This window comes from Flexivirga endophytica, from assembly GCF_014640635.1.
GTDB lineage: Bacteria > Actinomycetota > Actinomycetes > Actinomycetales > Dermatophilaceae > Flexivirga > Flexivirga endophytica.
This window is the reverse complement of the sequence record NZ_BMHI01000005.1, coordinates 286,711-343,066: the sequence shown is the minus strand read 5'-3', so window position 1 is coordinate 343,066 and position 56,356 is coordinate 286,711. Positions and strand designations below refer to the sequence as shown.

The 56,356-nt window shown below is 67.4% G+C and carries 57 protein-coding genes (2 of these 57 running past the window's edge); 15 read left to right on the top strand and 42 right to left on the bottom strand.

All coding sequences use genetic code 11. The features are described from left to right. The 8 genes in view from IEX71_RS16905 to IEX71_RS16870 are tightly spaced (at most 28 nt apart) and all read right to left on the bottom strand, a layout consistent with a single transcriptional unit that may run on beyond the window. On the bottom strand, positions 1 to 242 hold the start of the coding sequence (locus IEX71_RS16905; protein ID WP_188838204.1) for an ABC transporter permease. It extends 637 nt beyond the left edge of the window; 242 of the gene's 879 nt are visible here — the first part of the coding sequence; its start codon is at positions 240 to 242; its stop codon lies off the left edge, out of view. Next, positions 229 to 1,020 (bottom strand): ABC transporter ATP-binding protein, encoded by a 792-nt coding sequence (locus tag IEX71_RS16900; RefSeq protein ID WP_188838203.1) that lies wholly within the window; start codon positions 1,018 to 1,020, stop codon positions 229 to 231. The genes IEX71_RS16905 and IEX71_RS16900 overlap by 14 nt, the downstream gene beginning before the upstream one ends. Continuing rightward, complete coding sequence (locus IEX71_RS16895; RefSeq protein WP_188838202.1) at positions 1,017 to 2,117, bottom strand: ABC transporter substrate-binding protein; 1,101 nt, start codon at positions 2,115 to 2,117, stop codon at positions 1,017 to 1,019. Before IEX71_RS16895 ends, IEX71_RS16900 begins: the two co-directional genes overlap by 4 nt. 28 nt (positions 2,118 to 2,145) lie before the next feature. After that, positions 2,146 to 3,429: a sulfate adenylyltransferase subunit 1 gene (locus IEX71_RS16890; RefSeq protein ID WP_188838201.1), complete on the bottom strand. Its 1,284-nt coding sequence runs from the start codon at positions 3,427 to 3,429 to the stop codon at positions 2,146 to 2,148. A gap of 2 nt (positions 3,430 to 3,431) precedes the next feature. Continuing rightward, entirely contained in the window at positions 3,432 to 4,346 is a 915-nt protein-coding gene (cysD, locus tag IEX71_RS16885; protein ID WP_188838200.1) for a sulfate adenylyltransferase subunit CysD, read from the bottom strand. After that, entirely contained in the window at positions 4,343 to 4,879 is a 537-nt protein-coding gene (cysC, locus tag IEX71_RS16880; protein ID WP_188838199.1) for an adenylyl-sulfate kinase, read from the bottom strand. Before cysC ends, cysD begins: the two co-directional genes overlap by 4 nt. Before the next feature lie 17 nt (positions 4,880 to 4,896). Beyond that, positions 4,897 to 5,589 carry a phosphoadenylyl-sulfate reductase gene (locus IEX71_RS16875; RefSeq protein WP_188838198.1) on the bottom strand — a complete coding sequence of 231 codons (693 nt, stop codon included), beginning with the start codon at positions 5,587 to 5,589 and terminating at the stop codon, positions 4,897 to 4,899. Further along, positions 5,586 to 7,226 (bottom strand): nitrite/sulfite reductase, encoded by a 1,641-nt coding sequence (locus tag IEX71_RS16870; RefSeq protein ID WP_229749822.1) that lies wholly within the window; start codon positions 7,224 to 7,226, stop codon positions 5,586 to 5,588. The genes IEX71_RS16875 and IEX71_RS16870 overlap by 4 nt, the downstream gene beginning before the upstream one ends. A gap of 118 nt (positions 7,227 to 7,344) precedes the next feature. Here IEX71_RS16870 and IEX71_RS16865 point away from each other — a divergent pair, with 118 nt between their 5' ends. Next, a complete protein-coding gene (locus IEX71_RS16865) occupies positions 7,345 to 8,262 on the top strand; it encodes a DUF4439 domain-containing protein (protein WP_188838196.1) in 918 nt (305 codons plus the stop codon). Then, a complete protein-coding gene (locus IEX71_RS16860) occupies positions 8,259 to 9,179 on the top strand; it encodes an aminoglycoside phosphotransferase family protein (RefSeq protein ID WP_188838195.1) in 921 nt (306 codons plus the stop codon). The genes IEX71_RS16865 and IEX71_RS16860 overlap by 4 nt, the downstream gene beginning before the upstream one ends. 66 nt (positions 9,180 to 9,245) lie before the next feature. Here the strand turns inward: IEX71_RS16860 and IEX71_RS16855 are convergent, their stop codons facing one another. From IEX71_RS16855 to IEX71_RS16835, 5 genes are all read right to left on the bottom strand, one after another. Continuing rightward, complete coding sequence (locus IEX71_RS16855) at positions 9,246 to 10,025, bottom strand: DsbA family protein (protein ID WP_188838194.1); 780 nt, start codon at positions 10,023 to 10,025, stop codon at positions 9,246 to 9,248. Between the two features lie 60 nt (positions 10,026 to 10,085). Then, positions 10,086 to 10,853, bottom strand: coding sequence for a DsbA family protein (locus IEX71_RS16850; protein WP_188838193.1), 768 nt, complete (start codon positions 10,851 to 10,853; stop codon positions 10,086 to 10,088). 12 nt (positions 10,854 to 10,865) lie between these two features. Then, positions 10,866 to 11,378: a MauE/DoxX family redox-associated membrane protein gene (locus IEX71_RS16845; RefSeq protein WP_229749821.1), complete on the bottom strand. Its 513-nt coding sequence runs from the start codon at positions 11,376 to 11,378 to the stop codon at positions 10,866 to 10,868. Between the two features lie 62 nt (positions 11,379 to 11,440). Next, a complete protein-coding gene (locus IEX71_RS16840; RefSeq protein WP_188838192.1) occupies positions 11,441 to 12,145 on the bottom strand; it encodes an HAD family hydrolase in 705 nt (234 codons plus the stop codon). Next, complete coding sequence (locus IEX71_RS16835; RefSeq protein WP_229749820.1) at positions 12,142 to 13,920, bottom strand: proline--tRNA ligase; 1,779 nt, start codon at positions 13,918 to 13,920, stop codon at positions 12,142 to 12,144. The genes IEX71_RS16840 and IEX71_RS16835 overlap by 4 nt, the downstream gene beginning before the upstream one ends. A 245-nt stretch (positions 13,921 to 14,165) precedes the next feature. Here IEX71_RS16835 and IEX71_RS16830 point away from each other — a divergent pair, with 245 nt between their 5' ends. From IEX71_RS16830 to IEX71_RS16820, 3 genes are read left to right on the top strand one after another with little or no spacing between them, the layout of a single operon-like run. After that, positions 14,166 to 15,329, top strand: a complete 1,164-nt coding sequence (locus IEX71_RS16830; RefSeq protein WP_188838191.1) for an EfeM/EfeO family lipoprotein — start codon at positions 14,166 to 14,168, stop codon at positions 15,327 to 15,329. Continuing rightward, positions 15,326 to 16,549, top strand: coding sequence for a Dyp-type peroxidase (locus IEX71_RS16825; protein ID WP_188838190.1), 1,224 nt, complete (start codon positions 15,326 to 15,328; stop codon positions 16,547 to 16,549). Before IEX71_RS16830 ends, IEX71_RS16825 begins: the two co-directional genes overlap by 4 nt. Before the next feature lie 38 nt (positions 16,550 to 16,587). Continuing rightward, entirely contained in the window at positions 16,588 to 18,249 is a 1,662-nt protein-coding gene (locus IEX71_RS16820) for a phospholipase C (RefSeq protein WP_229749819.1), read from the top strand. Between the two features lie 77 nt (positions 18,250 to 18,326). On the opposite strand, the gene IEX71_RS16815 is transcribed toward IEX71_RS16820, so the two are convergent. Beyond that, entirely contained in the window at positions 18,327 to 19,985 is a 1,659-nt protein-coding gene (locus IEX71_RS16815; protein ID WP_229749818.1) for an acyl-CoA dehydrogenase family protein, read from the bottom strand. 48 nt (positions 19,986 to 20,033) lie between these two features. Between IEX71_RS16815 and IEX71_RS16810 the strand changes: the two genes are divergently transcribed. Genes IEX71_RS16810 through IEX71_RS16800 form a run of 3 tightly spaced genes read left to right on the top strand, consistent with a single transcriptional unit; the run spans position 20,034 to position 22,818 of the window. Beyond that, positions 20,034 to 20,813, top strand: a complete 780-nt coding sequence (locus IEX71_RS16810; RefSeq protein WP_188838189.1) for a maleylpyruvate isomerase N-terminal domain-containing protein — start codon at positions 20,034 to 20,036, stop codon at positions 20,811 to 20,813. After that, positions 20,804 to 21,469: an MSMEG_1061 family FMN-dependent PPOX-type flavoprotein gene (locus IEX71_RS16805; protein WP_229749817.1), complete on the top strand. Its 666-nt coding sequence runs from the start codon at positions 20,804 to 20,806 to the stop codon at positions 21,467 to 21,469. Before IEX71_RS16810 ends, IEX71_RS16805 begins: the two co-directional genes overlap by 10 nt. Before the next feature lie 5 nt (positions 21,470 to 21,474). Beyond that, positions 21,475 to 22,818: a CoA transferase gene (locus IEX71_RS16800; RefSeq protein WP_188838188.1), complete on the top strand. Its 1,344-nt coding sequence runs from the start codon at positions 21,475 to 21,477 to the stop codon at positions 22,816 to 22,818. Positions 22,819 to 22,841: 23 nt separating this feature from the next. On the opposite strand, the gene IEX71_RS16795 is transcribed toward IEX71_RS16800, so the two are convergent. Together IEX71_RS16795 and IEX71_RS16790 are read right to left on the bottom strand one after the other, a co-directional pair. Beyond that, complete coding sequence (locus IEX71_RS16795) at positions 22,842 to 23,231, bottom strand: DoxX family protein (protein ID WP_188838187.1); 390 nt, start codon at positions 23,229 to 23,231, stop codon at positions 22,842 to 22,844. Positions 23,232 to 23,243: 12 nt separating this feature from the next. Continuing rightward, entirely contained in the window at positions 23,244 to 24,086 is an 843-nt protein-coding gene (locus tag IEX71_RS16790; RefSeq protein ID WP_229749816.1) for a GNAT family N-acetyltransferase, read from the bottom strand. 83 nt (positions 24,087 to 24,169) lie between these two features. Between IEX71_RS16790 and IEX71_RS16785 the strand changes: the two genes are divergently transcribed. Then, entirely contained in the window at positions 24,170 to 24,802 is a 633-nt protein-coding gene (locus tag IEX71_RS16785; protein ID WP_229749815.1) for a DUF402 domain-containing protein, read from the top strand. Here the strand turns inward: IEX71_RS16785 and IEX71_RS16780 are convergent. The 4 genes from IEX71_RS16780 to IEX71_RS16765 all read right to left on the bottom strand — a co-directional run bounded on the left by IEX71_RS16780 (position 24,771) and on the right by IEX71_RS16765 (position 29,141). Continuing rightward, entirely contained in the window at positions 24,771 to 25,367 is a 597-nt protein-coding gene (locus tag IEX71_RS16780; RefSeq protein WP_188838184.1) for a GNAT family N-acetyltransferase, read from the bottom strand. The genes IEX71_RS16785 and IEX71_RS16780 overlap by 32 nt on opposite strands. Before the next feature lie 76 nt (positions 25,368 to 25,443). After that, a complete protein-coding gene (locus IEX71_RS16775) occupies positions 25,444 to 27,273 on the bottom strand; it encodes an alpha/beta-hydrolase family protein (RefSeq protein ID WP_188838183.1) in 1,830 nt (609 codons plus the stop codon). A 42-nt stretch (positions 27,274 to 27,315) separates the two neighbouring features. Next, positions 27,316 to 27,933 carry a response regulator transcription factor gene (locus IEX71_RS16770; protein ID WP_229749814.1) on the bottom strand — a complete coding sequence of 206 codons (618 nt, stop codon included), beginning with the start codon at positions 27,931 to 27,933 and terminating at the stop codon, positions 27,316 to 27,318. A 74-nt stretch (positions 27,934 to 28,007) separates the two neighbouring features. Continuing rightward, entirely contained in the window at positions 28,008 to 29,141 is a 1,134-nt protein-coding gene (locus tag IEX71_RS16765; protein WP_188838182.1) for a sensor histidine kinase, read from the bottom strand. A gap of 109 nt (positions 29,142 to 29,250) precedes the next feature. Between IEX71_RS16765 and IEX71_RS16760 the strand changes: the two genes are divergently transcribed. Further along, positions 29,251 to 29,919: a DUF2867 domain-containing protein gene (locus IEX71_RS16760; RefSeq protein WP_188838181.1), complete on the top strand. Its 669-nt coding sequence runs from the start codon at positions 29,251 to 29,253 to the stop codon at positions 29,917 to 29,919. Here IEX71_RS16760 and IEX71_RS16755 read toward each other — a convergent pair. Together IEX71_RS16755 and ispG are read right to left on the bottom strand one after the other, a co-directional pair. Further along, a complete protein-coding gene (locus IEX71_RS16755) occupies positions 29,906 to 30,640 on the bottom strand; it encodes a hypothetical protein (RefSeq protein ID WP_188838180.1) in 735 nt (244 codons plus the stop codon). The two genes, IEX71_RS16760 and IEX71_RS16755, sit on opposite strands and share 14 nt — an antisense overlap. A gap of 309 nt (positions 30,641 to 30,949) precedes the next feature. Further along, a complete protein-coding gene (gene ispG / locus IEX71_RS16750) occupies positions 30,950 to 32,092 on the bottom strand; it encodes a flavodoxin-dependent (E)-4-hydroxy-3-methylbut-2-enyl-diphosphate synthase (RefSeq protein WP_188838502.1) in 1,143 nt (380 codons plus the stop codon). 269 nt (positions 32,093 to 32,361) lie between these two features. Here ispG and IEX71_RS16745 point away from each other — a divergent pair, with 269 nt between their 5' ends. Further along, the gene (locus IEX71_RS16745; RefSeq protein ID WP_229749813.1) at positions 32,362 to 33,804 is read left to right on the top strand and encodes a nucleobase:cation symporter-2 family protein; all 1,443 of its coding nucleotides are present in this window, start codon (positions 32,362 to 32,364) and stop codon (positions 33,802 to 33,804) included. A gap of 10 nt (positions 33,805 to 33,814) precedes the next feature. On the opposite strand, the gene IEX71_RS16740 is transcribed toward IEX71_RS16745, so the two are convergent. Further along, positions 33,815 to 34,384, bottom strand: a complete 570-nt coding sequence (locus IEX71_RS16740) for a GNAT family N-acetyltransferase (RefSeq protein ID WP_188838179.1) — start codon at positions 34,382 to 34,384, stop codon at positions 33,815 to 33,817. Positions 34,385 to 34,435: 51 nt separating this feature from the next. Between IEX71_RS16740 and IEX71_RS16735 the strand changes: the two genes are divergently transcribed. Continuing rightward, positions 34,436 to 35,035 carry a TetR/AcrR family transcriptional regulator gene (locus tag IEX71_RS16735; protein ID WP_188838178.1) on the top strand — a complete coding sequence of 200 codons (600 nt, stop codon included), beginning with the start codon at positions 34,436 to 34,438 and terminating at the stop codon, positions 35,033 to 35,035. Between the two features lies 1 nt (position 35,036). Here IEX71_RS16735 and IEX71_RS16730 read toward each other — a convergent pair whose 3' ends face one another. Together IEX71_RS16730 and IEX71_RS16725 are read right to left on the bottom strand one after the other, a co-directional pair. Next, positions 35,037 to 35,930 carry an alpha/beta fold hydrolase gene (locus tag IEX71_RS16730; protein ID WP_188838177.1) on the bottom strand — a complete coding sequence of 298 codons (894 nt, stop codon included), beginning with the start codon at positions 35,928 to 35,930 and terminating at the stop codon, positions 35,037 to 35,039. 28 nt (positions 35,931 to 35,958) lie between these two features. Beyond that, entirely contained in the window at positions 35,959 to 36,603 is a 645-nt protein-coding gene (locus IEX71_RS16725; protein WP_229749812.1) for a TetR/AcrR family transcriptional regulator, read from the bottom strand. 171 nt (positions 36,604 to 36,774) lie between these two features. Here IEX71_RS16725 and IEX71_RS16720 point away from each other — a divergent pair, with 171 nt between their 5' ends. Next, positions 36,775 to 38,055, top strand: coding sequence for an HNH endonuclease signature motif containing protein (locus IEX71_RS16720; protein WP_188838176.1), 1,281 nt, complete (start codon positions 36,775 to 36,777; stop codon positions 38,053 to 38,055). Between the two features lie 35 nt (positions 38,056 to 38,090). Here the strand turns inward: IEX71_RS16720 and IEX71_RS16715 are convergent, their stop codons facing one another. The 8 genes from IEX71_RS16715 to IEX71_RS16680 form a co-directional block, all read right to left on the bottom strand. Further along, complete coding sequence (locus IEX71_RS16715; RefSeq protein WP_188838175.1) at positions 38,091 to 38,822, bottom strand: class I SAM-dependent DNA methyltransferase; 732 nt, start codon at positions 38,820 to 38,822, stop codon at positions 38,091 to 38,093. A gap of 55 nt (positions 38,823 to 38,877) precedes the next feature. After that, complete coding sequence (locus tag IEX71_RS16710) at positions 38,878 to 39,468, bottom strand: DinB family protein (protein ID WP_188838174.1); 591 nt, start codon at positions 39,466 to 39,468, stop codon at positions 38,878 to 38,880. 88 nt (positions 39,469 to 39,556) lie between these two features. Beyond that, on the bottom strand, positions 39,557 to 40,888 hold the full coding sequence (locus IEX71_RS16705; protein ID WP_188838173.1) for a M50 family metallopeptidase: 1,332 nt from the start codon (positions 40,886 to 40,888) through the stop codon (positions 39,557 to 39,559). A gap of 35 nt (positions 40,889 to 40,923) precedes the next feature. Then, the gene (gene dxr, locus IEX71_RS16700) at positions 40,924 to 42,147 is read right to left on the bottom strand and encodes a 1-deoxy-D-xylulose-5-phosphate reductoisomerase (RefSeq protein ID WP_188838172.1); all 1,224 of its coding nucleotides are present in this window, start codon (positions 42,145 to 42,147) and stop codon (positions 40,924 to 40,926) included. Beyond that, the gene (locus tag IEX71_RS16695) at positions 42,126 to 42,905 is read right to left on the bottom strand and encodes a hypothetical protein (protein WP_188838171.1); all 780 of its coding nucleotides are present in this window, start codon (positions 42,903 to 42,905) and stop codon (positions 42,126 to 42,128) included. Before IEX71_RS16695 ends, dxr begins: the two co-directional genes overlap by 22 nt. Beyond that, positions 42,902 to 43,639, bottom strand: coding sequence for a hypothetical protein (locus tag IEX71_RS16690; protein WP_188838170.1), 738 nt, complete (start codon positions 43,637 to 43,639; stop codon positions 42,902 to 42,904). Before IEX71_RS16690 ends, IEX71_RS16695 begins: the two co-directional genes overlap by 4 nt. Next, complete coding sequence (locus tag IEX71_RS16685; RefSeq protein ID WP_188838169.1) at positions 43,636 to 43,920, bottom strand: hypothetical protein; 285 nt, start codon at positions 43,918 to 43,920, stop codon at positions 43,636 to 43,638. Before IEX71_RS16685 ends, IEX71_RS16690 begins: the two co-directional genes overlap by 4 nt. 99 nt (positions 43,921 to 44,019) lie before the next feature. Continuing rightward, complete coding sequence (locus IEX71_RS16680) at positions 44,020 to 45,477, bottom strand: NAD-dependent succinate-semialdehyde dehydrogenase (RefSeq protein ID WP_188838168.1); 1,458 nt, start codon at positions 45,475 to 45,477, stop codon at positions 44,020 to 44,022. 55 nt (positions 45,478 to 45,532) lie between these two features. Between IEX71_RS16680 and IEX71_RS16675 the strand changes: the two genes are divergently transcribed. Then, positions 45,533 to 46,210, top strand: coding sequence for a copper homeostasis protein CutC (locus IEX71_RS16675; protein WP_188838167.1), 678 nt, complete (start codon positions 45,533 to 45,535; stop codon positions 46,208 to 46,210). Between the two features lie 15 nt (positions 46,211 to 46,225). Here IEX71_RS16675 and IEX71_RS16670 read toward each other — a convergent pair whose 3' ends face one another. The 6 genes from IEX71_RS16670 to IEX71_RS16645 are packed head-to-tail and all read right to left on the bottom strand — an operon-like array spanning position 46,226 to position 52,046. Then, complete coding sequence (locus tag IEX71_RS16670; protein WP_188838166.1) at positions 46,226 to 47,695, bottom strand: M81 family metallopeptidase; 1,470 nt, start codon at positions 47,693 to 47,695, stop codon at positions 46,226 to 46,228. Beyond that, a complete protein-coding gene (locus IEX71_RS16665) occupies positions 47,692 to 49,605 on the bottom strand; it encodes a M3 family metallopeptidase (RefSeq protein WP_188838165.1) in 1,914 nt (637 codons plus the stop codon). The genes IEX71_RS16670 and IEX71_RS16665 overlap by 4 nt, the downstream gene beginning before the upstream one ends. Before the next feature lie 25 nt (positions 49,606 to 49,630). Continuing rightward, a complete protein-coding gene (gene mutM, locus IEX71_RS16660) occupies positions 49,631 to 50,524 on the bottom strand; it encodes a bifunctional DNA-formamidopyrimidine glycosylase/DNA-(apurinic or apyrimidinic site) lyase (protein WP_188838164.1) in 894 nt (297 codons plus the stop codon). Continuing rightward, positions 50,517 to 51,320, bottom strand: a complete 804-nt coding sequence (rnc, locus tag IEX71_RS16655; protein WP_229749810.1) for a ribonuclease III — start codon at positions 51,318 to 51,320, stop codon at positions 50,517 to 50,519. Before rnc ends, mutM begins: the two co-directional genes overlap by 8 nt. Before the next feature lie 17 nt (positions 51,321 to 51,337). After that, positions 51,338 to 51,532, bottom strand: coding sequence for a 50S ribosomal protein L32 (gene rpmF, locus IEX71_RS16650; protein ID WP_188838163.1), 195 nt, complete (start codon positions 51,530 to 51,532; stop codon positions 51,338 to 51,340). A gap of 1 nt (position 51,533) precedes the next feature. Further along, entirely contained in the window at positions 51,534 to 52,046 is a 513-nt protein-coding gene (locus tag IEX71_RS16645; RefSeq protein ID WP_188838498.1) for a YceD family protein, read from the bottom strand. A 221-nt stretch (positions 52,047 to 52,267) separates the two neighbouring features. On the opposite strand from IEX71_RS16645, the gene IEX71_RS16640 reads away from it, so the two are divergent. Then, a complete protein-coding gene (locus IEX71_RS16640) occupies positions 52,268 to 53,359 on the top strand; it encodes a DUF3533 domain-containing protein (protein ID WP_188838162.1) in 1,092 nt (363 codons plus the stop codon). Here the strand turns inward: IEX71_RS16640 and coaD are convergent. The 3 genes in view from coaD to IEX71_RS16625 are tightly spaced (at most 31 nt apart) and all read right to left on the bottom strand, a layout consistent with a single transcriptional unit that may run on beyond the window. Further along, positions 53,298 to 53,792: a pantetheine-phosphate adenylyltransferase gene (gene coaD / locus IEX71_RS16635; RefSeq protein ID WP_188838161.1), complete on the bottom strand. Its 495-nt coding sequence runs from the start codon at positions 53,790 to 53,792 to the stop codon at positions 53,298 to 53,300. The genes IEX71_RS16640 and coaD overlap by 62 nt on opposite strands. A gap of 31 nt (positions 53,793 to 53,823) precedes the next feature. Then, complete coding sequence (rsmD, locus tag IEX71_RS16630; RefSeq protein WP_188838160.1) at positions 53,824 to 54,399, bottom strand: 16S rRNA (guanine(966)-N(2))-methyltransferase RsmD; 576 nt, start codon at positions 54,397 to 54,399, stop codon at positions 53,824 to 53,826. After that, a protein-coding gene (locus tag IEX71_RS16625; RefSeq protein ID WP_229749809.1) for an ATP-dependent DNA helicase RecG crosses the window boundary here: on the bottom strand, positions 54,396 to 56,356 show its 3' portion. The gene runs 244 nt beyond the window's last position; 1,961 of the gene's 2,205 nt are visible here — the last part of the coding sequence; the start codon falls outside the window, past its right edge — the gene reads right to left on this strand; it ends in the stop codon at positions 54,396 to 54,398. Before IEX71_RS16625 ends, rsmD begins: the two co-directional genes overlap by 4 nt.

Sequence of the window (56,356 nt, the reverse complement as noted above, 5' to 3'; positions counted from 1 at the left end):
GTCACCATCTGCCACAACTGGTGCCAGACGGTGGACGGCGACGGTATGACGTACTCCGGTTTGATCGCGAGTGCCCACACGGCCTGCCAGATGCCGATGAACGCGGCGACCACCACGAGCGGCGCGACGATCGCGACCGGATCGATGCGGCGACGCGGCGGCCGGTTGTCCTCCAGTGCGTCCAGTCCGTCGCTGATCCGCGCGAAGTCCTCCTTGGCGCGGTCGTCCTCACGCACCGGCATGGCGGCTGATCTCCGTTCGCAGTGAGCTGGTGATGTCCGCGGCGAGCTCCATCACCGAAACGTCCTCCAGCGACCGTGAACTCGGCAGGTCGACGTTCCACGTGCGCAGGACCCGCCCCGGGCGCGAGGAGAGCAGCACGACCCGCTGGCCGAGCCGGACCGCCTCACGCACGTTGTGTGTCACGAAGACGACGCTGAGGTCGGTGTCCTGCCACAGTTGCATCAACTCCTCGTGCAACACGTCGCGGGTGATCGCGTCGAGAGCGGCGAAGGGCTCGTCCATCAACAGCAGCCGCGAACCTTGGGCAAGACTGCGCGCCAACGCGATCCGCTGGCGCTGGCCACCGGACAGCTCGTGCACCCGCCGCTCGCCGGCCGACCCCAGCCGCACCAGGTCGAGCAGTTCCTGACAGCGGTCCGCACGCTCGGCGGCCGGGGTCCTGCCGAGCTTCAGCGCGAGCTCGATGTTGCCTCGCGCTGTCAGCCACGGAAAGAGCGCCGACTCCTGGAACATCAGGGCAGGGCGCTCCACGGCTCGCACCGTTCCCGAGGTGGGTTCGTCCAGACCGGCGATCAGCTGCAGCAGGGTGGATTTCCCGCAGCCGGATGCGCCGACGACGGTGACGAACTCTCCGGGCGCGACGTCCAGGTCGACACCGTCGAGCGCGGTCACCACCTGGTCGCGTTGCCGGAACTCCTTGCGGACGCCGCGGATCTCCACGCGGGCTCGCGAGGACTCCTGCCGCTCGGGACGTTCGAGTGTCAGTATGCTCGTCATTTCGACTCCTGACCTAGTCCTGCGTCCGAAACAGTCTGCAAGTCTTGGCTTTTCAGCACACTGTTGAGGATCGAGAGGTCGTAGATGCCCTTCAGGTCGGTCTTCTTCAGCAGCCCGACCGACTCAGCGTGCTCCGCGGTGCCTTGCAACGACGCGGCATACGGATTCCAGCCGGGGGTGAGGTTCTTCAGCGCCGCTGCCGTCACGCCGGCCGGCAACGCCTTGCCGTTCAGCTTGGTGAGCGCGGCGTCGAGTTGCTTGGCGGATCCGCTGGGGTCCTGCTTGATCCGTTGCACCGTCTTGATCTGACCGGCCACCAGTGCACGGACGGTCTGCGGGTGCTCGGCCAGGAATTTGGTCGAGACGAGCAGGTTCGTGGTGACGAACCGGCCCTTCGGCCACCGGCTCTTCTCGTCGACCAGGACCTTCCCGCCGCCCTGCTTCACCAGCCGGGTGGCCCATGGCTCGGGCAACCAGGCGCCGTCGATCCGGCCCTGCCGGAAGAGTTGGAGACTCTGCGAGTTGTCCTGCGCCACGACACTGACGTTCTTGGCGCCGCTCTTGTTGACCGTGAAGCCTTCCTGCTTCAGGAAGTACTTCAGGGCGACGTCCTGGGTGTTGGCCAATTGCGGTGAGGCGATGGTCTTTCCGGCCAGCTGGCTGACGGAGTGGATCCCCGGCTTGACCACCAGGGCGGCACCACCGGAAGCGCCGCCGGCGACGATCCGCACGTCCTTGCCGCCGGTCTTGGCGAAAGCGTTGATCGCGGGGTTCGGGCCGAGATAGACCGCGTCGACCGATCCACCCAGCAGAGCCTCGGTCGCGGCCGGCCCGGCATTGAAGGTCTGGGTGGTCAGCTTGGTCTTCCCGAGCTCCTTGGCGAATTCGCCGTCGGCGACCCCCAGCACGGGCACCGCATGGGTGACGTTGGGGAAATAGCCGAGGCGCAACTGGGACGCAGCAGTCCCTGCCCCGCTCGTCGCCGGCGCCGACTTGTCTGCGGCGTCCGCTCTCCGTGAGCAGCCGCTGAGCGACGCGATCGCGAGCGCAGCGATGACTGGCACGGTGAGCACGCCCACCTTGCGACTGGATTTCATGTCATGAGTCCTAGTGGTTGAAGGGGATTCAGCGCGCGAGTGCGCCGAGTTCGGAGCCGGTCAATCCAGCTGCGAGGGTGGCGCCGGTGTCCGGATCGATCACGACGAAGGCACCGGTCGCGCGCTGTTGTGCGTAGTCGTCGACTGCAACCGGTTCGGCGAGCTGGATCCGGATCCGGCCGATGTCGTTGAGCTGCAATGGATCTGTGCTGTCCTGCCACTGCAGGTCGTCCACGTGCCAGACGGCGTGCGGCGCTGCGAGCAACGCACGTGTCGTCCGGGTGCCGACCTTCACGAGGACCCGTTGCCGGGGAGTCGGAGGGCGCTCGTCGAGCCAGGTCAGGACGGAGTCGAGCTCGCGCGTCGTGCGGATCGGTTGTGCCGTGGTCAGCACTTCGCCCCGCCCGACGTCGAGCTCGTCGGCCAGTCGGATGGTGACGGACTCGCCGGTAGTAGCAGCTTCCTGCTCGCCCCTCACTCCGTCGATCCCGACGATCGTGGAGTTGCGGCCGCTCGGGAATGCCGTGACGGTCTCACCGACCCGAACGGTGCCGGAGGCGACACGACCGGCCAGGCCCCGGTAGTCCGGGTGCTCGGTGGTCCGGGGGCGGATCACCAGCTGCACCGGCAACCGGAACGGCTCGCTGTCGGCGTTGGCGCGAGCGGGCAGCGTCTCGAGCACTTCCAGCAGCGGCAGTCCGGCATACCAGTCAGGCCCCGGCGACGCGACGTTCTCGCCGGTCAGTGCGCTGATCGGGATGATGTGGGTCGTCTCCAGACCGACGCGTTCCGCGACCGCTCGCACGTCGTCGGCGACCACGGCGAAACGCTCCTCGGACCAGTCCACCGCGTCCATCTTGTTGATCGCGAAGACCACCTGCGGGACCCGCAGCAAGGACAGCACCGCTGCGTGTCGACGTGTCTGCGCGGAGACGCCGTTGCGTACGTCGACCAGCACCACCGCGGCCTCCGCGGTCGATGCCCCGGTCACCGTGTTGCGGGTGTACTGCACATGCCCCGGGGTGTCCGCGAGGACGAAATTCCTTCGTGGCGTTGCGAAGTAGCGATAGGCGACATCGATGGTGATGCCCTGCTCACGTTCGGCTCGCAGGCCGTCGGTCAGCAGCGCGAAGTCGAACTCCGTCGCACCGCGCCCCTGGCTCGCGTGCAATGTCGCCTCGAACTGGTCCGCGAGGATCGACTTGGTGTCGTGCAGCAGGCGGCCGACCAGGGTCGACTTGCCGTCGTCGACGGATCCGGCGATCACCAGGCGTAGCTGGTCCCGCTCGGTGATTGTGGTTTCGGTGGTCATGCTCAGAAGTAGCCTTCCCGCTTACGGTCTTCCATGGCGGCCTCGGACAGTCGGTCGTCGGCCCTGGTGGCGCCGCGCTCGGTGAGGGTGCTGACCGAGATCTCCTCGATCACCTCCGTCACGGTCGTCGCGGTGCTCTGCACCGCGCCGGTACACGAGCCGTCGCCGACTGTGCGGTAGCGAACACTCAGTGTTTCCAAGGTCTCCCCGTCACGCGGTCCGCCCCATGGCCCCGGGGTGAGCCACATGCCGTCGCGCTGGAAGACGTCGCGCTGGTGGGCGTAGTAGATGCTCGGCAGGGCGACGTTCTCGGCCTCGATGTAGCGCCATACGTCCAGCTCGGTCCAGTTGGAAATGGGGAAGACCCGGGTGTGCTCCCCGGGCGCGTGCCGACCGTTGTAGATGCGCCACAGCTCCGGGCGCTGCTTGCGCGGGTCCCAGCCACCGAAGGAGTCGCGCACGGAGAAGATCCGTTCCTTGGCACGTGCACGGTCCTCGTCCCGGCGGGCACCGCCGAGGAGTGCGTCGAACTTCTCGCCGGCGATCGTGTCCAGCAGTGGCACCGTCTGCAGCGGGTTGCGGGTGCCGTCCGGACGCTCGGTGAGCCGGCCGTCGGCCAGCCATTCCTCGACCGCCGCGACGACGAGTCGATGGCCACCATCGGCGATGATTCGGTCACGGAACTCGATCACCTCGGGCAGGTTGTGACCGGTGTCCACGTGCAGCAAGGTGATCGGCAACGGCGCCGGGCTGATCGCCTTGCGGGCGAGGTGCAGCAGCACCGCCGAGTCCTTGCCACCACTGAACAGCAGTGCCGGACGGTCGAATTCGGCGATCACCTCACGGATGATCTCGATGGACTCGGCCTCCAGTTCGCGCAGCGACACGTCCGTCGCGGACAAGGCAGTAGTCGTCATGCTGACTCCTTCAATGGGCTGAGCAGAGTGCCGACGACGGTCACCGCGTCGGCGAGGTCCACGTGCTCGGTGTCGATGGTCAGGTCCGGCTGCGACGGCGGCTCGTAGGGATCGTCGACACCGGTCATGCCGGTCAACTCCCCGGCCGCAGCCTTGGCGTAGAGGCCTTTGACGTCCCGCCGCTGGCACTCGTCCAGCGGGGTGGCGACATAGACCTCGTGGTATGGCGTGCCTTGCTGCTCATGATGTGCGCGCACCGCATCGCGAGCATCTGCGTAGGGCGCGATGACCGGCACCAGTGCCACCACTCCGTGGCGGGCGAGCAGTTCGGCGACGAAGCCGACCCGGGTCACGTGGGTGTTGCGGTCCTCCCGCGAGAAGCCAAGTCCCGCAGACAGGTTCGTGCGCAACTCGTCACCGTCCAGGATCTGCACCCGGTGACCACGGTCGGCGAGTTCGGCTGCGAGTGCCTCGGCGATGGTGCTCTTGCCGGCACCGGACAGGCCGGTCAACCACACGGTGGCACCGCTCATCGTCTCTCCGTTCCCGCTCACAGGTGGATCCCGCACTCGACCTTGTCGGTGCCGGACCAGCGCCCGGACCTGGCGTCGGCCCCGGCTGCCACCCGGCGGGTGCAGGGACCACAGCCGATCGACGGATAGCCCTGTGCCAACAAGGGATTGCTGATCAGATCGTGGTGTGCGATGTATGCCGCGACGTCGTCGTCGCTCCACGCCGCGAGCGGCGCCAGCTTGATCTTGTCCCTGCGCTCGTCATACGAGACGACGGGAGTGTCACGGCGGGACTCGGACTCCACACGACGCAATCCAGTTGCCCATGCGTCATATTCGTCGAGCACTTCGTCCAGGGGCTGCGTCTTGCGCAGCGCGCAGCACAGGTCGGGGTCGCGCTCGTGGAGTGCGACGCCGTAGTCCGCGTCCTGCTCGGGAACGGTCTGCCGCGGCGTGATCGACCGCAGGTGCACCCGGTATGACGCCGCGACGCGGTCACGGGTCTGCAACGTCTCGGCGAAGTGATAACCGGTGTCGAGGAAGAGCACGTCGACCCCGGGCAGGACGACGCTCGCCAGGTGCACGAGCACGGTGTCCTGCATGGACCCGGCGACCGCAAGCCGCAGGCCGGAGTCGACAGCCCACTGCAGCACTTCCTGTGCCGTCGAGTCGGCAAGCGTCGCAACGCCTTCGTCCGCGAGCTCACGCAGCCGCGTTTCACTCAGCGTCATCGAAGGACTTCCTCGTCGGCGCGGATCGCCCAGTCCGAGAAGGTCTCGTGGTCGGTGCGTCCGGCCAGGTAGTTGCGCGCGACCCGCTCGATGTAGTCACCGAGCTCCGCCGACGTGACCTTGTGACCGCGCAGTTTCCGCCCGAAGTCCGCCTGCTGACCGAGCCGGCCGCCGAGGTGCACCTGGAAGCCCTCGACCCGGTTGCCGTCCGCGTCGGTGACGATCTGCCCCTTGAGCCCGATGTCGGCGACCTGGACACGGGCGCAGGAGTTCGCACAACCGTTGAGGTGCACCGAGATCGGATTCTCCGGGTCGATGTCGGCCAACCGCTTCTCGAGATCCGGCAGCAGCGCGTGTGCACGCTCCTTGGTGTCGACGATCGCCAGCTTGCAGTATTCGACACCGGTGCAGGCCATCAGGTTGCGCCGCCAGGGGGTCGGATTCGCGTTGAGCCCAAGGGGTTTCAGGGTCTCGATCAGACCGTCGACGGCCTCGTCCGGCACATCGGCGACGATCAGCTTCTGGTACGGCGTCAGACGCACCCGCTGCGATCCGGCGGCTTCCGCGGCATCGGCCACGGCGGCCAGACTCGTGCCGCTGAGCCGACCCGCGACCGCGGTGAACCCGACGTACTTTCCGCCACCCCGCTGGTCGTGGACGCCGACGTGGTCCATCTTCGTCGTCGGCAGCGTAGCGGCCGGGCCGTCCGGCAGTGGCGCCTTGAGGTATTCGTTCTCGAGCACCTCGCGGTACTTGGCGACGCCCCAGTCCGCAACGAGGAACTTCATCCGTGCCCGATTCCGCGAGCGTCGGTATCCGTAGTCGCGGAACAACCGCACGACGGCGACCCAGACGTCCGGCAGCTGCTCGAGGGTCACGAAGACACCGAGACGCTCGGCGAGGAACGGGTTGGTGGACAGGCCGCCGCCGACCAGCAGGTCGAATCCCGGCCCGAGCTCGGGGTGCTGCACGCCGACGAACGAGACGTCGTTGATCTCGGGTGCCGCATCGGGCAACCAGGCGATCGACGTCTTGAACTTGCGCGGCAGGTTGGACAGGTCCGGGTCACCGACATACTGCCGGTTGATCTCGGCGACCGCGGGCGAGACATCCAGCACCTCGTCGACGCTGAGTCCCGCGACGGGCGAACCCATGACGACGCGGGTGCAGTCGCCGCACGCCTCGGTCGTCTCCAGCCCGACCGCCTCGAGGCGCCGCCAGATCTCGGGGACGTTCTCGATCTCGATCCAGTGGAACTGCACGTTCTGACGGTCAGTGAGGTCGGCCGTGTCCCGACCGAAGTCCTGCGAGATCCCGGCGATGACCCGCAACTGCTCCGTGCTCAGCACGCCGCCGTCGATCCGCACCCGCATCATGAAGTAGGGCGCTTCCAGCTCCTCGGGGGACAACGTCGCGGTCTGACCTCCGGGGATGCCCTCCCGGCGCTGGGTATAGAGACCCCACCAGCGCATCCGACCGCGCAGGTCGTCAGCCGGGATCGACGCGAAGCCCTCCTTGAAGTAGGTCTCCTCGATGCGTGCTCGCACACTGAGACCATCGTCGTCGCGCTTGAATTGCTCGTTATGGTTCAGCGGTTCGTGCTCTCCGAGCGCCCACTGGCCATTGGTCTTGGTCACCACGACACATAACGTTCCATTTGGCGATGCAAAACGTCAAATGATGCCCACGGATTGGCGCAACCACGCGCCGAGGTGCGTCCACCTGTTGAAACGCGTGCGTGCGAGGATGACGAACATGCCGAACGCCGAAGACCGCGCCACCTTGCGCCGACGCGCGGTCATCACCGCCGCGCTGGCCGGGTCGGTCGCCACGTTGTCCGGCTGCGGCATACGGCTCGAAGGTGATGCGCCTCACATTCCCGGCATCAAGAAGCAGGAGCCACCGGTCGACCAGAAGCCACTCGAGCGGCTGTTCTTCATGTTACGCAAGACGGCGACCGCGACCACTGACGCGCCGGAGTCCGACCCGTGGGCTGCCGAACTCAGGGCGATGCACCTCGCCCAGGCGAAGCGACTCACCGAGGTCATGTCGACCCAGGGCATGAAGGTGCCGAACTACCACTACAGCTCGACCGGTGCGCATGGCGATCTCGTCGACTACAGGAGCGCCGAGCGGATCAACGCCCGGCAGATCGGCTCTCTCGCCGGCCTCACCGCCCGCAACCTCCCGATGGCCGCAGCTGTCGCCGTCACCCAGAACGCCGCAGCCCACGTGCTCGGTGGGTATGTCGAACCCTCCGGCGGCACGACACCGGAGGCGGAGCAGGTGAGGGCGATCCTGCCGTCGTTGCGTTCGGCGATCTATGCGTTCGAGGTGATCATCGCCAAGACAGCCATGAACGAGCGCAAGACCGCCGAGGCCACCCTGACTCCGCTGCGTGCGACACGCGCGACCTGGGAAGCATCGCTCGGCAAGGACGTGCCGCCCTCCCCCGACGGCTTCACACTGCCGGTGCAGCCGACGACCGACGCACGGCGCCGCGCTCTCGCACAGCGCGTGCTGACCGACCTCATCTCGGCCTGCGCGGACCAGGTCGCCGCGACCCGCGGCGACCGCGGTGCGTTCATCGGGCTGACCACGCTCTGGGCGGACGCCACCGCGCAGTCGTGGCGGTGGGGCGCTAAACCCGCGCCCTTCCCAGGCCTCAAGTGACCGACCTGCACGACTTCGCACCGAGCATCCCGGACGCGTTCCGGGAGGTGGTGCAGGGTCGCCCCGCCGAGCCGAAGGTCGGCGGGGACGACTGGCTGGCGCACCTGCCGGCGCAGGTAGCCGAGCTCGCCGACGAATGGGACCTCGTGGCCGACGGCCCGGTCTGGCACGGGGTCTGCGCCGTCGTCATACCGTGCCATCGCGACCGGGAGCCGGTGGTTCTGAAGGTCAGCTGGCCACACGAGGAAGCCCGGCTGGAACACCTGGCATTGCAGAGCTGGGCCGGTCAGGGTGCCGTCCGGCTGCTCGCGGCCGACCCGGCCCGGTGGGCGATGTTGCTCGAACCGCTGGTCCACGACCGCAACCTCGACGCACCCGAACTGCTCGAGGCGTGCGAGGTCATCGGTGGCCTGATGCGGCGCCTCGACCGGCCAGCAACGCCGCAGTTCACCCGGCTCAGCGATGAGATCGATCGCTGGATCCCGTTGTGCCGCAACGGTTCCCCACTTGTCCCCCGCCGCTTGACCGAGCAGGCGGCGAGCCTGCTGGCCGATCTACGGGACGGCTGCGACGGCCGGTTGATCCATCAGGACCTGCACTTCCAGAACGTACTGGCTGCGCGGCGTGAACCCTGGCTGGCGATCGACCCCAAGCCGCTGTCCGGCGAGTGGGCGTTCGCCGTCGCGCCGGTGCTGTGGAACCGCTGGGACGAGGCCAGCGCGGCATACAACCTGCGGGCGCACCTGCGGCTCCGACTCGGACTCGTCAGCGAGGCCGCCGGCATCGACGAGGACCGCGCCAGGTCCTGGAGCTTCGTCCGGCTGGTCACGAACGCGATCTGGGAGGCCGAGGAGCCGCACCCCGGCAATGCGGAGTTGTCGCGCTGGATCGCCGCCGCGAAGACGATGACGGAGTGATGACCGCTTGACGAACGATGGCCCGCACCGCCGAGCGGTGCGGGCCATCGTGCCGATCCGGAACGACTACTTGGTCGCCTTCTCCAGGATCTTCTTGAAGGAGTCCTTGGTGCCGAGCAGCTGCGAGTATTCGGCCTTGTGCTTGCTGGACGAGTATTCGTCACCGTTGATGAAAAGCGTGGGGGTGCCCGTCACGCCGTTCTTGCCGGCTTTGTCCATCGTCGACTTGACGTATTTGTTGTAGGAGCCCTTGTCGACGCAGGAGTTGAACTTCGTCAGCTTGGCACCGGCGATGCCGGCCTGCTTGCCGTACTTCTTGATGTCCGCCTTGGTGAACGAGTCACCCTGCGCCTCCTGCTGCTCCGGACGCTGTCCCGCGAAGGCCTTCGTGTGGTACTCGGCGGCCTTGCCGGCGTCGGCCGCGCAGTAGAGACCGTTGGCGGCGATCGTGGAAGCCGGCTGGTTGCGGAAGTTGTCCTCGAGGAACGTCATCAGGTGCCAGACGACCTTGACCTGACCGTCCTTGGCCATCTTCAGGATCTGTTCGCCGTTGGACTTCTCCAGGTCGTTGCAGATCGGGCACTGGAAGTCCTCGTAGAGGTCGACGGTCGGCGCACCGGACTTCAGCTTCACGTCCGGGTAGGCGCGCAGCCCATCAGCGTTGTCGGTCCCGCCCTTGGGGACCGAGCCGGCGAAGGAACTGCTCTTGTTCGCCTGCGTGACGAACACCGCAACGATCACCACCACCACGATCACTGCGGCGATGATGCCGCCGATCAGCCCCTTGGAGGGGCCGTCCTTCGGCTTGGAGGCAGCGAGTTTCTGCGATGCATCAGGGCGTGGCATGGAGTCACCTTAACTTGTTATTTGAAACTGCAATCACGTAGCTGGCCGCGGGCGGCGGGTTCACTTCTCGGTCACCGCAACGATCACCGAGTCGAAGGAGTTCGGCTCGTTGAGCAGTTTGCCGTATTCCTTCGAGTTCTTGGTCGGCGAGAGTTCTTCGCCGTCGATGAAGACGCTCGGAGTGGAGTTCACGTCGTCCCGCGACGCGCGGTCCGCGGTGGCGGACACGTAGCCGTCATACGTGCCCTTGTCGACGCAACGGTCGAACGTCGTCAGCGCGGCACCCTTGATGCCGGCCTGCTTCCCGAACTTCTTGATGTCGGCGACGGAGAAGCCGTCGCCTTCCTTCTTCGGCTGCCCCGCGAACGCCGCCCGGTGGTATGTCGCCGCCTTTCCGGCGTCCGCCGCGCAGTAGAGGCCGTTGGCGGCGATCGTGGAGGACGGTGCGTTCTTGAGGTTGTCCTCGAGAAATGTCACCGGATGCCAGACGAGCCGGATCTTGCCGGCCTCGGCCTGCGCGAGCATCGCCTCGCCGTTCTGCGTCTCGAGTTGCTTGCAGAACGGGCACTGGAAGTCCTCATAGACGTCCACGGTCGGCACACCAGTGCGCACCGTCAGCGACGAATAGGGGTTGAGCCCGTTGGCGCCTTTGGTGCCGCCGGTCGGCACCGGCCCGGCATACGGCTCGTGCGAGGCAGGACGATTGAGCAGCACGGCGATCACGATGGCCGCCAGCAGCGCGACGGCGAGGGCGCCACCGAAGACGAGCTTCGAGGGACCGGTCGTGGAGATCTTGGCCGCGGGCGCGCGGGAGTCAGGTCGTGGCATCGGCGCGCGCCGTCAGCCCCAGAGAGCGCGGTCGACGCTCAGCTTGGTGCGTGGCCAGATCACCAGCCAGGCCGCGCAGAGCAGGAGCCCGACGTCACGCAGGATGTCCCACTTGTATGCCGCTGTGGTCGGCAGCTTGCCATTGCTGCCGAAGCAGCCGCACTGGATGACGATGCCGCGCGCCCACACCGAGCTGATCCCGATGATGAACGCGATCATCAGCAACCCGCCGAGGACCGCCGTCATACGAGTCATCAGGCCCGCGATCAACAGCAGGCCCAGGATGATCTCGAGGAACGGCATGAAGGTGCCCCAGATGTTCGCGAGGTCGTAGGGCAGGATGCGGAACGCCCGGGTGTCCAGCTTGGTCGACTCCAGGTCACGTGCCTTGAGCACGCCTGCGACGAGATAGGTGAGGCCGAGGATCAACCGAGCGGCCACTCCGACCCACTCCATCGCCGGGTGCTGGTGCCACTTGGCCCGTGTGTTCACGCTGGACGACACCGACTCGGTCTGCTCTGCCACGCGGGACAGACTAATCGACGGGCCTGTCGAGAGTGACACGCCAGCTCGGTGTCAGCTGTGAGTCAGCTGTCCATCCATCGGCGGACGACGGCCACGACGTCGAGCAGCTCGTGCGCGACGGCATCGGGTTCTGCGTCGGTCGGCACGACCTGCGCATCCGGCAACACCGAGTGCGGAATCCAGATCGCGCGCATCCCGACCTGCTGCGGGCCGTGCACGTCCTCGAAGAGCCGGTCGCCGACATAGACGCACTTGGCCGGATCGACCCGGACGGCGTCGGCCGCGGCACGGAACGCCTCGTGATGCGGCTTCACCCACGGGATCTCGCTGGAGTAGACGTCGCCGTCGATCAGGTCGAGCACGCCGTCCCGCTCGAAGATGCCGCGGTGGTAGTCACGGTCCCAGATCGTGTTGGACAGCACGCCGACACGAATCCCGCTGTCGCGCAGGGCTTTCCACACCTGAGGAACCTGCGGATCGGTCTGCGTGTGCGGCTCCCAGAACTCCCGGTACGCCGTGAGCGCCGCCAGGTGCTCGGCGCCGTGGACGTCCGCCCCGGCCGCGACCAGGATCTCCTCGATGCGGGCGCTGCTGTGCTCCGCGCGAGCGCGGGCCCACGCGGTCATGGTCGCGTCGAGCAAGCGTTCGGCGAGGGCCGGATCGCCGTAGGCGGCGGCATACGACATGGCCTCGGCCTCGAAATCGATGTCGTGCCAAGGCGTCAGCGTGCCGCCCCAGTCGAAGATGACGGCCTCGACGGCGCTCACAGGGTTGCCTCCGACTCCTCACCGATCTCTCGTGTCACCTCGGCGACGACGTCGTCGACGGCGATCTCGCGGCGGTCACCGGAGCGACGGTCCTTGATCTCGACCTTGCCGTCGGCCAGGCCCCTGCCGATCACCACGATGGTCGGCACGCCGATCAGCTCGGAGTCCTTGAACTTCACGCCCGGCGACACCTTGCGACGGTCGTCGAAGAGCACCTCGACGCCGGCAGCCTCGAGCTCACGGACGATCTCCTCGGCCTTGACGAAGACGGACTCGTCCTTGCCGGTCGCCACGACGTGCACGTCCGCCGGTGCCACGTTGCGCGGCCAGATGAGCCCGATGTCGTCCAGGTTGTCCTCGGCGATCGCGCCGACCGCGCGAGTCACGCCCACGCCGTACGAGCCCATCGTGACGGTTACCAGCTTGCCGTTCTCGTCGAGCACCTTCAGGCCGAGCGCCTCGGCATACTTCGTCCCGAGCTGGAAGATGTGACCCATCTCGATGCCGCGGGCCAGCTTCAGCGTGCCGTGGCCCGTCGGTGAGGCGTCGCCCTCGCGGATCTCGGCGGCCTGGATCGTGCCGTCCGCGGTGAAGTCGCGACCGTGCACGAGATCAATGACGTGCTTGCCGTGCTCGTCCGCGCCGGTCACCCAGGCCGAGCCGACCGCGACGGACGGGTCGAGGAGGTAGCGAATCTTGCTTGCCTTCTCCTCCCCGAGCACGCCGGGTCCGATGTAACCCTTGGCGAGCATCGGGTATGACGCAAAGTCCTTCTCCTCGAAGGCTTCCACCTCGGCCGGTGCGACCTTGACCTCGAGGCGTTTCGCATCGACCTCACGGTCACCCGGCAGGCCGATCGCGAGCGGTTCGCGAGTGCCGTCGGGGTGCACCAGCATCACGATGACGTTCTTGAGCGTGTCGGCGGCAGTCCACTCCCGACCGTCGGCTCGCGGGTGGTCCTTGTTGAGCGCGGCGACCAACGTCTCGATGGTGGGCGTGTCGGGCGTCGGCTCGACGTGTGCGGGGCCGGCGGTCACTTCGACCTCGGGGGCCTGCGCGATCTCGACGGCCTCGACGTTGGCGGCATACCCGCTCTCGTCACGCACGAAGGTGTCCTCGCCGTGCGGGCTGACCGCGAGGAACTCCTCCGACGCCGAGCCGCCCATGGCGCCCGAATCGGCTTTGACGATCACGTACTCGAAGCCGAACCGGTTGAAGATGCGGATGTAGGCCTCGCGGTGCGCGTCATACGACTTCTGCAGGCCGGCACGGTCGACATCGAAGGAATAGGAGTCCTTCATGATGAATTCGCGGCCGCGCAGGATGCCGGCGCGTGGGCGGGCCTCGTCGCGGTATTTGTTCTGGATCTGGAAGAGGGCGAGCGGCAGGTCCTTGTAGGAGGAATAGAGGTCCTTGACGGTCAGGCAGAACATCTCCTCGTGCGTCGGGCCCAGCAGCATGTCCGCGTCCTTGCGGTCCTTGAGGCGGAAGAGGTTGTCGCCGTACTCCGTCCAGCGGCCCGTCGCGTCGTAGGGCTCGCGCGGCAGCAAGGCCGGGAACTTCACCTCCTGGCTGCCGATGCGGTTCATCTCCTCGCGGACGATGGCTTCGACCTTGCCGAGCACCTGCATACCGAGCGGCAGCCAGGTGTAGATGCCCGGCGCGACCCGCCGGATGTAGCCGGCGCGGACCAGCAGCTTGTGGCCCGGCAGCTCCGCGTCGGCCGGGTCCTCGCGCAGGGTTCGCAGGAACAGGGTCGACATACGCAGTGCCACGGGGGCTCCTTCAGGGTGGTTCTCTCAGATTCGGTGCAGACACCGCAGGATATCCGGCGGTGACCTGGCCCGCCGAACCCATTACTCGCCGGTTCGCTCAGCGAAGCTGACAACAGCCTGAGAATTCGACCACCGGCTGGCAAACAGCAGCCAAACTGGCCTGAACATCCTTCAACGACAACGTTTTTCAAGTTGGGCGCCTCGTAAGCTCATCCCGTGACGACGCGAACGCTACTGTGACGAGAGTGCCGCCAAGAATGTGGCCGCTTGCCGCGATGGCCATCGCCCTGATGTCGCTGCCCGGGTGCAGGGCCGACGGCTCCACCGGACCGGCCGCCTCCTCCTCCGCTGCCGTGCCTGAGGCTCAGGCATCGCGCAGTCACTGCGGCGCGGGCTGGTCGCGCGCCGCCGCCGGCCTCGTCCAGGTGCGGGTCCGCAACACCGATGTCAACGCCGAAGAGGTCTTTCTGGCCGACGGATCCGGCCGGCTGTATGGCGAGATCGACCCGCTCGCCCCGGGGGCAACGGCGGTCTTGCGCACCACGCTGTCCGCAGGTGACTACCACCTGGTCTGCTCAGTGAACGACGGCACGCCGGTCCACGGCCCGAAGGTCTCGGTCACCGGAGCGGCAAAGGGTGTGCGTGGTGTTCAACCGGTCACGTCGGCGGATCTCGCACCGAAGGTGATCGCCTACCAGAAATGGGTCGAACACCGACTGACGACGCTGCAAGGTGAGGCGAAGTCGCTCTCGACGGCTCTGCGCTCCGGTCATCGCGACACTGCGCAGGCGGCGTGGAAGCAGGCGAACCGCACGTGGAACACCATGGGCGGGGCGTATGGCGCCTTCGGTGATCTCGGCGACGCGATCGCCGGAAATGCGTTCCCGTTCGCCCAGGGCGTCCACGACCCGCACTGGACAGGCCTGTTGCGGATCGAATACGGGTTGTGGCACGGAGAGTCCCCGGCCTCGCTGGCCCGACTCGGCGGAGTGCTCGAGACGGACCTGACCGCGTTGGGCAAGCAGCTGAAGACGACGCAGTTCCAGCCGCTCGATGTCGTGCGGCGTACCCACGAGATAACCGAGGACACCCTGCAACAGACACTCACCGGGCACGAGGACTACGGCGCACACTCCGAGCTGGCCGACGCAACCGCGCAACTGGACGGCACGGCCGAGCTGCTGAAGGTGCTGCGTCCGCTGCTCGCCCCTCGCTATCCGGAGTTGTCCAAGGTCAACAGTTGGATCACCAAGTCACGCAACGACATTCGGGCCCAAAAGTCCTGGACGGTGACGCCGCGCGGTGGCACCGCAGCTGCCGGGCATCGCCGGGTGGACGCGGACATCGCCCAACTCGCCGAGCTGCTCACCCCGATCCCGACGATCCTCGAACCGAGAGTCTTCCGATGACACAACCCAACCGCCGCACGCTGTTGCGGGCCGGAGTCGTCACCGGTGGTGCGGGCGCAATCGCGGTAGCCGCCACCGCTGGGCGAGCCCTGGCCGACACCTCGGCACCACACGCAGCCGGGCGGCGCAGGCTCGCGGCGTTCCACGGCAGACATCAAAGTGGGGTGCTCGGAGACCCCTTGCCCGCGGCGACCATCGTCGCGTTCGATCTCGCGACCAGCACCAGGCCGGATCTCGAGGAGTTGCTGCGCACACTCACGACCACGTTACGGGCGCTGACCACTGGCGGCGTCGCGGCCGACCCTGGCATCACCACCACCGCAGGTACCGGCCTCCTCGGGCCTGATGGGCCGACCCACGCGCTGGAGTCCGTTGTCGCGTTGGGGCATCGCGTCTTCACCGACACGTTCGGGCTCGCGGGCGCCAAACCACGTCGTCTGCGGGCGATGGACACCTTCCCGAATGACCAACTCGACCCGGCCTGGTGCGGCGGCGATGTGCTGATCACGTTGCAGGCGCACGACCGCGACGTCGTGACGAACGCCCTGCGTGAAGTATGCCGCGCGACCCGTGGATCGATGCAGATCCGTTGGAAACAGGATGGATTCACCTCCGCCCCGCGGCCGACCGGTCACCCGCGCAACCTGCTGGGTTTCAAGGACGGCATCGCCGGTCCTGACCCGCGCGACGACAAACAGATGGGCTCACTCGTGTGGGCCGACGGCGGCGAACCGGCCTGGGCCGCCGGCGGCAGCTACTACGTCATGCGCAGGATCAGGATGCTGGTCGAGTTCTGGGACCGCGTCTCCACCTCCGAGCAGGAGCGGATGTTCGGCCGCCGCAAGGACACCGGCGCCCCGCTGACCGGCGGTGGCGAAGGGTCGACCCCGGACTACGGGAACGACCCGAACGGCAGCGCCATACCGCTCGACAGCCACATCCGAATGGCGAATCCGCGTACCCCGGCAACCGCCGCATCACAGTTCCTCCGGCGGTCGTACTCGTATGACGCAGGCGTCGACTCCGTCGGAAACCTCGACATGGGCCTGATGTTCGGAGCGTTCAACGCCGACCTCGATCGCCAGTTCGTCGCCGTGCAGAAACGGCTCGCCGACGAACCGCTCGTCGACTACATCACCCCGGTGGGCGGCGGCTACTTCTTCGCGTTGCCCGGCGTGCGCAACACGAAGGACTTCTACGGGAGCACGTTGCTCGCGTAGACAACCCCCCGCAAGTCCGAACCCAGGAAGGAAGCACCGTGCAGAAGAAGCCAGCATTACTGGCCGCGGCCTCGGCAGGCGTCGTGATCCTCGCAGCCGGCACGACAGCCGCCGTGCAGGCCACGGCGAACGCCGCGAGTCCTGCGCAACCGAGGCAACCCGCAGCACACACTCGCACCGCGACGCCGATCAAGCACGTCGTCGTGCTCTTCGACGAGAACGTCTCGTTCGACCACTACTTCGGGACCTACCCGAACGCAGCCAACACCGACGGCACGAAGTTCACCGCGGCCCGTCACACGCCGCGCGCGAACACCGAGCAGAACGCGGGCCTGATCCGCTCGAACCCCAATCTCTACAAGCCCTTCCGGCTGGCGTCGGACCAAGCCGTCACCTGCGACCAGAACCACGCATACACACCGGAACAGAAGGCGGCCAACGGCGGCAAGAACGACAAGGTCGTCGAGAACACCAGCGTCGACACCTGCACCGGTGAGTTCGGTGCTCCCGGCCTGGCGATGGGCTACTTCGACGGCAACACCGTCACGGGCATGTGGAACTACGCCCAGCACTACGCGATGAGCGACAACATGTACGGCTCCAACTACGGGCCGTCGTCACCGGGCGCCATCAACCTGGTTTCGGGAAATACGTGGGGTATCCACGCCGTCGACCCCAAGACCGGCGACCCCACATCGGACAGCTACGTCGTCTCGACACCGAACGACAAGGGCATCGGCACGATGACCAACGACCCCGACCCGGCATACGACGACTGCTCCGGCCACAACCACACGTCGACCAACAACCTCGGCGCGATGCAGGGCAAGAACATCGGCGACCAGCTGAGTTCGGCCGGGGTCTCGTGGGGCTGGTTCCAGGGTGGCTTCACGCCGGACACGCCATACGCCGGTGACGGCACCTACGCCCAGTGCACCACCTCGCACGCCAACGTCGGCGGCGGCACCTCGGTGGACTACAGCCCGCACCACAACCCGTTCGCCTACTACAAGTCGACCGCGAATCCGCACCACCTGCCGCCGAAGTCCCTCGCCGAGGTCGGACACGAGGGCCAGGCCAACCACCAGTACGACCTGAGCCTGTTCAACGAGTCGCTCGAGAACGGCAACATGCCGGCCGTGTCGTTCCTGAAGGCGCCGTCCTATCAGGACGGGCACGCCGGCTACTCGGACCCGACCGACGAGCAGGATTTCATCGTCAAGGAGATCAACGCGATCCAGCAGTCACCCGAGTGGAAGGACACCGCGATCGTTGTCACGTATGACGATTCGGATGGCTGGTACGACCACGAGGTCGCCAAGATACGCACGGGAGCGCGCGACGCGAGCCTGAATGAACCGATGTGCACCAGCGTCAAGGAGCCAGTGACGAGCAGCGGCCCGCAGGACGACCGGTGCGGTCCCGGACCGCGGCTGCCGTTCCTGGTCATCTCGCCGTACGCCAAGGTGAACACGGTCGGCCACCAGCCGCTGGAGCAGGCTTCGGTCATCAAGTTCGTCGAGCAGAACTGGAAGCTTCCTCAGCTGGGCAACGGTTCGTTCGACGCGCGGGCGAAGTCCTTCGCGTCACTGCTCAGCTTCGGGCGGCCGAAGGCGCCGACCGTGCTGTTGAACAAGGACGGTTCGGTCGCCAGTGTCACGCCGCCTGAGAAAGGCCACGGTCACGGGCACGGCGCCTGACACCGAATAGGTCGCGACAGTAGCGATCTACTCGTTCGAATTCCGCTCCAGGGCGAGTAACCGGCGACAGTCGTCGGTTACTCGCCCTTCGGGTTCGCGCGGGTCACGATCGCGGCGGTGTCGAGCCCGGTCGGCAGGGTGCCGAAGACGCCGGCATGCTGCCCGAGGACCCGCGACACCAGGAACGCCTCGGAGACCTCGGGCGGTGACTGCCGCACCAGGAGACTCGCTTGCAGCAGGACCGCCATACGGGATGCCAGCCAGCGGGCGACATACTCCGCTCCCGCGGGATCTTCAATATTGGCAATTGTTTTCAACACTTCGGTGACGGCGTCGTGCAGCTCCGGGACGCCCGCTGCCTCGACCTCGTCACGCCACGCGTCCACGCCCTCCGGCTGACGTTGCAACACGCGCAGCACGTCCAGCGCGTTGACGTTGCCACTGCCCTCCCAGATGGAGTTGAGCGGAGACTCCCGGAAGAGCATCGGCAGGCCGGAGTCCTCGACGTAGCCGTTGCCGCCGAGCACTTCAAGCGCCTCGGCGACGTGGAACGACGTGCGCTTGCAGATCCAGAACTTCGCCAGCGGCAGCCCTATCCGGCGCAACGCACGCTGCGCCGGATCGTCGGTCGCCTCGACGGCACGCGCCAGTCGCAGGCCGAGCGCGGTGGCCGCCTCCGACTCGATCGCGAGGTCCGCCAGCACGTTTCGCATCGCGGGCTTGTCGACAAGCAGTCCACCGAATGCACTGCGGTGCTCCGCGTGCCAGATCGCCTCGGCGAGACTGCGGCGCATCAGCGCCGAGGAGCCCAGCACGCAGTCCAGCCGGGTGGCCGCGACCATCTCGATGATGGTGCGGACGCCCGCGCCCTCGTCACCGAGCCGGCGCGCATGGGTGCCGGTGAACTCCAACTCGCTGGATGCGTTGGAGCGGTTGCCGAGCTTGTCCTTCAACCGCACGATGTGCAGCGTGTTGCGACTGCCGTCGGGCAGCACACGCGGGACGACGAAGCAGGACAGCCCGCCCGGTGCCTGCGCGAGCACCAGGAAGATGTCGTTCATCGGAGCCGACGTGAACCACTTGTGCCCGGTCAGCCGATACGTCCCGTCGGCGGTCGGGGTCGCAACCGTGGTGTTGGTGCGTACGTCGGAGCCGCCCTGCTTTTCCGTCATACCCATGCCGGCGAGCAGTCCTCGCTTGTCAGCGATCGGACGCAGCCCGGGATCATAGGTGGCAGAGGACAGTCCGGGGGTGAGCTCCGCGGTCAGCGCAGCATCGGCCCGCAGCGCGGGCACTGCGGCATACGTCATCGTCATCGGGCAGCCGTGGCCCGGCTCGATCGCGCTCCAAGCGATGTATGCCGCCGCGCGACGCACGTGTGGCATCGGCTCCGACGACACCCACGGAGCACCGGTCAGGCCGAAACCGACCCCCTGCTCGAGCATCCAGTGCCAACTGGGATGGAAGTCGACCTCGTCGACGCGTGCCCCGAAGCGATCAACCGGGCGGAAGATCGGCTCGTGCGAGTTGGCCAGCATGCCGTGCTCGCGAGCCTCGGCGGTCCCGGCGAGCTCGCCGATCGGCAGCAGTGACTGGATGATCCGCTCGGCATCGTCACCGGTCTGCGCACGGACGGCGTCCAGCAGTGCCGCGTCACCGGCGACGGTGTTGTGGCCCACGAGCGGCGGTGGCTGGTTGCTCGGGGTGCGCGCGAAGTTGTCCATGAGGTCCGCCATGCGCAAAAGACTACGCATCCGAAAGCCCGCTCACGTTACGGTCGAGTCATGCCCGCTTCGCTCGCGCTCGACGATTACCTGGCTGCCCTGAACACCGCCGCGACGCAACTGCGCGACGACACCGCCGCCCTGCGTGACGAGGAGGTCCCGACCTGTCGCGACTGGTCGACGCTGCAGCTCATCGCACACACCGGGATGGTGCACCGCTGGGCGACCGGGATCATCACGGGCACGATCAACCGCCACAACGCGGACGCGGCCACCGAGTGGTTCCACAACGAGGGCATGCAGCAGGATGATGCCGGCGCCTGGCTGCTGGCCGGTGTCGAACTCCTCACACACGCCTTGCACGACGCACCCGAGGACCTCGAGGTCTTCTTCTTCCTCAACGACGCGCCGCCACCCAGGCTGGCGTGGGCGCGTCGCCAGTGTCACGAGACCACGATCCACGCTGTCGACGGGCTGGCAGCCCGGCTGGGACGGATCCCGAGCGCGGCGGACGCCGCTGTCGAACCGACGGTCGCACTCGACGGCATCGACGAACTTCTGACGGGCTTCGTCACCCGCAGCCACCAGGAACTGCGCTCACCCCGTCCGGCGACGGTCGTCGTCGAACCCACCGATGCCGACCGGGCCTGGACGCTCCGGCTGTCAGACGCGCCGACCAGCTGCGAGCACGGCGCGACCGTCAGCTCCCCCGACTCGAAGTGGACCGGCACTGCTGCTCAGCTCTACCTCGGCCTCTGGAACCGCGGCAACGAGATCCGCCAGGACGGTGACGACGTGCTCGCCTTCTGGCGCAATCACCAACAGATCGAATGGAACTGACTCGAATGTATGACGAACGACGCAACCCCTATCGCGACCTGCCGACCGTGACGACAGCTGCTGAGTTGGAGCGTTTCGGAGTGCCCGACCCGCCGACGCGTGACAAGGTCCGGGACGTCCTGCATCCGCTCGACAAGGACTGGCTGGCGGCCTCGCCACTGGTCTTCGTAGGCACCTCGACACCGGACGGACGGTGCGACGTCTCCCCCAAGGGGGACCCCGCCGGAATCGGACACGTCCTCGACGACCACACGCTCGTCATCCCGGAGCGACCGGGCAACAAACGCATGGACGGCTTCCACAACCTACTGGCCAACTCGCATGTCGGTCTCAACTTCGTCATCCCGGGACGCCCGGACACGTTGCGCGTCAACGGAGTCGGGCAACTGGTGACCGACGGGCCGTTCTTCGACGACCTTGTCGTGCAGGGGCACCGCCCCAAGCTGGTACTGATCGTGCACATCGAGGAGGTCTTCTACCACTGCCCCAAGGCGTTCATGCGCTCCAAGGTCTGGCGTCCGGAGACGTGGCAGCCGGAGTCGGTCGCCCGGTATGCCGACGTCGCCAAGGCACTCTGGCGCGCCGGTGACGACCCGGAGAGCATCGAGGAGCACTACCGCGACGATCGTTACGCGGCTTCGCTCTACGCCAAGTGATGCCGATGGACTGGCCGAGGCTGCCGCTGCCGTGGGCGTCGGACGCCGTGGCACGCGGCCCGCGCCGCTGGTGGGCCGGACCGCTGGACGTCGAGGGGCTGGCCGTCGGTAGCGTCTCCGCCGCCGCTTCGGCCGCCAACTCGATTGCCGTTGCCCGTGATTCGTCGTGGCGGTCGTTCGTTGCCAGTGGTCTGGTCGGTGCCTCGTTCGGCTCGATCGGGCGGCTGCGACTCGACGGTGAGCCGCTGAGCGCGTGGGGCGAGTTGTCCGGGTTCTTCCGCACCCGGGACGGGTGGATCCGGTTGCACGGCAACTACCCCCACCACGCCGCCGTCATCCGTGCCGAGCTGCGGGCCGCGGATCGGGTGGGCGTGACGGCCGCCATACAGGAGCGGGAGGCTGTGCCGCTCGAGGATGCGATCCGGGCAGCAGGCGGCATCGCCGGCGCTGTCCGCACCCCGGACGTATGGCGGGCACACCCACAGCATGTGGCAGCCATCGCGGATCGTCCGCTGGTCACGGTCGACGCATCCACGGGGACAGTGCGACCGCTGACTCCGTCGATGTCGCTGCCGTTGCAGGGGATTCGAGTCCTGGACCTGACCCGGGTCATCGCCGGGCCGACCGCCGCGCGCTTCCTCGGGGCGCTCGGCGCCGACGTGCTGCACATCGACGCGCCGGGCCGGCCGGAGTTGTTGGACCAGCACCTGGACACCGGCTTCGCCAAGCGGACGGCGGCACTCGACTTCGCCGACCCGGATGGGCTGGCCACCGTCCGGGGGCTGGCCGGCACGGCCGACGTGGTGCTGACCGGTTATCGACCGGGGGCGTTGCGCCGCTTCGGCCTGGACCGGGAGACCCTGCTGTCCGACCACCCGCACCTGGTCGTCGTCGAACTGTCGGCATGGGGCGATACGGGGCCGTGGGGCGACCAGCGCGGATTCGACAGCATCGTCCAGGCCGTCAGTGGGATCGCCACGAGCTACACCAGTGACGACGGGTCACCGGGTGCGCTGCCGGTGCAGGCCCTCGACCACGCCACCGGTTACCTGATGGCTGCCACGGCGATGCGACTGCTCGCCCGACGCCCGCAGGAAGGCGGAGCCGGCGCACGGTTGGCGCTGGCCCGCACCGCCGACTGGCTGATGCGGCACAACGCAGCCCCCGTCGGAACCGACGAGGTCTTCGACGGACCCGAGTCCCCACTCTGGTTGGCGGCGACCGAGTCGCCATACGGGACAATGGAATACGTGCGGCCACCGATCTTCTCCGGTGACGTGCCGCTCGATTTCCCGACACCGCCTGGCCGATACGGGCAGGACCCAGCCGAGTGGTGGGGCGAGGACTGAGCCCGCGACTCAGGGAGCGGCGTTCAGCGACCCGCCCGCCACGCCGCGCGGATCAGCGGCCACTGCAACGGCAGTCGCGCGGCGGTACCGGCGAAATATGCAGTGCGCTGGGCGTTGACGCCACGTTTGGAGACCGCACGTGCGGCGTCCACGGTCATCTGCACGTTCGCCGGGAAGATCCCGACCAGCAACGCGGCCGATGCCGGGCCCGCCACGCGACGGGTGCGCGGCACGAGAAGTCCCACTGCGCACGCCAACTCGGCAACACCGGACACCTTGATGACCTCGATCGGGTGCGGCACTTGGCGCGGCATACTCCGCGCGAACGTCTTGGGACGGACCAGGTGGATGACGCCGGAGGTGCCGAAAGCAACCGCGAGGATCTTGCCGGTCGGCGTCAGGGAGGAAACCATCCGGGGATTCTCTCAGAGGATGACAGTCGCGAATTTGCCCACCTGCCGGAAACCTGCGGCGTGATAGGTCCGCAGTGCCGGCTCGTTGTAGGCATTGACATAGAGCGTCACGGTCGGGGCGATCGTCTCGATCACCTGCCGGACCACCGCGCGCATCGCGGGTGTCGCCAGACCCTTGCCACGGTGTCGCGGCGCGACCCACACACCCTGCAACTGAGCCACACCTGCAGCCAGCGAGCCGACATCCGCCTTGAAGATGACTTCCTGACCCTCGGTCACCACGAAGGTATGGCCTGCGGCGATCAACGAGGTGACCATCCGGCGGTATTCGCGGTCCGAGCCGACGTATGGCGGGTAGCCGATCTCCTCGGCGAACATCGCCGCCGAGGCCGGCATGACTTGATCGATCTCGTCCAAGCGGGCGCGACGCACCCTCGCGTCCGATGGTCCGGAGCCCTTGGCGGGTATGGCGGACACCGCCAGCATGGGCTGGTCGGGTCGCACCGACCGCGCGTCGCCCCAATGCCTCTCCAGCCGACGCCAAAGGCCGAGCACCTGATCGGCATCGCCGAAGATCGACGAACAACGCCGCCGCTTGCGGCGAAGCCGCGTCGCGAACGCGTCCAACGCCGCGTCGTCGGCGCCGATCGGGACGACATTCGCCGACGTCCAGCACATCGAACGCAGGCGCCGCCCGTCATCGGTGCCGAGCAGCGCACCGGCATACGAGGGCCCGCCCTCGATCAGGCGCGCGGCGACGAAGACGTTGGCCAGCGGGTCCACCGCACACAGGTCCAACGCCGCCGAGAAGTCACCGGGTCCGAGGGCCCGGGCGCCGCTGAGCGTCCGTAACACGACACCAGCCTCGCACCGACCGGTGCCGCGCACACCGAAAACCGCTGATCGATTCGTCGTGTCCCTCGCTACAGTGCCGGGTGATGACTCTTCCCACGGCCTCCGACTGCGGTGCACTCGTGCACACCGACTTCCGCAAATGGGACGACACTTCGCACTGGCAGAGCTACGGGACCCTGCTCGGTGTCGATCAACACGGCTGCTGGGTGGGCTACCCGCAGGGCACCCACTTCGAGCGACCGGGCGCCGCATTCGACCTCGAGTGCGACTCGGTCTCGCTCTTTCCGGCAGGCGGCAACACCCCGGCGTTCAACGCGCCGACCGGACGCGGCATCAAGCCCGGCCCGGTGCTGGGCGAGGCCTATAAGCACCTGCTGGCAGCGGAACAGGTCGTCGTCTATGTCGACATCACGACCCCGCCGGTCTGGTCACGCACCGAGGACGGCGGCTGGCGGGTGACGATGATCGATCTCGACCTGGACATCGTGCAGCGAGCGAACGGCTTCCTCTTCGTCGACGACGAGGACGAATTCCTCGACCATCAGCGGGCATTCGGCTATCCGGACGACGTCGTTCGCGGCGCCGAGGCCGAGGCGCGTGTGGTGTTCGAAGCGCTGCGCGAACACCGCGGACCGTTCGGCGACGCCGGCGCGCTGTGGTTGCGTCGGCTGGCGGACACGGATGTCAGCGCGACGGGTCGACCCCGCGGCGCATGACCCACCGCCACTTGGCGATCTTGCGGTCCCGCTCGAAGCCGAGATCGGCGAAGAGCGTCTCCGGGCCGGTGTGCAGATAGGACCCGCGTTGCGGACCGCGGCCCTCGACCTGCTCGGGGTAGGCCTCGACGACCCCTCCGCCGCGGCGGCCGATCTCCTCCAATGCGGCGCACACCGCTGCCCGGGACACCCCGGCCTCCCGATGCCCCTTGCCGGTGAAGATGCAGCCAATGCGCCACGCCGGCAGCTCGACGACGTCCTTCTCGTAGGTCCGCCGGTTCAGGACGTTCGGGAGCTCAGATGGCGTTCCGAACTGGCACCAGCCGACGCAGTCAGCCCCGTCATAGACGAGAACCTGGTGAACGGAGCCCACCCGCACGAGTGCGTGCTTGGCGTCGCGGTTGCGCTCCGCGCTGTCCCTGGAGAGCCCCTCCGGATGGAATCCCATGCACCAACAACCACCCCAGACTCCGTTGTTGGCCTCCACGAGCGCCGCGAAGTCCGGCCACGTGTCAGCAGTGAGCAGTTGGGTCCGGTAGCTCGGCCGGACGCCCGTTTCCGACATACGAGCACTGTCGCACGTATTACTGACAACCGGCCCGTGTGAAGTGCTCCGACCGAGGTCTGCGCGCCCGTGCAGGTCACTCCCCGTCCGGGTCGAGTGACTCCACCGAGCTGACGATCGCGGCCTTCTCGGCGGTGCTCACGCTCACGCCGAGCACCGCAGCCCAACCGTCGATGAGTTCGGCGCGGTAGCGGTGGCCGTGCCCGCCGGTCGAGGAGTTCGCGGAGACGAGGTCGACAGTGGTCAGCCAGAAGGTGATCAGTGGGTACCACGTGAGGTCCTTGTCGACGTCGTGGCCCGCGCGCTCGCGCGTCCAGGCGGGCTGCCGGTAGATCAGCGACGTGTCCCACCAGACGATCGGGTCCGAGGGGTGCTGCATGAAGAGGACCCGTGGGTGGCTCCACTCCCCCAACGGCCGACCGTAGGCGTCGTGTCGGATCTGCTGCGGGTTGCCCGCGAAACGGAAATTGCGACCGTTGTCGATGACTGGCGCCACCTGCGGGCTGCCCCGCTGCCGACTCGCGGTGAGCGAACGCCAGAGCGGTGTGGAGTTGGGGGTGCCGCTCCACAGCGCACCGTCGACGGCCGGCAGCACCTGGTCGGCGCGACTGAAGGCGGCCTCTGTGCTCAGTGCACCGAGCGACTCGCCGGAGAGCAGCAACTTCGGGCGCTCGGCGGCCGGCCGCCGGTCGATCAGAGCGCGCACGGTGCGCACGAGCTCGCCGCCGACCTGCGCCGGAAGCGTGCGGTTGGTCAGGAACTGCACGACGCTGGGCAGGAAAGAGTACTGCACCGCCACCGTCGCCACGTGGCCGTCGGTCAACGCCTCCACGGTCCGGACGTTGTACTCGTCGACCCAGCCGCTTCCGGTCGTGCCCACCACATTGAGGTACTTGCGATCCAGCGCACCGGTGCGCCGGATCTCCTTCACGATCGCCTGCACCAGCTCGTGGGGGTCGACGTCCCCGGTCTCCGGGGCGGCATACAGCCGGATCGGACGTTTGGCGTCCCGTCCGGTGATCGAGGAGATCGCGGCCGGGTCCGGTGCGTGTGCCGTGTAGATCTGGCCCTCGCGGCCGAGGTCGTCCCACGGTTGCGTCGAGCCCGGGCTGCCGGACACCAGCGGCGAGGCCGGCGCGCGCAGCCAGTCCGGCGGGTCGTCATTGACCTGCGATGCGGAGGCGGACAAGGCTTCCAGGCCCTTGACCGCGATCACGCTACGGGTCAGCCAAGTCACCGATCCCGCCAGGAGACAGACCGCCAACAGCCCGGCCACCGGTTTGGGGAGCGCGAAGCCGAGCACGAAGCGTGATGCGCGGAAGACGCTGCGCACGGTCCAGATGATGGTCATCAGGACCGCGGTCAATGCGACCGCCGCGACCAGGGAGAGCGCGTCGCTCAGCAGCGAGGGCGCCGGCAGGTCAACCAGCAGGGCGCTGTGCCGACGGCCCCGATAACCGGCGAACCAGAGAGCGACGGTGATGGCGGCGGCGAGTGTCCAGAGCACGACGTGCACGCGGGTCCGGTGCCGGTGATCCGAGACGATCACCCGGACTCCGAGCCAGCCGAACACGACCGTCGCCACCGAGCCGAGCAGCGTGCCCACGGCATAACCGGTGATGGCCGACAGTGCGGACGCGGCTGCCTGAACGGCCCACGGGCGCGGCAACAGGCTGGGCGCGAAGCTGGCCAGCAACGCCAGCCAGCCGAGTACGAGGCCGGCCACCGAGCGCCGGGTCAGGAAGCGCTGAAAGAAATTGGGCTCGTCGGTGGACGCCCCATCGATGGACGCCTCGTCGATGGACGCTTGGTCCGTGGACGCTTCGTCGGTCACGACGTCATGGTCGGCGACCGGGCTGAACCCTGCTGCGCCGCCGACCTCCACGGACGGGTCGCGGCTGGTCACTCCCGCAGCGTAATCAACCGCTGCGGCACGACGCCGCGACGGTCAGTCGACGAAACCGCTCTCGTATGCCGCGATGACGGCTTGGGTCCGGTCCCGGACCTGCAGTTTGGCGAGCAGCGTCGTGACGTGCGACTTGACGGTCTGCACCCCGAGGAAGAGCTCGTCGGCGATCTCAGCGTTGGTCATACCGCGGGCGAGCAGCCGCAGCACGTCCTGCTCCCGCTCGGTCAGGCGCGGCAGGTGCCGGTCACGCTTCGCGCGCGCCTCGACCAGCTCACGGATCGACTCGGGGAAGAGCACGACGTCCATGCGGGCGAGAGCACGAACGGCGGAGACGAGTTGTTGCGCACCGGATCGCTTCAGCAGGAAACCGTGTGCGCCGGCGACCAGGGCGTCATACACATAGGAGTCGTGCTCGAAGGTCGTGACGACCAGGATCTTCGGCGCACCGGGCTCGATCAGCAAGCGGCGCGTCGCCTCGATACCGTCCAACCGGGGCATGCGGACATCCATGACCACCACATCAGGCCGATGGGCACGAGCCTCCTGGAGTGCGCTGACCCCGTCGTCGGCGGAGCCGACGACTTCGATGTCGGGTTGCGCGCTGAGGATCGCGACGAATCCGTCACGGACCATCTCGTCGTCATCGGCGACCAGCACCCTGACGTGAGGACTGGTTCCTCGTCGTTGCGTCGGATCTTGTGCTGATGGCCGTTCTTCGGCCGGACCGCTGATCATCGAGTCGGTAGACGGGCACACAGCTTCCATTCCCTTCCGTCGGAGGTGGGTCCGGCCTCGATGGTGCCGCCCACCAGCGTCATACGTTCCCGCAGACCGACAATCCCACGATGCTCCCGATCGCGCGAATTGCGCTGCCGCGCAACGGCATTGGTGATCGTCACGCTCACATCCGATCGGACGGACACGCGCACGCGCGCCGCGCCGCGGCCGTGTTTGACCGCATTCGTCAGACCTTCCTGGACGATGCGGAAGACCTCACCGCTCGAGGAGTCCGGCAGGGCGTCCCAGTCGCCGATCAGCTCCAGCACCGACGGCTCCTCGGTGGCAGCCGCATGCACCAGGCCTTCCAGGTCCGCGGCGGAACGACCACGCGGTCCGCTGCGCAGGCTGCCGAGCACACTGTCCAGCTCCTCCAGTGCCGCGGCAGCGGTTGCACTGATGCGTTCCAGGGCGCGATGGGCTACCTGCGGGTCGGACAACCCGACCGCATAGCCGGCCTCCGCCTGCACACTGATCGCGGTCAGTGAGTGGCCGATCGTGTCGTGCAATTCGCGCGCCAACTCGTTGCTACGGGCGAGCGCTCGCTCCCGATCCGCGGCCAGGGCGAGTCGATCGGCAGGCGTCGGCCCGAGCACCTTCGGTGCCGACACGGCCAGCAGCCAGCCGAAAACCGCTTGGATAGCAAAAGATCCGAGAACCAATGCGATCCCCAGCGGGAGTCGCCAAAGCAGCTGGACGGGGTGCTCCGCACCGTCCACCGCCAGTCCAACGCCGGCAGGGACGCCGGCGAGCAACAGGACCGCGGCGAGCGCACCGACCACCAGGACCAAACCGGCCCAGGCGGCTCCCCGCCAGCGACTCGCCCAGGAATGCCGGTCACGGACCGGCGGCAGGCTCACGCCGAGCAGCGGACGTGCCATGGCGACTTCGGCATCGCGCACCGGCGGGCTGAGCAGGATGATGGCGGCTACAGCGATCGCGACGCCCGCCAGCGTGATGACGAACACCCGGTCGCGTCCGGTGGTGTTCTGCACCGAGATGGTGAACGCGTAGATGAGCCAGCCGATCAGGGCGGCACCGGCAGCACCCAGCACGAGGTATGCCGCACCACGTGTCCCTCGCCTCATGTCGCCCCATGCTGTCACGTGGCCGGCAGGACCGGTTCCCCCGAAAGAGGGATACCGAGCATCCCTGCGAGGGAGGTCCGCTCACTCGCCGAGCGGCAGCCTGGCTGACATGACGACACCACGAGCAAGACGCCTGCATCCCATCCCGGCGAGCGAGCCGCGCGGCCGATTACTCCGACGCGGCGAGTTCCTGGAAAGGCCGTGGCGCATCCACGAGATCGCCGGCGACTTCGAGGTTTTCGACGTCTGGCAACTACCCACGCCGGGCGGCCCCGACGACCTGCCCCTGTTGGCCGACATGTTCGCCGGCGGCACCGGCGACCACGGCGCTCCCCCGCTGGTGCGCCTGGTGTGTTCGGTGCGGTGGAACCTCGGAAGACTGCTGCGGTGGGATGACCCGCAGAAGGGCGTAGGGATACGGGTGCCGTCGCTTAACGCCCGGCTCCCCGACGACATGGCGGACGCACCGATCGGACCGGACTTCACCCGTCTGCCGTTCACGTCCGTCTACCTGTTGCGGCACGAATTCGCCGCCGAGCTCGCCAACGCGACCTGCCACGGGGTGTTGCACCTTGGCTGGGTGAAGACCGAATCCGGTTGCTGGACAGCGCAAATGACGGTCCTCGTCAAACCGAACGGCACGTTGGGACGGGTTTACCTTGCCGGCATACAGCCGTTCCGCCGTACGCTCGTCTACCCGGCCATGTTGCGCATGATCGAGCGCGACTGGCGCGACGTCCCGCTCGACGGTGCCGTCCGGACGCCTACTTCCGCTTGACGATGCCGACGATGCCGGCGACCAGGATGCCGATCGATGCGATGAGGCAGAGCCAGAGTCCCCAGCCGACGCTCCCGCCGGACACGTTGCTGCTCACGTCGCTGACGTCGTAGATCGTGGTCGCGAGACTGAACACACCCATCACGACGATGACGATCGCGGCGGCCAGTGCGATCTTCCCGAGTCCCCGGATGATGCCGAACACGATGACGATGGCGGCGAAGATGGCCACCAGCACGCCGTCCTTGACGTCGTCGGCGGACTCACTGGAGCCCGCGACCTGGCCGAAGCCGTTCATCGAGATGTGCATGAAGCCGAAATCGGCGGTGACCCAGGCGCCGAAGCAGCCGATGATCGCCAGGACGCCGATAGCGGCGGCGGCCCAACCGATCATGCGGGCCGGTTGTGACAGCGGTGCCTTCGGCACGACTCCGGGATAAGCAGGCGTGCCGTAGGGCGCCTGACCGTAGGGCTGCTGCTGATAGCCGTAGCTCTGCTGGGGTCCCGGCCCGTACGACTGCTGTCCGTAGGCAGGCTGCGCCTGGCCGTAGGGCTGCGGTTGCTGGCTGTAGGGCTGCTGTGCCTGCCCATAGGGTGGCTGCGGTTGCTGGCCGTAGGGCTGCTGTGCCTGCCCATTGGGTGGCTGCGGTTGCTGGCCGTAGGGCTGCTGCGGTGACTGATACGGATTGTTGCCGTCGGACGTCGGCGGTTGCTGTGACATGGGGTCTCCCTTCCCTGGGCGCAGGGTATCTGCTGCCGCGGCACGGGGCGGTCTCGCGGCACCTCGACAGGGACGTGCTGACTGATCCCCGCGTTCCCACCTACGGGGGATCCGCTGCGCACCGTGGGGTGAGTGCGGCACCGTCGATACGCGGAAACCTTTGTGTATGACGACAATTCAGCAACTACGACGCATGCCGAGCCGTCGACGGCGACGTCCTGACCGGGATCGGATCCGACGCGGGTTCGCCGCCGGGGCGGTCATCGCCACGCTGCCCTGCTGCTGACCGTCCGACGCCTCGAGGTCGGCTCAGCCGACCGTGACGCTGGGGCTGCCGGCGGAGTCCTCGTCGACGGGCTCACCCATCTCGTCGGCGATGCGCATGGCCTCCTCGATGAGGGTCTCGACGATCTGCGCTTCGGGGACGGTCTTGATGACCTCACCCTTGACGAAGATCTGACCCTTACCGTTGCCCGACGCGACACCGAGGTCAGCTTCCCGAGCCTCCCCCGGGCCGTTGACGACGCAACCCATGACCGCGACGCGCAGCGGCACCGTCATACCCTCGAGGCCGGCGGTCACCTGCTCGGCGAGCGTGTAGACGTCGACCTGGGCGCGGCCGCACGATGGGCACGAAACGATCTCGAGCTTGCGGGGCTTGAGGTTGAGCGACTGCAGGATCTGGTTGCCGACCTTGATCTCCTCGACCGGCGGCGCCGACAGCGAGACGCGGATCGTGTCGCCGATGCCCTTGGACAGCAGCGCGCCGAACGCCGTCGCCGACTTGATGGTGCCCTGGAACGCCGGCCCGGCCTCGGTGACACCGAGATGCAACGGCCAGTCGCCGCGCTCGGCCAGCAATTCGTAGGCGCGAACCATCACGACGGGGTCGTTGTGCTTGACCGAGATCTTGAAGTCGTGGAAGTCGTGCTCCTCGAAGAGGCTCGCCTCCCAGACCGCGGACTCGACGAGCGCCTCGGCCGTCGGCTTGCCGTACTTCTCCAGCAGTCGCTTGTCGAGCGAGCCCGCGTTGACGCCGATGCGCAGCGACACGCCGGCGTCCTTGGCTGCCTGAGCGATCTGCTTGACCTGGTCGTCGAACTTGCGGATGTTGCCTGGGTTGACCCGGACCGCCGCGCAGCCGGCGTCGATCGCGGCGAAGACGTACTTCGGCTGGAAGTGGATGTCGGCGATCACCGGGATCTGCGACTTCCTGGCGATCGCCGGAAGCGCGTCGGCGTCGTCCTGACTCGGACAGGCAACGCGCACGATGTCGCAGCCTGACGCGGTGAGCTCCGCGATCTGCTGCAGGGTCGCGTTGATGTCAGTGGTCGGTGTGGTGCACATCGACTGCACCGAGATGGGAGCATCTCCGCCGACCTCGACCTTGCCGACCTTGATCTTGCGAGACTTGCGACGAGGAGCGAGCACCGGCGCCGGGGCGCTCGGCATACCGAGAGAAACAGTCACCCCTTCAGTATGACTCGCCGGCCCCGTCGATCCGAACGTGGTCACGCGGGCCATGGTGCAGCCTGGTCGTCCCGCAATGTTCAACAAACTGTTGACGGCCGATGTGACTCGTGCCACCCTTCCGTGTGTCGAAACTTATCTTCCACGATATGAAACGGTGGGACCGATGAACGTTGCACATCCACGACGACCCATAGTTCCGAACGGCGCCCAGGACAGCCCCGGGCTGAGACACCACTGAGGTGAGCGCCGTGAAACTCCTACGACGCGAGGGCAATTCGAAGTATCAGGGCCGGCCCGAGGACACCATGTATGGCCCCGGCCGTTTGCTGATCTACGGAACCCAACACATCCTCACGATGTATGGCGGAGTGATCGCCCCACCCATCATCATCGGCGGAGCCGCGCATCTCAAGACGTCCGACGTCGCGTTGCTCGTCACCGCCGGCCTGTTCATCAGCGGCCTCGCGACCCTGTTGCAGACGCTCGGCATCGGCCCGGTCGGCAGCCGATTGCCGATAGTGCAAGGCGTGTCCTTCGCGAGCGTTTCGACCATGGTGTCGATCGCCAGCAAGGACGGCGTCCGGCCGGTGCTCGGTGCGATCATCGTCGCCGGCATCGTCGGTGTCATCGCCTCGACATACTTCGCGAAGATCGTGCGGTTCTTCCCCGCCGTGGTGACCGGCTCGATCATCACGGTGATCGGCGCTTCACTGATGCCGACCGCGTTCACCTGGTGCATGGGTGGTGACTCCGGCGCCAAGGACTTCGGGTCACCGACGAACATCGGGTATGCCGGGCTGACCCTGCTGATCATCGTGCTGATCAGCCGGCTCTTCCAGGGCGCGATCTCCCGGCTGTCGATCCTGATCGGCATGGTGATCGGCACTGTCGTCGCCGCGGCCACCGGGCACGCCGACTTCTCCGGCGTCAAGGATGCCAAGATCGTGGCGCTGCCACAGTTCCTGCACTTCGGGTCGCCGACGTTCCAGGCCGGCGCGATCATCTCGATGGTGATCGTGATCCTGGTGATCATGACCGAGACGACCGCGGACATCCTGGCAATCGGCGAGATCGTCGACACGGAGGTCGACGACAAGCGCGTGGCGGCCGGCCTGCGGGCAGACATGGCGGCCACGACCGTTGCACCGTTCTTCGGCAGCTTCCCGGCCAGCGCCTTCGCGCAGAACGTCGGACTGGTCGCGCTGACCGGGATCAAGAGCCGCTTCGCGGTCGCCACGGGCGGCGGAGTGCTGGTCGTGCTCGGCCTGCTGCCGGTGGTCGGAGCCATCGTCGCGGGCATCCCGTCGCCGGTGCTGGGTGGTGCGGGCATCATCCTCTTCGGCTCGGTCACCGCGAGCGGCATACGAACCCTGGCACGCGTGGATTACGAGAACGGCCTCAACCTGGTCATCATCTCGGTGGCGTTCGGCTTCGGCGTCATACCGATCGCGATGCCGACCTTCTGGGACAAGTTCCCGGACTGGTTCGGCGTGATCATGGGTTCGGGGATCAGCTCGGCCGCGATCAGCGCGGTGGTGCTCAACCTCTTCTTCAATGAATGGACGTGGGGCAACAAGCCCGGCGCATCGGTCTTCGCCGAACGGGACAGCCGGATCGAACAGTTCGGCGACCGCTTGGAGGACGACATCCGACCCGCCGCGCCCAACCCGAGGCGCGTGCCCACCGAGTAGGACCGCACCTTCAGGAGAGCCGTTGCGCCGGCACGTCGGCGTAACGGCTCTCGTGCGCCAGGATCGCCCAGATCTGCTTGTCGTGATGTATGCCGCCGTTCAGCCACGCCTGCCGCAGCGTCGCCTCGTGCGTCATACCGAGTCGGCGCGCGACGGCCGCACTGCGCACGTTGTCGGCGCGACAACGCCACTCGACGCGGTGCAGTTTGCGCTCGCCGAACGCCCAGTCCAGCAGGAAGCGGCCGGCGCCGGTGATCAGTCCGTGCCCCTCAGCGGCCGGTTCGAGCCAACAGCCGAGCTCGGCGTTGCCTCCGGTGGGATCGAAACCGGCGAACATCATTCCCCCGACAAGGATTTCGTCCTTCCAGATGCCGACGGGGCGAGCCTGGTCCTTCGCCGTTGCTTCGGCATACCTGATCAGCGTGGCGTGCGCCGCGTCGACGGTCTCGGTGACGAACGAGGGTCCGACCCAGGGCCGGATGTGCTCTCGCGCACGCTCGAGGTGGGCAGCGAACTCGTCGGCATGCCAGGGCTCGAGCGTGCGCAGGCGGACTCCGTCCGCGAGGGGGTGGGCGAACACGATTGCTCCGATCGTTTGCATAACGTTTGTTGTGCAAATTAGCATCCGACCATGGGCAGGCCGAAGGGAAATCACGAGGACCGTCGTGGGGACGTTGCCGAAGCCGTCTGGCTGGTGCTGGCGACCGACGGTTTCAACGGTCTCACCATCAGAGCGATCGCCCGCCAACTGCAAGCGACCACGGGCGTCGTGACGCACTACTTCGGATCCAAGCGGGAGATCATCGGCTACGCCCTCGAACTGCTCGAGAAGCGGTCGGCAGGGAGGCCGCGAAGAGCAGCGGCCGACGGCCTGGCCGCCCTGCGCGCGGCGATCATGGACATGCTGCCGCTCGACGGCAAGTCGACCACGGCCAATCGCGTCTGGGTATCGTCGTGGGACCACGCCATCGCCGACCCACAGTTCCGGCGCGAGCACGCGCGGCGCTACGCCGCCGGCGTGGAGCGACTGACCGGACTCGTCGAGATGGCACAGGAACTCGGTGAGTTGGCTGCCGGCGATGCGCGATCGATGGCGACGCAGCTGCAGTCCTTCGCGCTCGGCGTGATCGTGCAGGCAGTGCTCGACCCGGCGCAATACTCGGCCACTTGTCAGATCGCCTTGCTCGACGACCACCTTGCCCGGCTCGCGCGAACACCCGAAATCTGTTGACTCAGGGGGTGGTTCGCTGCAGGAGGGCTCGGACGAAGTTCGTCACCTCGTCGGGCTTCTCCTCGGCCATGAAGTGGCCGGCATCGATGGGTTCGTATGTCGCGTCCGCCGCCCACTGCCGCCACAGGTCGAGGGCGTTGAAGCCGAGTTGGGCGCCCCAGTCCTGCGAGAGGACTCCGACGGGCATGCCCAGCTGTGACCCGGCCGCGCGGTCGGCCCGGTCCATCTCCAGGTCGACGCCGGCTGTCGCCCGGTAGTCGGCGACGATCGACGGCACGGCCGCGACCGAACTGTCGATGTAGTGCTCGCGGACGGCCGGGGAGAACGTTGTCCCGCTGGGGTCCCAGGCGTCGAGGAAGGACGCGAAGAAGTCCGCCGCAACTGCCTCGATCATCCGCTCCGGCAGGCCTTTCGGCTGCGCCATGAGGTAGAGATGCCAGGCGACCTTGGCGTCGACGCCATGCAGCACGTCCCACGTGTCCATGGTGGGCAACACGTCCAGGATGCCCAGGTGCGTCACCACCTCGGGGTGATCGAGCGCGGCCCGCATCCCGACGAGCGCGCCGCGGTCGTGGCCGATCAGCGCGAACTGTTCGGCTCCGAGTTGCGTTGCCACAGAGGCGATGTCGCGTGCCATGGTTCGCTTTGAGTATGTCGAGGCGTCCGCCTCCAGCGGCTTGTCGCTGGCGCCGTACCCACGGAGATCGGGGACGACCACCTGGTGGTCCACGGCAAGCCGGGTCGCTACCTGCTGCCACATGAGATGCGTCTGCGGGAAGCCGTGCAGCAGGACGACCGGGTGACCGCTGCCGGCGACCGCGACATTGAGAAACACGTTGTCGTCGGTGCGGATTCGGCGGTAGTCGAAGCCGTCGATGGTGAGGTGCTGGTGCATGGGGACCTTTCGGGTGCGGGGTGCGTGGTCAGGCGAAGATGGCGTGCGGGGGCTCGGTGTCGTTGGCAGCACTCGCCTTCAGGGCAGGAATGAGGATGTCGTCGACCAGGCGGGCCAGATAGTCGGCACCGGCGGGGAGGCCGTTCAGCCGACGCAGCAGGAGGACGGAGCCGGCTACCTCGTCGTAGGCGAAGGGACGTGTGCCCTTCGGCAGCTCGCCGCGCGAGATCGCAGCATCCAGAACGTTTTCCGTCAGCTTGGCGCCAGTGGGACCGGCCGACTCCTCGATGTGCCGGCAAAGATCAGGGTCCTCGAGACCTGCTTGCAGCAGCATCAGGCTCATCGAGCCGTCGGAGGCACGGAGCGTCGCGTCGAGTCGCCCACACAGTTCCAGCAAATCGCCGTGCAGGGAGCCCGTGTCGACGGCTTCCGGCGAAGTCCCCGACGACGGGCCTGCCTTGATGGCAGCGACGACCATGTCCCGCTTGTTGTCCCAGCGGCGGTAGAGCGTCGCCTTGGAGGCGTGGGCCCGCCGTGCGACGGCTTCGAAGGTGAGGGCGTCATACCCCTGCTCGGCAAGGAGAGCGAGCACGGCCTGCAGGATCTCGACTTCTCTCGAGGTGTCGCGGGGCCGGCCGGGTGACGCGGGAGGTTCTTCATTTCGAAACGGCACGTTCCGTATCGTAATCACGTGAGCGATGGCGGTGCAAACCGGCTCCCCCAGCTATCCACATCCCAGGCGGTTCACGCGCCTCATCCACAGAGCGGGGAATGGTCAACGACGGGTTCCGGGTCCCCGAATACGTTCAACGACATCAGAATCAGTCGAACGGTGGTGGCAGACATGCGTATCGAGCCCTCCCTGGATGTGGACCGCTGCCTGCGAGCGCTCGAGGAGTTGCCCGGCGTCCTCGACCAACTCGATGTCGGCGAGCTTGCAGAGCTGATGACGATCTTGATGCGACTGCGCGGCCGTAGTGAGCAGCTGGCGGTGCTCGTCGCACGGTTAGCCTCGCAGCGCGGTGACGTGCGCGACTCCGACGCCGCCAACACCACGCAGTGGGTGAGCAACAGCGCTGCTCAGGCGTCGGTCCCGCTCGACGTCCGCGACGCGCACACGATCGCCACGGTCGCGGATGCGTGCAGAGGCGACCTCCACCAACCTGTGACGGACGCGCTCCGCGCGGGAACGTGCACTCCGGCGGTCGCAAAGACCGCACTCACCGAGGTCGCCAAGATCGAGCCGATCATTCCTGAGACGTCCCATGACGACGCCCTCGCGCGCTATCTGGAGCTCGACCCTGCGACCGGTGTTCGCGGACGCGAAGCTCTCACCCGGCAGATACTGGCCGACCACGCCGAGGACGAGCTCGACAAGCGAGACGCGACCCTCGAGCGCACCGAATCCTTGTCGTGGCGCACCACCCCCACCGGGATGACACGCTTGACTGCCGAGCTGTCCCCGGTGAATGCCGCCATTCTCACCGGAGCGTTGCTGCCCTTGTCCGCGCCCCGTGGCCGATCGGCATCCGCGCAGGACGCCACCGGGTCCGACACTCCTGCAGAACAGGACGACCGCACACCTGGCAAGCGACGGGTGGACGCCTTGATCGCTCTGGTCAGCCGCGGCGCACGCGTGGATGACGGTGCCGCAGCAGCGCTGAGTTCGACCGCGCGCGTCACCGTGACCGTGCCGCTCAGCACCCTCACCGGGGGTGGTGCGGCAGTCACTTCCACGGGTGACGTTCTCGACGCCGGCTCTGCCCGACGGTTCGCCTGTGACGCCGACATCATCCCAGTGGTCCTGGGGACCGACAGCGAGCCACTCGACGTCGGTCGGACCAAACGGCTTGTCACCAAAGGGATTCGGACAGCAGTGACGCTGCGCGATCGCGGTTGCACGTTCCCCGGCTGCGATCGACCGCCATCGTTCTGCGAGGTGCACCACATCGTGCCCTGGGCGTCCGGCGGCGTCACCAGCCTGCCCAACTCCGCGATGCTCTGCACGACGCACCACCAGACCGTGCACCGGCACGGTTATACGGCGATCGCCACTGCCCTGCGGGTGAGGTGGGACGTCACCCGCAGGCCGCGAGTAACCCACCGCGGCCGGGATGCCGCATGAGCACCTGCTCCGATGGGACACCGGCCACCTTGAGGTCAGGTCGACGTGCGCCACACCGAGACGTGCGACTCGCTGTCGCCGGTGAATTCACCGCCGCGCCAATCTGCCACGCGTCGCTCGAGCGTCATACCGGCGAGCTGTGCCATGAGGTCGCACTCGGCCGGCCAGACGTAGCGGAAGTTGCTGGCGCCATATCGCACCGCCCCATCGGCCTCTTGCGCGTAATGGTGCGAAGTACCCTGCTGCGTCGCCAGGTCGTAGGTGTCGAAGCCCAGATGGTGCTTGCCTACGTGGAACGGCACCGCCGCCTGGCCCGGCGGCATCCGGCGGATACCGGGGATCCAGAGCTCGATCACGAACCTGCCACCCGGCGCCAGATGTCGCGCGGCGTTTCGAAAGACCTCGACCTGTTCGGCTTGGGTGCGCACATTGCCCAAACCGTTCCAGACCAAGTAGACCAACGAGAACCCACTCCCGATGACCGTCGTCGCCATGTCGCCGATGACCACCGGGATGTCGGTGCGCTTGGTGACCAGCTGATCAGCCATTGGTTCCGACAACTCGATCCCGGAGACCGCGATCCCGCGTTCGCGCAAGGGGATGGCGACCCGGCCGGTACCTATTGCGAATTCGAGCGCTGCGCCCGCACCAGCCACATCGGCAAGGAAGGCGACGGCCGGGTCCAGCACCTCCGGGGTGAACATGAAATGCGATGCCGCGTCGTAGCGCTCGGCTGTCTCTGCGTCCCACAGGTCACTGCTCGTCATAGAACGACTGTGCCCATTGCTGACGCCGTCCGCGACCGGTTTTCGCCCGCCCGATTCAGCTTGCGCCGATGGTCCCCGGCGCGGGTTGATAAGGCTGGAAGAAGTCGGACGCCGGTGTTCCCTCGACGCTCAACACGAGGGCGGGGATCGCCATACCGTCCAGTTGTTCGCGGATGATGTCCGCGTGGCCTGCGTGCCGAGCCACCTCTTCGAGAATGTGCACGATGTCGTACCGCGCCTTGGCCGGTTGCGGCTCCATGATCCCGTGCCAGGGCGCAGGCGGTGCCGTGATGTCGGTGTCCGGATCGACCCCGGCCAAGGCAGCCAACATCGCCTCGCGCGCGTCGTCGAATTCCAACAGCACGTCGGAGATCTTCTCGTCGTCCGCAAGCTGCAAGCTCGCGAGATACGCCGCATACGCCGTGTCGTCCAACGCCGACGGCGCGCCGGACAACTGCCGGACATAACCCCTCATGCCGTATGCCGCGTGCTTGACCAACGCTGCGAGCGACAGCGAACTGCGGCAGGGCGTCGACTTGGCCTGCTCCTCGGTCAGCCCGTGGACCGAGGCCCGCAACGCTGACAGTTGTTGGTCGATGTAGTTGATCAGGCCGGTGATCTCATCATGTTTCGCGGGCGTGTACATGCGGCGACTCCTCGTCCGTTGTCCGTGCTGACAGTAGCCAGCCTGTCGGGCCGACAGGACAGGCTTCGTCCGGAAGCGGACTCCGCGGTCAGCCCAACTTCACCGGGTTCACGATGTCGGCATACGCGAGCAGCGCGAACATCACCAACAACACGATCGACACGCCGTACGCCAGAGGTAGCGCCTTCGCGACGTCGACATAGACGGGGCCGGTCTTGCCTCGGAGGCGGGCGATGCGGCGCTTGACCGCTTCCCACAACGCTCCGGCGATGTGGCCACCGTCAAGGGGTAGCAACGGCACCAGGTTGAAGACGAACAGTGCCATGTTGAGCGAAGCCAGGATCATCAACAGGACAACGATCTTGTCCTGTGTGGTTGCGTACTTGGACTCCGTGACGTCGCCGGCGGTGCGCCCCACTCCGACGACCGACTGCGGACTGTACTGATCCCGCGTGCCGCCGCTGAAAGCCGCGTTCCAGACGCCGACCATTTTCTGAGGGATCTTCAGAAAGACCGAGGAAGTCTTCTGCAGCGCGTCGCCGAAAGTGCCCAATGCGGCCGGGAGGGATTGCCGCTCGTCCTGGTAGGTGCCGCCGATGGAGGCGCCGATGACGCCGACGTTCTCGTACTCGACCTCGCCCTTCCAATTGACGACCTGCGTGCCGCTGCTGTCCTGCTTCGGCATGCGCTGCAGTTTCGGTGTGACCTGCAGCGTGACGTGTCGACCGTCCCGCTCAACCACCAAGGGGATCTGCTTGCGTGGATGGCTCCGCACGATGTCGGTGAAGTCGGTCGTCGAGGTGATCTTCGTGCCGTCGATGGAGACGATGCGGTCACCGGGCTTCACCCCCGCTGCTGCGGCCGCCGTGCGGCCGGCCTCGTCACAGTCGGCTGCAGCCTCGCCCGTCGCCGTGGCCGAGCACGACTGCACCGCGGCGATGTTCGCCGTCTGTTGCACCGGGAGCCCGATTCCGCTGGCGATCAGGATGAGCAGCAAGAGTGCGATGACCAGGTTCATGAAGGGGCCGCCGAACATGATGACGACCTTCTTCCAGGTCGGCAGCTTGTAGAAGACCCTGTCGGCATCGCGCGGCGAGATGTGCTCGTAGGCGTCCTCGCGCATCTGATCGGCCAACTGGCTGAATCGACCGGTTGACGATGCCCGGATGAAACCGGCCTCTTCACCGGGGCGGGGCGGGAACATCCCGATCATCCGGATGTATCCGCCGAGCGGTATCGCTTTCAGCCCGTATTCGGTCTCCCCGCGCCGCCTGGACCAGATGGTGGGGCCGAACCCGACCATGTATTGGGTGACCTTGACGCCGAACAGCTTCGCGGGCGTGAGGTGGCCGAGCTCGTGCAGGGCGATGGAGACGCCGATGCCGAGCAGCAGGATGATCACGCCGAGCAGGAACAACACGCCCACCAGCGTCTCATGAGGCCGTCCGACTTCGCTCAGCGCCGACCGAGAATCTCCTGTGCGTGCGAGCGCGCCCAGGCCTCTGCCTCGAGGACATCGTCCACGGTGAGCTCACCGCTGGACACCGTATGTGCGCCGACCACATCCTGCACCGTTTGAATGATGTCGGTGAAGCTGATCCGGCCGTCGTGGAACGCTGCGACGCACTCCTCGTTGGCTGCGTTGTAGACAGCGGGGTATGTCGAGCCGGCCATACCGACCTGACGCGCAAGCTGGACGGCCGGGAACGCCTCGTCGTTGAGCGGCTCGAAGCGCCAGTCGGCCGCCCTGGCCCAGTCGATCGGCGTCTCTGCGTCTGGGACTCGGTCGGGCCAGCCGAGCCCGAGCGCGATCGGCACCAGCATGGTCGGGAGGCCGATCTGGGCGACCACGGCGCCGTCGACGAACTCGACCATCGAGTGGATGAACTGCTGCGGGTGCACCACCACGTCGATGCGATCGAACGGCACGTCGAAGAGGAGGTGAGCCTCGATGACCTCCAGCCCCTTGTTGACCAGAGTCGCCGAATTCGTCGTGATGACCTTGCCCATGGCGAAGTTGGGATGTGCCAGCGCCTGCTGCGGCGAGACCTTCTTCAGCTCGTCGAACGGCATTCCGCGAAAAGGCCCACCACTAGCCGTAACTACGAGCCGCCGCACCTCACGCTCGCTCCCGGCGCGCAGACTCTGCGCGATCGCCGAGTGTTCGCTGTCGACCGGAACGATCTGGCCCGGCCGGGCAGCACCCTTGACGATGGGACCACCGACGATCAGCGATTCCTTGTTGGCCAGAGCGAGCGTCGCTCCCGATCCGAGTGCTGCCATCGTCGGTCGCAGCCCGATCGATCCGGTGATGCCGTTGAGGACCACGTCGGCACCACACGCCGCAACCTGCTCAGCCGCGTCGAGACCGATGAACAGCTCCGGCCGATACGCCGAGATGCCCGCTGCGCGGGCCTCTTCGTCCAGCATCTCGCGGAACTCCGTCGTGTCCCCGACGGCCAGGCCCACCAGCGACACCTTTGACTGCACTGCCTGCTGCGCTATCAGTCGCGGCTGGGCTCCGCCGGCGCTCAACGCGACGACGCGGAAGCGGTCGGGATTGCGCGCAATGATGTCTAGCGCCTGGGTTCCTATCGACCCGGTGGACCCCAGGATCGCTACGGAACGCTGAGTCGGTGCGGCTGCGGAGGTCTCGGTCACGTTCTCATTAAATGCCATTCGTCGGGGATCAGGTCCGTCCCCTCCTCGCTGAGCAACTCTTTGATGATGAGATCACCGACCTGTCGCGCCTGCACCGGCTCGACCTGCACGAGCTGCTCACCGCCTTCCAGCGGCGCCAGAACGCGGCGGCTGGACCAGCTTCCAGAGGTGCCGAGAAGGAACCCGAGCAGGAGCTGACCGTCGCTGCCATCGCTGGTCGCGCGCCATACCGTCGCATCGAACTGCGCTACGCCCTCTCCCCAGAGATCGCGTGCCAACCGGCCCGAGGCGAACGAGTCCGCCGTCAAGGTGAGGGACGCGCCATGCCCGTCCGCTGCGCCGTCCACAGCGCAGAAGGCGTCGATCTCGTCCGGCAGCTCATCATGGCTGATCAGGCGGAACTGATGCGCACCGTCGTCGGTGACGTCCTCGATCACCACCACGTCGGCGCCGAAGTGGTGATAACGCAACACCCCGATGTCGCCGGTGGACTTGCTGATCAACAGCGCTACCTTCGCGGATGACCGAACCTGCAGCATCGTCACGACCGATTCCGGCAACTCCATGCCGGTGCCACCGTTGACCGCGACCGCGCCGTGCGAGCACAGCGACCGGTAGGCGACCTGCACCGCCAGCTGGCGTTGCGCCTCGTCGAGTCCACTGAGGTATGGCGCATCGACCACCGGGTGCTCAGCGCCGAACAGCGCCAGCTCCTCGTCGGTGAACTGCACCAACAACTTGGTTCCGTTCTTCGATCGCCTGCTGCGCTCGATCATGCGGACCATCCGATCGGTTGCACCCGGGTGTGTGGTGACCCGCCACCGGACCCGTCCGGCCACGGAGGCGTCCACGGCAGTTCCGCGGCACGCGGGCCACGGTCCGCGGCGACCGGCAACGGCTTGATGGATCGTTGTGGCCACGTCAGATCACCCGGCGGACGCACGGGACCGGTCCAACGCTGCCCGTTCAAGGACTGATCCGGCGTCCAGCCACCGGGCGGACGCACGGGACCTGTCCAACGCGGATGACTGTCCGGGGGAAGCACGGGGCCGGTCCACCGCGGGTGACTGTCCGGCGGAAGCACCGGACCCGTCCAGCGCGGGTCATCGACCGGTGCTTGCAACAACAGCTGCGTCACGTCGGTCTCGAGCTGTTCTAGCTGCTGGCGAAACCGCTTACGCAACAGCGTGATCCGCGACTCGATCGCGGCACGCTCTGCTGACTCTTCGGAGAGCTGCCTTGCGCGCAACTGTGCGTCGGCCAGCTCGTGCGCAAACGTCCTCGTCGACGCGGCCATCTGTGTCACCACACGGTGGACCTCGCCGAGGGTGCGCCGGTGGCCGCCCACCGCATCCCGGAATGCCATTGCACCGGCGCCGGACCACTGCGCCGAGGCGTGACCGGAGGCTCGTTCGAGCGCGGTCTCCAGTCTGTCCAGGTCGAGTGCAAGCTCCGCGCACCGTCTGTCGGCGCGCAGCAGGAGACCAGGGTCCCCGTCCAGTGCCTTCATCGCCGGTCCGCCATGGCGACCCGAACGAGCCACTCCGTCCGCCGGTAGGCGCCCGCTGCGGTCTCGAGGCGACCAGCGATCGACGTCGTCCGCTCGGTCACCGCGCCGACGAGCTGCGGCAGCGCAGAGCTGAGAACGTCTGAGTCGCCCGACGCCCCGACACCGCCACAGACATCGTCGACGATCGCACGGGCGAGCATCAGCAACCCGACGCCATGTGCTCCGCGCAAGCTGGCCGCGCCCGAATCCAGCGACCGCGCATCGACCGTGAGCTGACCCATCGCCGGCTCCCTTCCTCGTCCTTGGCACGAGAGTAGGAGCCGGCGACACTCACCCGCAGAAGTTGTCCACAGGGCCTTGCCGACCCTGCGGCGCAGACCTCAGAGCGCCAGACCGACGTACTTCGTCTCGAGGTACTCCTCGATCCCTTCGAAGCCGCCTTCGCGACCGAAACCACTCGCCTTCACCCCGCCGAACGGTGCAGCAGGATTCGACACCACACCCTGGTTGACGCCGACCATGCCGTACTCCAGCGCTTCACTCACCCGGATGACCCGCGCGTAGTCACGGGTGAAGAAGTACCCGACCAGACCGAACTCGGTGTCGTTCGCCCGACGGATCGCATCTGCCTCGTCAGTGAAGGTCTGTATGCCGGCCACCGGACCGAAGATCTCCTCCCGAGCCATCGCCGCATCGCCCGGAAGGTCCGTGATGACAGTGGGCGTGAAGAAGAAGCCCGAACCCTCACCCTTCCCGCCACCGGTAACCACCCGCGCGCCACGGTCGGTAGCGTCGGCGACCAGCGCAGCGACCTTGTCGACGGCCTTGGCGTTGATCAGCGGACCGACGTCCACGCCGTCCGTCATACCGTCACCCATGGTCAGGCCCGCCATCCGTGCCGCGAACTTCTCACTGAACTCGGCAGCAACATCGGCGTGGACGAAGAACCGGTTGGCCGCCGTGCACGCCTCACCGATGTTGCGCATCTTGGCCAGCATGGCGCCGTCGACCGCCGCGTCGACATCGGCGTCGTCGAACACGATGAACGGTGCGTTGCCACCCAACTCCATCGACACACGCAGCACCTGCTGCGCCGACTGCTCGATCAGCGTGCGCCCGACGGGCGTCGAGCCGGTGAACGTCAGCTTCCGTGACCGTGGGTCGCGGATCAGCGGCTCCATGACACCGCCGCTGTTACTGGTAGTGATCACGTTGAGAACGCCCGCCGGCAACCCGGCCTCCTCCATGACCTGAGCCAGGTAGAGCATCGTCAACGGAGTCTCCGCCGCCGGCTTCACGACCATCGTGCAACCTGCTGCAACAGCCGGTCCGATCTTGCGCGTTCCCATAGCCAGCGGGAAGTTCCACGGAGTGATCATCAAAGTCGGGCCGACCGGCTGCTTCATTGTCATCAACCGCGTCGCACCGTTCGGTGCGACCGAGTAACGGCCCGACACCCGCACTGCTTCTTCAGCGAACCAACGGAAGAACTCCGACCCGTACGCCACCTCACCACGTGACTCGGCGAGCGGTTTGCCCATCTCCAAAGTCATCAACTCGGCGAAGACCTCGGTGCGCTCAACGATCAACTCGTATGCCGCCCGCAGGATCTCGCTGCGTTTCCGCGGCGCCGAACGGGCCCACTCCGACTGCGCTGCCGCGGCGGCGGACAAGGCCGCGTCACCGTCGGCAACGGAGGCATCGGCCACCCGGGCCAGTTCCCCACTCGTCGCCGGATTGTCCACCTCGAGCGTCGCCGCACCCTCGGCGTCACGCCACTCGCCGCCGATGAACAACTGCTTCCTGACCTGCTCAACCACTGAAGACGTCTTTGTCATGGGCCAAGGGTGCCACCCGCTTGCCCGCTCAGCCACGGCGACCAGAATGATGACCATGAACCGGACACTCGAGGTGATCGTCACCGATGTCACCGACGCGCGTGCAGCGACCGATGGCGGTGCTGACCGACTCGAACTCGTGGCAGATCCGCAACTGGGCGGGATGACACCTTCCCCCGACGTCGTCCGCGCCGTCCTTGCCGCGACCGCGACCCCTGTACGAGTCATGATCCGTCGCACCGAGTCCCATCAGCTGTCTGCACAGACCGCCGAATTGTTGCGCACGGACGTCGAATCCTTGCCAATGGCAACCGAATTCGTATGCGGCGCGGTGGATGTTGCAGGAGTTCCTTCGCTGGCACTCGACCCGGTGACCGCTGCCATGAAGGGCCGGCACTGGACCTTTCACCGTGCACTCGACGACGCGCCCGATCTTGCGGCTGCGGCCACAGCCGCGCTGTTCCTCCCGGGCTGTGACCATGTCCTCACCGCTGGTGACCCCGCCGGGGTCGACACCGGGATCCACCGCCTCCGTGCTGCCCTGCGGGACTCGGAGCTCGCAGCCGCACTCGTGATCGGCGGTGGTGTGACGGCGGACAACCTGCCGGCGTTGCTCGCCGCGGGCGCACGAGGAGTTCATCTCGGCCGCGGAGTGCGGGAGGGCGCGAGCTGGGACGGTCCGGTGTCGGCCGCGCTCGTGCGAGCCGCCGCGGACCTGGTACACGGCCACTGATCCTTCGTGCGGATCTCAGCGTATGGCGCCCGGCCCGCACAGCTCCACCTGTGCCGTCCAGGGATCGCCGATGTCGTCGAACGGGTGCAGCGGATGGCGTACCCGCCGGACGTCGAGGTGATCGATGCGTTGGTCGACGGGACCGTCCGTCAGCGCCAGGACCCAGCCGTCGCTGACCCGATGCAGGTCGGGCTCGAGATAGCCGATCTTGTTGACCACCAGGCGTGTTCGCCCGAGGTCGATGGCTATGCGGGCGTAGTCCTGTCGAGAGTGGAAGGGCGTTCGACGACTGGTCAGCACGACCTGTAGCTGCCCGGTCCGGATGACCGCGACGTCGCCGGCGGCATCGCTGACCAACCGGTGCACCACACCACGCAGCCTCACGCGCGAGGGCCACCCGAACCAGCCACCGACGTCCCCGTCGAAGGCGCCGCCGATGCCCACGTCCTGTGCCCTCAGCACGCCCTCGGGGTCGACGAGTGCACTCCACACGACGTCACCCGCACCACTGACCACCCGTGGATCGGCGAGCAGCGCCGCCAGGGTGGTCGGAACATCACCGGAGCCGCCCGCCGTCGGGTTGTCGCCCGTGTCACTGATGACGAACGGAGTGGTCGACGCAGCGTCCGCTGCGTCGAGCGCCCATGCCAGGCTGCCCGCCGGGCCACAGAAGTCGAAGTCAGCACGCACGGCGACGAATCCCTTTGCGATCCGCGCACATTCACGCTGTATGGCGCCAAGATCCTCCCCCACCACTATCGCCGCAGCGGCCGTGCGCGGCTCGTCGGCCCACGCATAACCGACCCACAGCGCGGCCTCCCAGACACCGTCCGGTGGATCGGCCAGTGACGCATAGAGCGATGCCGCCGGCTCGACACGCGTCGAGGTCTTCTCCCCCGGCAGCGCGACCGGGATCCGACACCATGCACGTGCGGGCCGCACTCCCGAGACGAGCGCACGCGCGAGCAACCGCGCTGCCCGATCCCGGGTCTCCGGCTCGTCCACGTGCGGAGCCGTGCGGTAGCACGTCGGCAGATCCACCAGGCCGGCGAAGTCACGGGACACATTGCCGTGCAGATCCATCGCCGCTGCGAGCACCACGGGTTGGCCACCCGCTGCCTCCCGCACCCGTCGCGCAAGATCGGCCTCGGCGTCGTCCATGCCGTCGACCAGCATCGCGCCGTGGATGTCGAGCAGCACTCCGTCCCACGGCGCTCCGGCCCGGACAGCGTCCAGCACCTCTTCGAGCAGCGTGTCATACGCCGCACGGAGGACCGGACCGCCTGGCAGTGCTCGGGCGACCGGCCCGGCGACGAAGTCGACAGCGTCGAGTTCTCCCGACTGCACCGCCGGAAAGCGCTCGAGGACCCGCGAGCCCACCCGAATCCCGAAGTCCGACAACGATGTCCGGTGCGGCGCGAACGAGGAGCATTCGGTGCCGATCCCGACGATGATCGCGCGCGGATGCGTCGACGCGACGCTCACTCGGCCAGCCAGGCGGCGTAGGCATCGAAGGTGTACGGACGGCCGAGGAAGTCCGCGACGAGGTCGGCGGCATCACTGCTGCCGCCCGGCACCAGGACCTTGTCGCGATAACGCCCCGCCACCTCGGCGTTGTAGAGGTCACTGGAGTCGAAGGCACTGAACATGTCTTTCGCGATCACCAGCGACCACATGTAGGTGTAGTAACCGGAGCTGTATCCGTCCAAATGCCCGAAGGCACAGTGGAAGTGTGTGTCCGGCACGTACGGGAAGACCGAATACTTCGCCTGCAGGTCCTGCACCACCGCGGTCAGGTCGTCATACCGACGCAGGTGAAGGTTCAACGAGAGGGCCGCATAGAACATCTGCGTCCGTGCCTGGAACCCCTTGCCGAAGTCGTCGGCCCGACGCATCTTCGCGACGAGTCCGGCCGGGATCGTCTCCCCTGCCTCGTTGGTCGCGAAGGTCGCGAGAACGTCCGCGTCCCAGGCCCATTCCTCCAACATCTGGCTGGGCGCTTCGACGAAGTCCCACTCGGTCGCGACGCCGCTGAAGGTGATGAACTCCTGATCGCCTCCGAGCACGTGGTGGATGAGGTGACCGAACTCGTGGAAGAGCGTCACGACCTCGTCGTGCTCCATCAGTCCACGGCCGAAGTTGCACAGCAGCACGCCCTCCGGGAGCTGGCGCCCCCGCAGCCCACCGCGCAGATCGAACTGCGCCGCATGCTTGTACTTCCCGTCGCGCGGGTGCAGGTCGAGGTGGATGCGGCCGATCCGCGCGCCGTCGCGCAGGACGTCGTATGACGCCACGTCCTCGTGCCAGGTGACCGCGTCGACCGGTTCGAACGAGATCCCGAAGAGCCGGCCGGTCACGTCCAACAGTCCCTGCCGCACCTTCTCGAAGGAGAAATAGGTGCGCACCAGCTGCGCGTCGACGGCATACTGCTCCTTGCGCACCAGCTCCGAGTAGTAGGTGAGGTCGGCGGACGAGATGTCGGTGGCGTCCGGCACGTCCTGCTGCAGGCGCCGGAGCACCACAGCCTTGTCCCGCTGCGCGCTCTCGGCAGCAGCCGCAGTGATCTTGTCGATGAATTCGCCGATGGCGGAAGCGTTTCCGATCATCTTCACCTCGGCATCGAAATCGGCCCACGTGTCGTAACCGAGCAGTTTCGCGTGCTCGGCACGCAGCTCCAGCAAGCGCTGCAGCACGGCGTCGTTGGCGGGCCAGGCCACGTTGAGGCGTTCGAGTGTCATCGCCATACGCGTCGACGCGTCGCTGCAGAAGGTGATCAACGGGATCGAGTCCGGATAGTCAGTGGTCACGGTCACCTGCCCGTCATCGCCGGCCGGGTGCGCGTCCAGCCAGTCCTGCGGCATACCGGCGAGCGCCTCCGGCGGCACCGAGATCGACCGCACACCCTCGCGGATGTTCTTGCTGTGCTCCTGGCTCGCCTTCAGCTCCAGTTCGGCGAGCTCGGTCAGTCGCGCCCGGGTCACATCGTCCTGGTCGACGCCACTGCGACGGAAGTCGCGCAGCGCGCGCTCCAGGAAACGCTGTGCGTCGTCGCTGAGGCCGGCAGGTTCGACCCCGTCGAGAATGGCGAACACGTCCTGATCCATGCCGAGCCCGGTCGAGAACGCGTCGAGCCGCTGCATCGCCTCCTCCGCCGCTTCACGGACGTCCCGCGAGGGGTCGGTCTCGGAATAGACACCGGCGACGCCGGCCGCATCCGCGAGCGCGACGTGTATGTCGTTCCAGGCATGCAGCACGGCGAGCGCGCCCGTCGGCGGGGACGCCTTGAAGGACTCGACCAAGGACCTCGCACGGTCGAGGCCACCGTCACAGGTGGCGGTCACCCACGCAAGGGCCTCCGTCGCGGTCGGCAGGGTCTGCGGCTCCAATTCGCTCATGCCCAGCAACCTAACCGGATCAGCCTCAGCCGATGACGCGTGGCCGTCGCTGACAGCGGGGGCAGCTGAACGACGAGCGGTTCATGAAGGACTCCCGCACCATCAATGTGCCGCAGCGACGACACGGTTCGCCTTGTCGCCCATAGGCATTCAGCGACCGCTCGAAGTAGCCGCCGGCGCCGTTCACGTTGACGTAGAGGCTGTCGAAGCTGGTGCCGCCGTGTTCGAGCGCTTCGGTCATGACCTCGGCGGCGTGACCCAGCACCTCGCGCGCCGCAGCGGCACTCAACCGGTCGGTCGCACGCTCGCCGTGCAACCGCGCCCGCCACAACGCCTCGTCGGCATAGATGTTGCCGATGCCGGACACGAGCGACTGGTCGAGCAAGGCGCGCTTGAGCTGGCTGTGGCGTCGGCGTATCGCGCGGCTGACCGCCTGCTGGTCGAAGGTGTCCTCGAGCGGATCGGGTGCGATGTGCGTGATCATGTCCGGCACGCTGCCCGGCCCGAAGGGATCGGGCACCAACGAGACCAACTGCAGACCCCCGAAGGTGCGCTGATCGACGAAACGCAGTTGCCGTCCGTCCGAAAGGTCGAAGACCGCGTGGGCGTGCTTCTCGCGAGGAGCGTCAGGCGCTTCGACCAGCAGCTGCCCGCTCATCCCCAGATGTATGACGAGCGCTTCCGCGCCGTCTGCCGGGCCGCGGTCGTCCGCACCGTCCAGCTCGAGCCAGAGGTACTTCCCACGACGTCGGGCGCCGGTCACCGAGCGGCCACGCAACCGGTCGGCCAGGTCGACCGGTCCGGGGACGTGGCGCCGTGCGACTCGATGTCCGGAGAGTTGTACTTCGACGAGCGACCGGCCGAGCACGTGCATGGCGACGCCGCGCCGGACGACCTCGACCTCCGGGAGCTCAGGCACTTCCGGCGCTCGACGCGCTGTTCGAGGCCCTGTCCGGACCCGCGGTGCTGTCGTCCGTGGCTGCGCCTGCCCGCGCGTTGAGGGTCTTCCAGGCAGCTTCAGCCGCCTGCTGCTCGGCCGACTTCTTGTTGCGACCAACACCGTGGCCGAGGTTCTCCTGGGAGATCAGCACGGTGGCGGTGAAGGTCTTGTCATGATCGGGACCCTCCTCCTCGACGCGGTAGGCCGGGACGCCCAGCCCCAGGCTCGAGGAGATCTCCTGGAGCGATGTCTTCCAGTCCAGCCCGGCGCCGAGCGTCGCGGACTGCTCGATGAGGGTGTCCATCAGGCTGTGGATCAGCGCCGTCGCACCGGGGATACCGCTGGACAGGTAGACCGTGCCGATGACGGCTTCCATCGTGTCGGCCAGGATCGAGTCCTTGTCCCGGCCCCCGGTCGTCGCCTCGCCACGACCGAGCTTGAGGAACGCACCGAGGTCCAACTGCCGAGCGACCTTGGCGAGCGCGAGCGAATTGACCACGGCCGCGCGGAATTTCGCCAACTGTCCCTCGGGCAGGTCGGGGTGCTCGCGATAAAGGTGATCGGTGACGATTACGCCCAACACGGCGTCGCCGAGGAACTCCTGGCGCTCGTTGTGCGGGATGCCGCCGTTCTCATACGCGAACGACCGATGTGTCAGTGCGCGCGAAAGCAGCGACTCGTCGACAACCTCACCTGACCGGTCCTGCAGGATCCGGGCGAGGTCGGCGACGGGCCGCTGCGCGAGTTCGGGACGCTGCCGCTTGCTCTGGCTCACGTCGTCGAAGAGGCTCGTCAGGCCTGGTGCTCGGTGCGCTCCGCCGCGCTGTAGTGGCGGTCCTTGTACGCGCCGCAAGCCGGGCACGCGAGGTGCGACTGCTTGGGTGCGTTGCACTGCGGGCAGGTGGTCAGCGCAACCGGGGTCGCCTTCCACTGCGCGCGGCGGGACCGGGTGTTCGAGCGCGACATCTTCCGCTTCGGGACAGCCACGTCAATTCCTCTTCTCGTCGTTGTCGGTGTTGTCGTCGCCGGCGAGTTCCGCCAGTGCCGACCACCGTGGGTCAATCACTTCGTGGTGGTGTGTCGGGTCGTCCGCGAGCCGTGCTCCGCACTCGGAGCACAGGCCAGGGCAGTCTTCCCGGCATACCGGCTGGAAGGGTAGTGCTGGCACCACCGCATCCCGCAGCACGGGCTCCAGGTCGGCGAGGTCGCCTTCCAGCTCGTGCACGTCTTCTTCGTCACCGTCCTCCACCTCATGGTGGTGGGCGGCCCGATCGGCGTAAGCGAACAGCTCCTGAAACGGGACGTCGATCGGCAGATCGACGGGCTCCAGGCACCGCACGCAAGCACCGGTCGCCGTGGCGTGCACCGTGCCGGTCACCAGAACGCCCTCCATCACCGATTCGAGGCGCAACCGCAGGGTCATCTGCTGACCTTGCGGCACGCTGATCACATCGGTGCCGAAGTGTTCAGGCGCTGCCACCTGGACCTCACCCTCCAGCATCCGGCCGGGTCGCCGCGGAAGCTCCTTGGTGTCAAGAGCCAGCGGGCGTCGCGTATCGGTATGCATCCAGGTGTGTTTCGCAGGTGATATGGCACAGTCTCACGCGGGAACGACAAGACCGAAGAGCAAGGCTACCGGTTCGGCCGCCCGTCTCCCAAACCGGCGACCAGTAGTAGTATTACTACATCTGTAGTAGAAGAACGATCACGGAGGATTCGAGAATGCAACGCAGCAGGCACGAAGCCGGCACCACCGCACAGGAGGTGCCCCCGACCTCGTTCGCCGGTGAGCTGCGACACACGGTCGCGCCGCGCACCCTGCTGCTGATCGTCGGTGTGCTCTTCCTGCAGATCGCCTTCATCTTCAGCTACGTCGGTGCGTTTCACTCCCCCACGCCGCACGAGATCAGCATCTCGGTGGTCGCCGGGCCCAAGACCGGCCAGGTCGTGGCCCAGCTGAACGGGATCGACGGTGATCCACTCACGGCGACCGCTGCCGCGAGCGCCGGCGTCGCCAAGCAGCAGGTGAAGGACGGCGACACCAGCGCCGCCCTCGTCATGTCCGGGACGAACAACAAGGACACCCTGTATGTCGCAAGCGGTGGCGGTTCTTCCACGGTGACCGCCGTGGAACAGACCATCTCGCAGGTGGAGTCGGCCCAGCAGCGCAGCGCGGACAGCGTCGATCTCGTGCCCCTGCAGGCGCACGACGCGCGGGGCCTGACCGGGTTCTACCTCGTGATCGGCTGGATCGTCGGCGGCTATCTGGTCGCAGCGGCCATCGGCATCATCGGCAGTCCGCGGCCACGCGGGATCGGCGCGGCCGGCGGCCGCCTGGCGGCACTGGTCCCGTACGCGGTGGTCAGCGGTCTGCTCGGCGCCCTGGTCGTCGACCAGGTGCTCGGAGCCCTCACCGGCCGCTTCCTGGCCCTGTGGGGTGTCGGCACCCTGCTGGTGCTGGGCAGCGCGACCATCACCATCGCGATGGAGGCCCTCTTCGGCATCGTCGGGATCGGGATGACGATCCTCGTCTTCGTGGTCCTGGGCAACCCGTCGGCGGGCGGCGCCTACCAGTTCGACGTGCTGCCCGGCTTCTGGCGGGTGATCGGCCCGCTGATCCCCAATGGCGCCGGCACCAGCGCCGTCCGCAACATCGTCTATTTCGACGGACGGCACCTGACCGGACAGCTGGTCTGCCTCGTCGTCTACATCGTGGTCGGCGTGCTCGGCACGCTCGGCGCGACCTGGTGGTTCAGCCGCGGGTCAGACGCTCGAGCAGCGGTTGGAGAACCGGCTCCGGCACCATCGCGCTGACGTCGGCACCACGCCCGGCGATGAGTCGGATCAGCGAGCTCGAGTAGTGCGTGTATGCCGGATCGCCCGGCAGCAGCAGGGTCTCGACACCCGTCATCTCGCGGTTCATCAGGGCCATCGGCACTTCGTACTCGTAGTCGGTCAGCCCCCTGATCCCCTTCACGAGCACCGCAGCGTCCAGCTCCCGGCACACGTCCACGATCAGTCGATCGCCGAAGGCGAGCGCCCGAACGTTCGGCAGACCCGCAGTGGCCGCCTCGATGAGCCCGATGCGCTCGTCCGGGGTGAAGGTCCCTTGCTTCGCGGAGTTGTGCAGCACCGCGACGACGACATCGTCATACAGCGCGCTCGCTCGGGTGATGACGTCCAGATGACCGTTCGTGATCGGGTCGTAGGAGCCGGGACAGACGCACCGCCGGGGATTGCCACTCATGGAACGAAACTGTAGGCCAGCGGCGGTCGCCCTACGCGGTGTCGCCGTCCGGCAGGTACTCCGCGAACCAGCACGTGGTCTCCCCGTAGCGCCGCGGCCCGATCAGCTCGACATCCGCCGGCCAGACCGGCTCGGCCGACCGGGTCGAACGCTCCACGACCAGCACCGCGTCGGCCGCCAGCGAGCCGTGCCGGACCAGAGCGGCCAGCACGTCGGCCAGCGCCTCCTCGCCGAGTGCGTATGGCGGATCGACGAACACGAGGTTGGCCAGTGGCGACAGCGGGGCGCCGACGACCGTCTCGACCGGGCTGGATCGCACCTGCACACCGGTCAGCTCCAGATGGCTGATGTTCTTGCCGATCGTGGCTGCGGCCCTGCGGTCCGACTCCACCAACAACGCCGAGGCGGCGCCGCGTGACACCGCCTCGAGACCGAGCGCGCCGGAGCCGGCGTAGAGGTCGACGACGTGACTCTCGGAGATCGCGTCGAGGTGCTCCAAGCGCCCGAATACGGCTTCGCGTACCCGGTCCGAGGTGGGGCGGGTGCCCGCGCCCGGCGGCGTCACCAGTCGCCGGCCACCGGCCGTCCCGGCGATGATGCGCGTCATCCGCGCTCCAGGAATGCGGCCTGCTCCTCGCTGAGCCGGTCGGCGACCAGCTCGGCGAGCCGAGGGTGCTTGGCCAGCTCCGGATCGGACTCGACGATCGCCGTCGCGTCCTCCCGGGCGAAGTCGATCAGCTCGACGTCGGAGGGATGGCTCAGCCGCAGCAGTCGTAGACCTGACCGGGTGCCGCTCTGCGCGGCGCCCAGCACATCGCCTTCGCGCCGCAGCGAAAGGTCCAGGTCGGCCAGCCGGAAACCGTCGGCGGTCGCGGCGACCGCCTCCAGCCGCTCGACGGTCTCAGGGTTCTCGGTCTCGGTCACCAGCAGGCAGAGGCCGGCGGCGGAGCCTCGCCCGACGCGGCCACGCAACTGGTGCAGCTGCGAGATGCCGAAGCGATCGGCGTCCATGACGACCATCACGGTGGCATTGGGCACGTCGACACCGACCTCGATCACCGTGGTCGAGACCAGCACGTCGATGTCGCCGGCGCCGAAGGCCTGCATGACGGCGTCCTTGTCCTCGGCGGACATCCGGCCGTGCAGCATCTCGATCCGTAGCCCCTGCAGCGACTCCTCGCCGCGCAGCCGCTCGAGTTGCTGATGCACACCGACCAGCTCGCGCTGTGTCTCCGGCTCCTCACCTTCGGCATACGTCTCGAAGTCCGGCGGTGGCTCCCCCTCGAACGCGACCTCGACCGACCCGTCCATCGGGTCGCCGATGCGCGGGCACACGACGTACGCCTGGTGCCCCGCACGTACTTCCTCGCCCACCCGCTGCCAGGTGCGCGTCATCCACGACTCGCGATTGCCCGGCACGACGTGACTCGTGATGGGTTGCCGTCCCCGCGGCAGTTCCCGCAACACGGACGTGTCCATGTCACCGAAGACCGTCATCGCGACCGTGCGCGGGATCGGCGTCGCCGTCATCACCAGGACGTGCGGTGGCCGAACAGCCTTGGCACGCAACGCATCTCGTTGCTCGACGCCGAAACGATGCTGCTCGTCGACGACGACCAGACCCAGATCGGCGAACATCACGTGCTCCTGGATCAGGGCATGTGTGCCGATGACGATGCCGACCGGCCCGGTGGCGACGTCGAGCAGGACCTTCTCGCGCTGCGACTTGGTCATCGACCCGGTGAGCAGCGCGACCCGCGTGGCGTCGTCGGCACCGCCGAGCATCCCCGCCTGGCCGAGCTCACCGAGCATCGCGCTGATCGAGCGTTCGTGCTGCTGCGCGAGCACCTCGGTCGGCGCGAGCAGTGCGGCCTGGCCGCCGGCGTCGATTGCCGCGAGCATCGCCCGCAACGCCACGATCGTCTTTCCCGAACCGACCTCGCCCTGCAGCAACCGATGCATCGGGTGCCCCTGCGCCATGTCGTGCGCGATCTGCTCGCCCACCTCCCGCTGCCCGGCGGTCAGCTCGAACGGCAGCTTCGCGTCGAACGCCTCCAGCAACCCACCGGAGACCGCGCCGCGAGGGGTCGCCTCCTCCTGGCGCGCGAGTGCGCGACGCTGCGCGAGGACGGTCTGCACGACCAGCGCCTCGTCGTACCGCAGCCGCCGCTTGCCACGGCCCCAGTCTGCGTCCTGGACCGGGAAGTGCACGTGGTCGTATGCCGTCCGCAGGTCGAGCAGCTTGCGTTCGTTGCGCACTTCGTCCGGCACCGGGTCATCCAGCTCGACCTGCTCCAGCACCAAGCGCATCGCCTGGGTCAACTGCATGTCGGTGACGCCTTTGACCGCCGGATAGAGCGGGATCAGTCCGCCCCGATAGACGGGGTCCTCCGCGCCACCGGAGAAGAGTGTGTAGTCGGGATGCGCGAGCTGCAGGTCGCGGCCATAGGTCTGCAGCTTGCCCCGGAAAACTCCGTGGGCGCCCTGGACGAGACGTTCCTCGTGCCCCCATGCGCTGAAGAACACCAGGGAGGCTCGCTGGCCGTCGGCGTCCTGGAGCACGG

Coding starts and splice junctions, on each gene's coding strand:
- IEX71_RS16900 (WP_188838203.1), bottom strand. CDS start 1,020: ATGACGAGCATACTGACACTCGAACGTCCCGAGCGGCAGGAGTCCTCG.
- IEX71_RS16895 (WP_188838202.1), bottom strand. CDS start 2,117: ATGAAATCCAGTCGCAAGGTGGGCGTGCTCACCGTGCCAGTCATCGCT.
- IEX71_RS16890 (WP_188838201.1), bottom strand. CDS start 3,429: ATGACCACCGAAACCACAATCACCGAGCGGGACCAGCTACGCCTGGTG.
- cysD (WP_188838200.1), bottom strand. CDS start 4,346: ATGACGACTACTGCCTTGTCCGCGACGGACGTGTCGCTGCGCGAACTG.
- cysC (WP_188838199.1), bottom strand. CDS start 4,879: ATGAGCGGTGCCACCGTGTGGTTGACCGGCCTGTCCGGTGCCGGCAAG.
- IEX71_RS16875 (WP_188838198.1), bottom strand. CDS start 5,589: ATGACGCTGAGTGAAACGCGGCTGCGTGAGCTCGCGGACGAAGGCGTT.
- IEX71_RS16865 (WP_188838196.1), top strand. CDS start 7,345: ATGCCGAACGCCGAAGACCGCGCCACCTTGCGCCGACGCGCGGTCATC.
- IEX71_RS16855 (WP_188838194.1), bottom strand. CDS start 10,025: ATGCCACGCCCTGATGCATCGCAGAAACTCGCTGCCTCCAAGCCGAAG.
- IEX71_RS16850 (WP_188838193.1), bottom strand. CDS start 10,853: ATGCCACGACCTGACTCCCGCGCGCCCGCGGCCAAGATCTCCACGACC.
- IEX71_RS16825 (WP_188838190.1), top strand. CDS start 15,326: ATGACACAACCCAACCGCCGCACGCTGTTGCGGGCCGGAGTCGTCACC.
- IEX71_RS16815 (WP_229749818.1), bottom strand. CDS start 19,985: ATGGCGGACCTCATGGACAACTTCGCGCGCACCCCGAGCAACCAGCCA.
- IEX71_RS16810 (WP_188838189.1), top strand. CDS start 20,034: ATGCCCGCTTCGCTCGCGCTCGACGATTACCTGGCTGCCCTGAACACC.
- IEX71_RS16805 (WP_229749817.1), top strand. CDS start 20,804: ATGGAACTGACTCGAATGTATGACGAACGACGCAACCCCTATCGCGAC.
- IEX71_RS16800 (WP_188838188.1), top strand. CDS start 21,475: ATGGACTGGCCGAGGCTGCCGCTGCCGTGGGCGTCGGACGCCGTGGCA.
- IEX71_RS16795 (WP_188838187.1), bottom strand. CDS start 23,231: ATGGTTTCCTCCCTGACGCCGACCGGCAAGATCCTCGCGGTTGCTTTC.
- IEX71_RS16785 (WP_229749815.1), top strand. CDS start 24,170: ATGACTCTTCCCACGGCCTCCGACTGCGGTGCACTCGTGCACACCGAC.
- IEX71_RS16780 (WP_188838184.1), bottom strand. CDS start 25,367: ATGTCGGAAACGGGCGTCCGGCCGAGCTACCGGACCCAACTGCTCACT.
- IEX71_RS16765 (WP_188838182.1), bottom strand. CDS start 29,141: ATGAGGCGAGGGACACGTGGTGCGGCATACCTCGTGCTGGGTGCTGCC.
- IEX71_RS16760 (WP_188838181.1), top strand. CDS start 29,251: ATGACGACACCACGAGCAAGACGCCTGCATCCCATCCCGGCGAGCGAG.
- IEX71_RS16755 (WP_188838180.1), bottom strand. CDS start 30,640: ATGTCACAGCAACCGCCGACGTCCGACGGCAACAATCCGTATCAGTCA.
- ispG (WP_188838502.1), bottom strand. CDS start 32,092: ATGCCGAGCGCCCCGGCGCCGGTGCTCGCTCCTCGTCGCAAGTCTCGC.
- IEX71_RS16735 (WP_188838178.1), top strand. CDS start 34,436: ATGGGCAGGCCGAAGGGAAATCACGAGGACCGTCGTGGGGACGTTGCC.
- IEX71_RS16730 (WP_188838177.1), bottom strand. CDS start 35,930: ATGCACCAGCACCTCACCATCGACGGCTTCGACTACCGCCGAATCCGC.
- IEX71_RS16720 (WP_188838176.1), top strand. CDS start 36,775: ATGCGTATCGAGCCCTCCCTGGATGTGGACCGCTGCCTGCGAGCGCTC.
- IEX71_RS16715 (WP_188838175.1), bottom strand. CDS start 38,822: ATGACGAGCAGTGACCTGTGGGACGCAGAGACAGCCGAGCGCTACGAC.
- IEX71_RS16710 (WP_188838174.1), bottom strand. CDS start 39,468: ATGTACACGCCCGCGAAACATGATGAGATCACCGGCCTGATCAACTAC.
- dxr (WP_188838172.1), bottom strand. CDS start 42,147: ATGGCATTTAATGAGAACGTGACCGAGACCTCCGCAGCCGCACCGACT.
- IEX71_RS16695 (WP_188838171.1), bottom strand. CDS start 42,905: ATGATCGAGCGCAGCAGGCGATCGAAGAACGGAACCAAGTTGTTGGTG.
- IEX71_RS16690 (WP_188838170.1), bottom strand. CDS start 43,639: ATGAAGGCACTGGACGGGGACCCTGGTCTCCTGCTGCGCGCCGACAGA.
- IEX71_RS16685 (WP_188838169.1), bottom strand. CDS start 43,920: ATGGGTCAGCTCACGGTCGATGCGCGGTCGCTGGATTCGGGCGCGGCC.
- IEX71_RS16680 (WP_188838168.1), bottom strand. CDS start 45,477: ATGACAAAGACGTCTTCAGTGGTTGAGCAGGTCAGGAAGCAGTTGTTC.
- IEX71_RS16675 (WP_188838167.1), top strand. CDS start 45,533: ATGAACCGGACACTCGAGGTGATCGTCACCGATGTCACCGACGCGCGT.
- IEX71_RS16665 (WP_188838165.1), bottom strand. CDS start 49,605: ATGAGCGAATTGGAGCCGCAGACCCTGCCGACCGCGACGGAGGCCCTT.
- IEX71_RS16645 (WP_188838498.1), bottom strand. CDS start 52,046: ATGCTGGAGGGTGAGGTCCAGGTGGCAGCGCCTGAACACTTCGGCACC.
- IEX71_RS16640 (WP_188838162.1), top strand. CDS start 52,268: ATGCAACGCAGCAGGCACGAAGCCGGCACCACCGCACAGGAGGTGCCC.
- coaD (WP_188838161.1), bottom strand. CDS start 53,792: ATGAGTGGCAATCCCCGGCGGTGCGTCTGTCCCGGCTCCTACGACCCG.
- rsmD (WP_188838160.1), bottom strand. CDS start 54,399: ATGACGCGCATCATCGCCGGGACGGCCGGTGGCCGGCGACTGGTGACG.